This is a genomic window from Pseudomonas morbosilactucae (genome assembly GCF_023241665.1).
In the GTDB taxonomy this organism is placed as follows: Bacteria; Pseudomonadota; Gammaproteobacteria; order Pseudomonadales; family Pseudomonadaceae; genus Aquipseudomonas; species Aquipseudomonas morbosilactucae.
Map to the genome: position 1 here is coordinate 1 of NZ_JALQCX010000040.1, position 56,263 is coordinate 56,263.

51 protein-coding genes and 1 pseudogene (1 of these 52 cut by a window edge) are annotated in these 56,263 nt (G+C 63.8%); 11 read left to right on the plus strand and 41 right to left on the minus strand.

The window, feature by feature from the left end; translation table 11 throughout:
* Positions 1-322 precede the first annotated feature (322 nt).
* The 14 genes from M1B35_RS21255 to cbiE form a co-directional block, all read right to left on the minus strand.
* Positions 323-1,333, minus strand: a complete 1,011-nt coding sequence (locus M1B35_RS21255; protein ID WP_123329674.1) for a FecCD family ABC transporter permease — start codon at positions 1,331-1,333, stop codon at positions 323-325.
* Positions 1,330-2,289, minus strand: coding sequence for an ABC transporter substrate-binding protein (locus tag M1B35_RS21260; RefSeq protein ID WP_268262972.1), 960 nt, complete (start codon positions 2,287-2,289; stop codon positions 1,330-1,332). The genes M1B35_RS21255 and M1B35_RS21260 overlap by 4 nt, the downstream gene beginning before the upstream one ends.
* Positions 2,286-3,074 (minus strand): ABC transporter ATP-binding protein, encoded by a 789-nt coding sequence (locus M1B35_RS21265; RefSeq protein WP_268262973.1) that lies wholly within the window; start codon positions 3,072-3,074, stop codon positions 2,286-2,288. Before M1B35_RS21265 ends, M1B35_RS21260 begins: the two co-directional genes overlap by 4 nt.
* An 18-nt stretch (positions 3,075-3,092) precedes the next feature.
* Complete coding sequence (locus tag M1B35_RS21270) at positions 3,093-5,222, minus strand: TonB-dependent receptor (protein WP_268262974.1); 2,130 nt, start codon at positions 5,220-5,222, stop codon at positions 3,093-3,095.
* 155 nt (positions 5,223-5,377) lie between these two features.
* Entirely contained in the window at positions 5,378-6,760 is a 1,383-nt protein-coding gene (locus tag M1B35_RS21275; protein WP_268262975.1) for a PepSY-associated TM helix domain-containing protein, read from the minus strand.
* 93 nt (positions 6,761-6,853) lie between these two features.
* Positions 6,854-8,983 (minus strand): TonB-dependent copper receptor, encoded by a 2,130-nt coding sequence (locus M1B35_RS21280; RefSeq protein ID WP_268262976.1) that lies wholly within the window; start codon positions 8,981-8,983, stop codon positions 6,854-6,856.
* An 87-nt stretch (positions 8,984-9,070) separates the two neighbouring features.
* Positions 9,071-9,508, minus strand: a complete 438-nt coding sequence (locus tag M1B35_RS21285) for a DUF2946 domain-containing protein (protein WP_268263028.1) — start codon at positions 9,506-9,508, stop codon at positions 9,071-9,073.
* Between the two features lie 28 nt (positions 9,509-9,536).
* Entirely contained in the window at positions 9,537-10,031 is a 495-nt protein-coding gene (locus M1B35_RS21290) for a copper chaperone PCu(A)C (protein WP_123329687.1), read from the minus strand.
* A gap of 49 nt (positions 10,032-10,080) precedes the next feature.
* On the minus strand, positions 10,081-10,482 hold the full coding sequence (locus tag M1B35_RS21295) for a DUF2946 domain-containing protein (protein WP_268262977.1): 402 nt from the start codon (positions 10,480-10,482) through the stop codon (positions 10,081-10,083).
* Positions 10,483-10,579: 97 nt separating this feature from the next.
* Positions 10,580-10,870 carry an addiction module antidote protein gene (locus M1B35_RS21300; RefSeq protein ID WP_268262978.1) on the minus strand — a complete coding sequence of 97 codons (291 nt, stop codon included), beginning with the start codon at positions 10,868-10,870 and terminating at the stop codon, positions 10,580-10,582.
* Positions 10,867-11,175 carry a type II toxin-antitoxin system RelE/ParE family toxin gene (locus M1B35_RS21305; protein ID WP_268262979.1) on the minus strand — a complete coding sequence of 103 codons (309 nt, stop codon included), beginning with the start codon at positions 11,173-11,175 and terminating at the stop codon, positions 10,867-10,869. The genes M1B35_RS21300 and M1B35_RS21305 overlap by 4 nt, the downstream gene beginning before the upstream one ends.
* A gap of 185 nt (positions 11,176-11,360) precedes the next feature.
* Entirely contained in the window at positions 11,361-12,089 is a 729-nt protein-coding gene (locus tag M1B35_RS21310; protein ID WP_268262980.1) for a cobalt-precorrin-6A reductase, read from the minus strand.
* On the minus strand, positions 12,086-13,183 hold the full coding sequence (locus M1B35_RS21315) for a cobalt-precorrin-5B (C(1))-methyltransferase (RefSeq protein ID WP_268262981.1): 1,098 nt from the start codon (positions 13,181-13,183) through the stop codon (positions 12,086-12,088). Before M1B35_RS21315 ends, M1B35_RS21310 begins: the two co-directional genes overlap by 4 nt.
* Before the next feature lie 165 nt (positions 13,184-13,348).
* The gene (gene cbiE, locus M1B35_RS21320) at positions 13,349-14,554 is read right to left on the minus strand and encodes a precorrin-6y C5,15-methyltransferase (decarboxylating) subunit CbiE (RefSeq protein WP_123329699.1); all 1,206 of its coding nucleotides are present in this window, start codon (positions 14,552-14,554) and stop codon (positions 13,349-13,351) included.
* 138 nt (positions 14,555-14,692) lie between these two features.
* Between cbiE and cobG the strand changes: the two genes are divergently transcribed.
* From cobG to cobJ, 4 genes are read left to right on the plus strand one after another with little or no spacing between them, the layout of a single operon-like run.
* Complete coding sequence (gene cobG, locus M1B35_RS21325; protein ID WP_279653863.1) at positions 14,693-16,006, plus strand: precorrin-3B synthase; 1,314 nt, start codon at positions 14,693-14,695, stop codon at positions 16,004-16,006.
* Positions 15,999-16,625: a precorrin-8X methylmutase gene (locus M1B35_RS21330; RefSeq protein WP_123329703.1), complete on the plus strand. Its 627-nt coding sequence runs from the start codon at positions 15,999-16,001 to the stop codon at positions 16,623-16,625. Before cobG ends, M1B35_RS21330 begins: the two co-directional genes overlap by 8 nt.
* The gene (locus M1B35_RS21335; protein WP_123329705.1) at positions 16,625-17,356 is read left to right on the plus strand and encodes a precorrin-2 C(20)-methyltransferase; all 732 of its coding nucleotides are present in this window, start codon (positions 16,625-16,627) and stop codon (positions 17,354-17,356) included. The genes M1B35_RS21330 and M1B35_RS21335 overlap by 1 nt, the downstream gene beginning before the upstream one ends.
* The gene (cobJ, locus tag M1B35_RS21340) at positions 17,356-19,068 is read left to right on the plus strand and encodes a precorrin-3B C(17)-methyltransferase (RefSeq protein WP_268262983.1); all 1,713 of its coding nucleotides are present in this window, start codon (positions 17,356-17,358) and stop codon (positions 19,066-19,068) included. The genes M1B35_RS21335 and cobJ overlap by 1 nt, the downstream gene beginning before the upstream one ends.
* 95 nt (positions 19,069-19,163) lie before the next feature.
* Here the strand turns inward: cobJ and M1B35_RS21345 are convergent, their stop codons facing one another.
* From M1B35_RS21345 to M1B35_RS21460, 25 genes and pseudogenes are all read right to left on the minus strand, one after another.
* A complete protein-coding gene (locus tag M1B35_RS21345; protein WP_123329709.1) occupies positions 19,164-19,610 on the minus strand; it encodes an SMI1/KNR4 family protein in 447 nt (148 codons plus the stop codon).
* The gene (locus M1B35_RS21350) at positions 19,607-20,152 is read right to left on the minus strand and encodes a CPCC family cysteine-rich protein (protein ID WP_123329710.1); all 546 of its coding nucleotides are present in this window, start codon (positions 20,150-20,152) and stop codon (positions 19,607-19,609) included. Before M1B35_RS21350 ends, M1B35_RS21345 begins: the two co-directional genes overlap by 4 nt.
* A gap of 26 nt (positions 20,153-20,178) precedes the next feature.
* Positions 20,179-20,631 (minus strand): hypothetical protein, encoded by a 453-nt coding sequence (locus tag M1B35_RS21355; RefSeq protein ID WP_123329713.1) that lies wholly within the window; start codon positions 20,629-20,631, stop codon positions 20,179-20,181.
* 24 nt (positions 20,632-20,655) lie between these two features.
* Entirely contained in the window at positions 20,656-21,324 is a 669-nt protein-coding gene (locus M1B35_RS21360) for a hypothetical protein (RefSeq protein WP_123329715.1), read from the minus strand.
* A gap of 3 nt (positions 21,325-21,327) precedes the next feature.
* Positions 21,328-22,134, minus strand: coding sequence for a hypothetical protein (locus M1B35_RS21365; RefSeq protein WP_268262984.1), 807 nt, complete (start codon positions 22,132-22,134; stop codon positions 21,328-21,330).
* A 229-nt stretch (positions 22,135-22,363) separates the two neighbouring features.
* Positions 22,364-24,691, minus strand: a complete 2,328-nt coding sequence (locus M1B35_RS21370) for a lipase family protein (RefSeq protein ID WP_268262985.1) — start codon at positions 24,689-24,691, stop codon at positions 22,364-22,366.
* Complete coding sequence (locus M1B35_RS21375) at positions 24,688-25,482, minus strand: hypothetical protein (RefSeq protein ID WP_268262986.1); 795 nt, start codon at positions 25,480-25,482, stop codon at positions 24,688-24,690. The genes M1B35_RS21370 and M1B35_RS21375 overlap by 4 nt, the downstream gene beginning before the upstream one ends.
* Entirely contained in the window at positions 25,479-26,327 is an 849-nt protein-coding gene (locus M1B35_RS21380; protein WP_268262987.1) for a DUF4123 domain-containing protein, read from the minus strand. The genes M1B35_RS21375 and M1B35_RS21380 overlap by 4 nt, the downstream gene beginning before the upstream one ends.
* Entirely contained in the window at positions 26,324-28,393 is a 2,070-nt protein-coding gene (gene tssI, locus M1B35_RS21385; RefSeq protein ID WP_268262988.1) for a type VI secretion system tip protein TssI/VgrG, read from the minus strand. The genes M1B35_RS21380 and tssI overlap by 4 nt, the downstream gene beginning before the upstream one ends.
* A 234-nt stretch (positions 28,394-28,627) precedes the next feature.
* The gene (locus tag M1B35_RS21390) at positions 28,628-29,224 is read right to left on the minus strand and encodes a MarC family protein (protein WP_268262989.1); all 597 of its coding nucleotides are present in this window, start codon (positions 29,222-29,224) and stop codon (positions 28,628-28,630) included.
* A gap of 105 nt (positions 29,225-29,329) precedes the next feature.
* On the minus strand, positions 29,330-29,974 hold the full coding sequence (locus tag M1B35_RS21395; protein ID WP_268262990.1) for a hypothetical protein: 645 nt from the start codon (positions 29,972-29,974) through the stop codon (positions 29,330-29,332).
* Positions 29,975-29,988: 14 nt separating this feature from the next.
* Positions 29,989-32,781, minus strand: coding sequence for a hybrid sensor histidine kinase/response regulator (locus tag M1B35_RS21400; protein WP_268262991.1), 2,793 nt, complete (start codon positions 32,779-32,781; stop codon positions 29,989-29,991).
* Positions 32,782-32,881: 100 nt separating this feature from the next.
* Positions 32,882-34,177, minus strand: coding sequence for a phosphoribosylamine--glycine ligase (gene purD / locus M1B35_RS21405; RefSeq protein ID WP_123329733.1), 1,296 nt, complete (start codon positions 34,175-34,177; stop codon positions 32,882-32,884).
* A 189-nt stretch (positions 34,178-34,366) separates the two neighbouring features.
* A complete protein-coding gene (gene purH / locus M1B35_RS21410) occupies positions 34,367-35,974 on the minus strand; it encodes a bifunctional phosphoribosylaminoimidazolecarboxamide formyltransferase/IMP cyclohydrolase (RefSeq protein WP_123329735.1) in 1,608 nt (535 codons plus the stop codon).
* A gap of 82 nt (positions 35,975-36,056) precedes the next feature.
* Positions 36,057-36,377, minus strand: coding sequence for a DNA-binding transcriptional regulator Fis (fis, locus tag M1B35_RS21415; protein ID WP_007921650.1), 321 nt, complete (start codon positions 36,375-36,377; stop codon positions 36,057-36,059).
* Positions 36,374-37,387: a tRNA dihydrouridine synthase DusB gene (dusB, locus tag M1B35_RS21420; protein WP_123329737.1), complete on the minus strand. Its 1,014-nt coding sequence runs from the start codon at positions 37,385-37,387 to the stop codon at positions 36,374-36,376. Before dusB ends, fis begins: the two co-directional genes overlap by 4 nt.
* 196 nt (positions 37,388-37,583) lie before the next feature.
* The gene (locus M1B35_RS21425; RefSeq protein WP_268262992.1) at positions 37,584-38,861 is read right to left on the minus strand and encodes a DUF3426 domain-containing protein; all 1,278 of its coding nucleotides are present in this window, start codon (positions 38,859-38,861) and stop codon (positions 37,584-37,586) included.
* Positions 38,862-38,891: 30 nt separating this feature from the next.
* Positions 38,892-39,770, minus strand: coding sequence for a 50S ribosomal protein L11 methyltransferase (gene prmA / locus M1B35_RS21430; RefSeq protein WP_268262993.1), 879 nt, complete (start codon positions 39,768-39,770; stop codon positions 38,892-38,894).
* A gap of 172 nt (positions 39,771-39,942) precedes the next feature.
* Positions 39,943-41,298, minus strand: a complete 1,356-nt coding sequence (gene accC, locus M1B35_RS21435) for an acetyl-CoA carboxylase biotin carboxylase subunit (RefSeq protein ID WP_268262994.1) — start codon at positions 41,296-41,298, stop codon at positions 39,943-39,945.
* A 17-nt stretch (positions 41,299-41,315) separates the two neighbouring features.
* Positions 41,316-41,774, minus strand: coding sequence for an acetyl-CoA carboxylase biotin carboxyl carrier protein (gene accB / locus M1B35_RS21440; RefSeq protein ID WP_268262995.1), 459 nt, complete (start codon positions 41,772-41,774; stop codon positions 41,316-41,318).
* A 48-nt stretch (positions 41,775-41,822) separates the two neighbouring features.
* Positions 41,823-42,275 carry a type II 3-dehydroquinate dehydratase gene (gene aroQ / locus M1B35_RS21445; RefSeq protein WP_123329747.1) on the minus strand — a complete coding sequence of 151 codons (453 nt, stop codon included), beginning with the start codon at positions 42,273-42,275 and terminating at the stop codon, positions 41,823-41,825.
* A gap of 131 nt (positions 42,276-42,406) precedes the next feature.
* Entirely contained in the window at positions 42,407-44,152 is a 1,746-nt protein-coding gene (locus M1B35_RS21450) for a protein-disulfide reductase DsbD (RefSeq protein WP_268262996.1), read from the minus strand.
* A gap of 94 nt (positions 44,153-44,246) precedes the next feature.
* Positions 44,247-44,762 (minus strand): annotated as a pseudogene (locus tag M1B35_RS32335) (methyl-accepting chemotaxis protein); the annotation flags it as partial.
* Between the two features lie 83 nt (positions 44,763-44,845).
* Positions 44,846-46,207, minus strand: coding sequence for a hypothetical protein (locus tag M1B35_RS21455; RefSeq protein ID WP_425273436.1), 1,362 nt, complete (start codon positions 46,205-46,207; stop codon positions 44,846-44,848).
* Between the two features lie 53 nt (positions 46,208-46,260).
* Entirely contained in the window at positions 46,261-47,931 is a 1,671-nt protein-coding gene (locus tag M1B35_RS21460) for a response regulator (RefSeq protein WP_123329754.1), read from the minus strand.
* Between the two features lie 290 nt (positions 47,932-48,221).
* Between M1B35_RS21460 and M1B35_RS21465 the strand changes: the two genes are divergently transcribed.
* The 5 genes from M1B35_RS21465 (at position 48,222) to M1B35_RS21485 (ending at position 53,554) form a co-directional block, all read left to right on the plus strand.
* On the plus strand, positions 48,222-49,289 hold the full coding sequence (locus M1B35_RS21465; protein WP_123329756.1) for a DUF2333 family protein: 1,068 nt from the start codon (positions 48,222-48,224) through the stop codon (positions 49,287-49,289).
* A gap of 3 nt (positions 49,290-49,292) precedes the next feature.
* Positions 49,293-49,829, plus strand: a complete 537-nt coding sequence (locus M1B35_RS21470; protein WP_268262997.1) for an NUDIX hydrolase — start codon at positions 49,293-49,295, stop codon at positions 49,827-49,829.
* A 202-nt stretch (positions 49,830-50,031) separates the two neighbouring features.
* On the plus strand, positions 50,032-50,403 hold the full coding sequence (locus tag M1B35_RS21475) for a translation initiation factor Sui1 (protein ID WP_123329761.1): 372 nt from the start codon (positions 50,032-50,034) through the stop codon (positions 50,401-50,403).
* A 222-nt stretch (positions 50,404-50,625) separates the two neighbouring features.
* On the plus strand, positions 50,626-52,539 hold the full coding sequence (gene speA, locus M1B35_RS21480; RefSeq protein WP_123329763.1) for an arginine decarboxylase: 1,914 nt from the start codon (positions 50,626-50,628) through the stop codon (positions 52,537-52,539).
* A 139-nt stretch (positions 52,540-52,678) separates the two neighbouring features.
* On the plus strand, positions 52,679-53,554 hold the full coding sequence (locus M1B35_RS21485) for an alpha/beta hydrolase (RefSeq protein ID WP_268262998.1): 876 nt from the start codon (positions 52,679-52,681) through the stop codon (positions 53,552-53,554).
* Here M1B35_RS21485 and M1B35_RS21490 read toward each other — a convergent pair.
* The gene (locus M1B35_RS21490) at positions 53,548-54,894 is read right to left on the minus strand and encodes an MATE family efflux transporter (protein ID WP_268262999.1); all 1,347 of its coding nucleotides are present in this window, start codon (positions 54,892-54,894) and stop codon (positions 53,548-53,550) included. The genes M1B35_RS21485 and M1B35_RS21490 overlap by 7 nt on opposite strands.
* Positions 54,895-54,967: 73 nt before the next feature.
* Positions 54,968-55,261, minus strand: a complete 294-nt coding sequence (locus M1B35_RS21495) for a hypothetical protein (protein WP_123329768.1) — start codon at positions 55,259-55,261, stop codon at positions 54,968-54,970.
* Positions 55,262-55,435: 174 nt separating this feature from the next.
* On the opposite strand from M1B35_RS21495, the gene M1B35_RS21500 reads away from it, so the two are divergent.
* On the plus strand, positions 55,436-55,741 hold the full coding sequence (locus M1B35_RS21500; RefSeq protein ID WP_123329770.1) for a MazG-like family protein: 306 nt from the start codon (positions 55,436-55,438) through the stop codon (positions 55,739-55,741).
* Positions 55,738-56,263, plus strand: partial view of a methyltransferase gene (locus tag M1B35_RS21505; RefSeq protein WP_268263000.1) — the 5' portion only. The gene runs 224 nt beyond the window's last position; 526 of the gene's 750 nt are visible here — the first part of the coding sequence; the start codon lies at positions 55,738-55,740; its stop codon lies beyond the right edge, outside the window. Before M1B35_RS21500 ends, M1B35_RS21505 begins: the two co-directional genes overlap by 4 nt.

The window sequence follows — 56,263 nt, forward strand, 5'->3', positions numbered from 1 at the left end:
GCCCCAGGATGAGGCCTCGACGAGAGGGTGGTGCGCTGAGGTGCATCATTGTGGTGCTGCCGCTGGGCGGCAGCCGTGTTCAGAAGGGGGCATCAATTCACGCCGGGGAAGGCGTCGACGAATTGCACGTTACCGTAGCCCCTCGACACATCGACCGAGCTTGCGGCTAAGGCGCCAGCGATCAGGCCCCCGAATTTTGCACAAGTCTCAAGACCGCGATCGCCGGCAAGCCGGCTCCTACAAGGTCGGGGTCACGACGGGCCGCTATGGGGCCCTTGAATTTGAGGGCTGTGATCGCCGGCGTTGGGTTTACGGCCTGGCGTTAACGGCGGCGCATCAAGCCGATGAAGAACAGGCCGCCGATGGCCGCGGTGGCGATGCCGATGGGCAGGTCTTCGGGGGCGATCAGGGTGCGGGCGGCGACGTCGACCCAGACCAGGAACAGGCTGCCCAGCAGCACGCACACCGGCAACAGACGACGGTGCTCGGCACCCACCAGGCGCCGGGCGATGTGCGGCACCATGAGCCCGACAAAACCGATGGAGCCGCTGATGGACACCAGCACCCCGGTCATCAGCGACGCAATCAGAAACACCCGCAAGCGCACGTTGCGCGCGTTCAGCCCCAGAGTCACGGCGGTCTGTTCGCCGGCCATCAGCGCATTCAGCGGCCGGGCCATACCCAGCAGCAACAGCAGCCCCACCAGCACGCTGGCCGCGGGCACGGCCAGCAGTTCCCAGCGCGCCAGGCCGAGGCCGCCGAGCATCCAGAACATCACCGCCGAACTGGCCCGGTGGTCGCCCATAAACAGCAACAGGTTGGCCGCTGCCATCATCACGAAAGACACCGCCACCCCGCACAGCAGCAACCGGTCACTGTCCAGGCGGCCGTGGCGGGCGGCGATGCCGAGCACCAGCAGCATGCTCAGCAGGGCACCGATAAAGGCCGCCAGGGGCAAGGTCAGCAGGCCGATGATTTCCCCCACATGCAGCACCACGATCACCGCGCCCAGCGTGGCGCCCGAGGTCACCCCCAGCAGGTGCGGGTCGGCCAGGGGGTTGCGCGTCACCGCTTGCAGCACCGCGCCGATCAACGCCAAGCCGGCGCCCACCAGGGCACCGAGGAGCATGCGCGGTACGCGGATCAGCCAGACGATATGTTCCTGGCCCGCCGTCCAGTCCACGGCGCCCAGGCCCAGGGCCTTGTGCAGCAGAATGCGCCAGACCACCTCCACCGGCACCCGCGCCGGGCCAAAGCCCAGGGACAGCACGCACGACAACAGCAGCGCGGCGCCCAGGAACATCAGCAACACGGCATAACGACGGCTGGTCATTCGCCGTGGAAACCTTTGGCCAGGGTTTCCACCGCCAGCACGTTGTCGATGCCCGGGGTGGCTTGCACGTAGGGGATGACGATAAAGCGCTGGTTCTTGATGGCGTCCACCGATTGCAGGGCCTTGTTGGCCAGGAGGAATTGCTGCTTCTGCTCGGCGGTGACTTCGCTGTAGTCGACGATGACGATCACCTGCGGGTTGCGCTCGACCACGGTTTCCCAGTTGACCCGGGTCCAGCTGGCGTCGACGTCATCGAGGATATTGCGCCCGCCGGCGGCGTCGATCAGCGCTTGGGGCATGCCCAGGCGCCCGGAGGTCATGGCCCGGTCTTCACCGCTGTCGTAGAGGAACACCCGGGGCTTGTCCTTGGGCAGGTCCTGTTGCACCTCGGCCACCTGGGCTTGCATCTGCGCGATCAGGGTATTGGCGCGGTCTTGCACGTCGAAGATCCGGCCCAGGTTGCGCAGGTCGTTGTAGGTGTCGTCGAGGCTGGCGGCCGGGCGCTTCATGACAAAGGCGCACGACTCGGTCAGCTCATACACATTGATGCCCAGGGGCGCCAGGGTTTGCGGGGTCAGGTCGCCGCCGATGCGCATGCCGTAGTCCCAGCCGGCGAAAAGGAAATCAACGTTGGCGTTGAGCAGGGTTTCCACCGACGGGTACTTGGGCGCCAGCTCCGGCAGGCCGTCCAGCAGGCTGCTCATTTGCGGGGTCACGGCCTTCCAGCCGCTGATGCCGCTGTAGCCGACCATGCGCGACTTGAGCCCCAGGGCCAGCATCATCTGGGTCATGTTGATGTCATGGCTCAGGGCGTGGCGGGGCGCTTCCTTGAACGTCACGTCGCGGTTGCAACTGTGCACGGTCAAAGGGTAACGGGTGGCTTCGGCAAAGGCTGGGGCGGCGCCCAGGAACAGGGCCAGGCACAGGCTGGAGCGGAGCAGGGAGCGCAAGGTCATGGTTGGGTTATCCAGGTGATGCGTGGGTAGCCGGACAGCGGGTGGCGGTCGACCAGGGCCTCGACGCCAAACACCTCGCGCAACAGCTCGACGGTGAGGACTTCGGTGGGGGTGCCACTGGCGACGATGCGTCCGTGGTGGATGACGTACAGCCGGTCGCAGAAGGCGGCGGCCAGGTTCAGGTCGTGGATGCTGGCCAGGGTGCCGATGCCCAGGCGTTTCACCCGTTGCAGCAGTTCCAGCTGGTAGCGCGGGTCAAGGTGGTTGGTGGGCTCGTCGAGCACCAGCAGTTGCGGCTGTTGGGTCAGGGCCCGGGCCAGGATCACTCGCTGCTTTTCCCCGCCCGAGAGGGTGGCGAAGGCGTGCTCTTCAAAGCCCAGCAGGCCCACCGATTCCAGGGCGTCGCGGGCGATGCGCCGGTCTTCCAGGCTGTCACCGTCGAACAGGCCCTTGTGTGGCGTGCGGCCCATGGCGACCACCTCCTCCACGCTCAGGCCGAAGGCGTCGGGAAACTCCTGCAGGACCACGGCGATGCGTTGTGCGCACCAGCGTGGCGACTGCTTCCAGACGTTGTGATGGGCCAGTTGCACCTCGCCCTGTTGCGGCTTGCTGAAACGGTAGGCGCAGCGCAGCAGGCTGGTCTTGCCGCTGCCATTGGGGCCGATCAGGCCGACGAACTCGCCGGGCGCCACCTGCAGGCTGGCGTCACGCAGTTGGAACTGGTGATGACAGTGGCCCTGGCCCAAGGGCGTCCAGGCCAGATTGGTGAGGTTCAGCGAGGTCATGGGTGTCCGATGGCAGGGTTAAAAGGTGTAGTCGGCCGTGAGGAAAAACGAGCGGGGTTCGCCGAGGATCCATTGTTGGCCGTCATTGTATTGGCTTTGAGCGTATTGGCGATCGAACAGATTGTTCAGTTCAAGGCCCAGGGTGGTATTGGGCAGGGCTTTCCACGACAGCGTCGCATCCACCACGGTGTAGCTGGGCAGCTCATTGCGGTTGGCCATGTCGGCGTAGCGGGCATCCACATAGCGCACGCCGGCACCGGCTTGCAGCTGGTCATTGAGGGCCTTGCTCAGCCACAGGTTGGCGGTGCGCCGGGGCACATCCACCGGGCGGTTGCCATCGCGGGAGACCTGCACGCCGTTGACGTCCTGCTGGAAGTCGTCGTACTGGGCTCGGACAAAGGCCGCGTTGGCCTGCAGTTGCCAGGCGTCGGGCAATTGCAGGTCGAGGCTGGCTTCCAGGCCGTTGGAGGATTGCTGGCCGACCTGCTGCTTGAGGTTCGGGTCGCCAGGCACATCGGTCAGCAGCTTCTTTTTCACGATGTGGTAGGCCGCCAGGGTCCATTCGCCACGTTGGTTCCAGAACAGCTGCTTGAGGCCGATCTCGCTTTGCCGGGCGCTGGACAGGTCGAACTGCTGTTGGCTCGGGCTCAGGGAGATCAGCCCGCCGACCCCATCGGTGCTGGTGGAGTACTGGCCGTACAACGAGGTGTCCGCGGTCACCGCGAACACCAGCCCGGCCTTCCAGTTGTTGCCGGTCAGGGTCTTGTCGCTCTGGCTGGCGTCCACCAGGTTGTCGCGGTCGATGTGCACGTAGTCACGACGCAGGCCGGTGACCAGGGACCAGCGCTCGCTGAGCTGGGTGCGGTTTTCGGCAAAGGCCGACATCTGCTTGGTGGTGGTCTTGAACTGATCGCGGTAGGCGTCTGAGCTGGAGAAGCCGCCCTGGACCGGGTGGTTCGGGTCCAGGGGCTGGCCGCCGAGCGGTGCGTCGGTGAATGGCGAGTTGTTTTTCAGGTGGAAGCGAATCCGGTTGTAGTCCACGCCGGTCAGGGTCTGGCTGTCGAGGCCAAACAGGCTGTGCTTGAAGGTGAAGGTCTGGCGGTCGCCCACCTGTTCTTGCTGGTGGCCGATGGCGAAGTAGCCGCTGCGGCTCAGTTGCTGGGTCGCAGCGTTCCAGTTGTAGTTCTCGGCGTTCTGCCAGCGACGCTGGGCCTTGAGGTAGTACAGCTCGTTGCTGGCGCTGAGGTGATCGGAGATTTGCCACTCGCTGGTCAGGCGGGTCCATTGATCGTTGTAGTGCTGTTTGTCGTCGCTGACGTTGTAGTTCTTGTCCCGCAGGCTTTTGTGGAAGCGGCCGTCGATCAGCGGCGTACCGAAGCTGTTCATCGGGTTCTGGTCGCCGTAGTCGTGGGCCAGGGTGAAGGCCAGGTCGTCGCGGGCCTGCCAGCGCAGCGCGGCGCTGACGAAGTCGCCAGAGGAATCGCCACGGTCGATCCAGCCGTTGCTGCGCAGGCGATTGAGGTTCAGCCGATAGCTCAGGGTGTCACTCAGGGAGCCGCCGCTGTCCAGGGCCTGCTGCTGGCGGTCGTAGGAGCCGTAGCCCAGGCGCAGGTGGTTTTCGATCTCGCCGCTGAAGGGCTTTTTCGGCACGGTGTTGATCACCGCCCCGGTGGCGCCTTCGCCGTACAGCACCGACGCCGGGCCGCGCAGCACGTCCACCCGTTCCACGGCCCAGCTGTCCACCGGGAAGGTCACGGTGCCCATGCCGCTGTACATACGGTTGCCGTCATAGAGTTGCATCACTGAGCCCTGGCCGGTAAAGCCCCGCGCCGACAGCGAGGTGCCGCCGTCGCCCGGGGTGCCGGTACGGCTGATGCCGGTGCTGCGGGACACGGCGTCCTGCACGCTGCGATCGCCCCGGGCGCGAATGCGTTCGCCGCTCAGGCTTTCGGTGCTGGCCGGGGTCTGCAAGGCGCTGAGGTTGAGGCGGGAACCGGCGCTGGTCGGGGTTTGCAGGCTGACGGTGTCGCTGTCATTGGCGGGCGCGGTGATGGTGCCGGTGGGCAAGGTCAATGGCTGGGCCGAATCTGCATGGGCGTTGGTGGCCAGGGGCAGCAGGCAAAGGCTGGAAAGCAGGTATTTGTTCATGGGGACTTTGAGTCGCTTCTTCGAGGAGGCTGCCCGCGGCCATAAAACCGCGGGCATGGATCTTACACTTAAATGTTACTAAGTAACATTTGTGGCGCTCGACATTAAAGCGCCCGAAGTTTACAGACCCTTCTACCGCACGCATCTCGGCTGTTTCATGTTGAAGATGAAGTGGATTCAGTCGAGCGGTTGAAGCGCGACAGCAGCAGCTTGTCCAGCAGCCAGACGGCGATCAGCGACGCCCCGACCAGGGGAAAGGCCAGCGCCAGGCCCGCCATCACCAGCATCGCGGTTTTCCATTTCGGCAAGTCATGACGCAGCGGTGGCACCCCGAGCCGACCCTGGGGACGACGCTGCCACCAGATCACCAGGCCACTGATGGCGCTGAGCATGATCATCAGGCAGACCACCAGCACCACCAACTGATTGATGCGCCCGAACAGTTTGCCCTCGTGCAGCATCACGCCCATTTCAGTGGCGCGGGCGACCAGGCTGTATTGCTCCCAGCGCACATCGGCCAGGACCTTGCCGGTGTATTGATCGACATGCAGGGTGGCGTCGTTGCGCGGGTCATCGGCAAACACGGCGACGGTGAACACGCCGCTGGCGCTGGTGGGCAGGGTAATGCTGTAGCCCGGCTCCACCTGGCGCTGTTCGGCGGTGTCCTGCACCTGTTGCAGGCTGATCACCGGTGCCGCCGGCGCGCTGCTGGCGCCGCTGTGGGCCATGTGCTCGGCGTGGTCGCCGGACATCGGCATCGGCGTGTTTTCCATGGCCCAGGGCACGGTCTGGCGAGTGGCGCTGTTGAGCACCCGGGCCTGTTCGTCGGACTTGGGCACGTCGTTCCACATGGCCGCCGGAAAGCGGTTCCACAGGTCGGCGTATTGCTTGCCCCAGAAGCCGGTCCAGGTCATGCCGCTGAGCAGCATCAACAACAGCAGGGCGGCGCCCCAGAAACCGGTCACGGCATGCAGGTCGCGCCACAGCACACGGCCACGGCTGCTGAAGCGGGGCCAGAGTACGCCGGCCGACGATTTGCCCCGGGGCCACCACAGGTACAGGCCCGAGACCACCAGCACGATGCCCCAGCCTGCTGCCAGCTCCACCAGGCGGTCACCCACGGTGCCGATCATCAGCTCGCCATGAATGGCCCGGGCCACGGCCTGCAAGTGGGTCTTGGCGTTCTGCTCGCCGAGAATGTCACCGTGGTAGGGGTCGACGAACACATTGATTTCGTCGGCCCCCTTTTGCACCACGAATTGCGCGCTGCGTTCGGCGTTGATCGGCGGCAGGTACTGTTTGATCTGCGCCTGGGGGTAAGCCGCCTGTACCCGTTTGAGCTGTTCGTCGGCGCTGAGGCGGTGATGGCCTGCCGGGACGTTGAGCAGCTCGCCATACATCAGCGGGTCGAGTTGGGGTTTGAACAGGTAGATGATGCCAGTCAAAGACAGCATCACCATGAACGGGGCCACGAACAGCCCAGCGTAGAAGTGCCAGCGCCAGGCCAGGTTGTAGAACGAGGGTTTGGGTCGGGTCATCAGGGAGCGCTCCGCATAGGCCTTTATTGTGTTGTTTGTATCGCTTGATCGCTGGCGAGCCGGCTCCAGGAGTCGGCCCGTCGGCGATGAGCGTTAGAAGCTCAGGTCAACCTTGGTCCAGAGCGTGCGCCCCGGTTCATTGATGGCCTGTGGGTTATCCGCCGGGTAACCGAAACCGGCATTGCCCGCCAGGTTCAGGTGCTCGGCGTAGGCTTTGCCGAACAGGTTGTCGACGCCGCTGCTGAGCTTGAGGTGCTTGTTGACGCGGTACGCCCCGTTCAGGGAGAACACACCAAAACCACCGCTCTTGCCGAAGTCCTTGCCGACCACGTTGCCCTGGTTGCTGGCGATGCGGTTTTGCGCCGCGACCACCCGCCACAGGGCCCCGGCGCTCCAGCTGTCCTCACTGTAGGTCAGGCCCAAACGCCCATCCAGCGGGGGCATTTGCGGCAGCGCCTTGCCGTCGCTGCTGTTTTTGCCCCAGGCATAGGCGAGCGTGGCGTCGGCCTTCCAGTGGCTGCTCAGGCGGTAGGCCGCGCCCAGTTCGCCGCCCATGATGCGGGCGTCGATGTTTTGCGCCTGGGAGGTGCTGCCCATCATCCCCGGGGTGTAGGTGAACAGGATGTAGTCCCGTACCTGGCCGATGTAGCCCGAGGCCCAGGCCTCGAGGTCGTCACTCTTGTATTGCAGGCCGACGTCCAGTTGGGTGGTTTTTTCCGGCTTGACCGCATCGAAGGCGTTGCGCGATCCGTCGGGCCCGCTGTCCGGCGAAAACAGCTCCCAGTAATCGGGAAAGCGCTGGGTGTGGCCGAGGCCGGCGTAGACCGTGGTCGGGCTGTCGGCCAGGTCGTGCTCGTAACGCACAAAGCCGCTGGGCAGGGTGTCGGCACGGGTGTCGCTGGCCGTGGGGTTGTCCCGGGCGGTCATGCCCGAACCGATGCGCTGGCGGTAATCCTTGGCGGAGGCGCGGTCCAGGCGCGCACCGCCGATCAGCCGTTCGCGTTCGGCGGCGTACCAGGTCAGTTCGCTGAAGACCCCGTAGTTGTGGAAGTCGGCATCCTGGGTGCGCGGCAGCGCCTTGTAGGTGTCGACACCGCTGGCAGAGCGCTGACGGTGCTCGCTGCCCTGGGCGTCGAGACCACCGATCAACTGCACGTCTTCCCAGCGCCAGGTGGCCTTGATCCGACCGCCGAGGGTCCGGCGATCGACGTTGGAGGCCATGGGCCCAGCCATCATTCCGGTGCCGGAGGGCGTGCGCAGGCTGTAGTTGTCCATCACGTGGTCGGCGTAGTTGTAGTAGACCTGGGCCTCAACCTTATCCAGCACTTCGCCGAGGTTGGATTGCTCGAAACGCAAGCCGAGGCTTTCGCGCTTGAACTGCGAACCGTCCATGCCGCGTCCGGCGTAACGGGCCTCGCCGTCGCCCTTGCCGGCGGTCAGCTCCAGCAGGGTGTCGGCATTCGGGGTCCAGCCCAGGGCCACGTCGCCGTTCCACTTGTCGTAGCGCGAGGCCACGGTGTCGTGGTTGCCATCCCGGTAGTCGTCGGAGTGGGCGCTGTTACCGATCACCCGCAGATAGCCCAGGGGGCCGCCCGCCGCAGCGTCCAGGGTTTTGTCGAAACGGCCGTTGGAGCCGGCCAGCAGGCTGGCGTTGACCCGGGTGCCGAGTTCGCCGAACTGCTCCGGTTCCCGTTCGAAGAGCACGGTGCCGGCCGAGGCGCCCGGACCCCACAGCACGGTTTGCGGGCCCTTGATCACGGTCAGCCGATCGTAGGTTTCCGGGGCGATGTAGGAGGTCGGTGCATCCATGCGGCCGGGGCAGGCGCCGAGCATCATGCCGCCGTTGCTGAGAATGTTCAGCCGCGAGCCGAACATGCCGCGCAGCACCGGGTCGCCATTGGTGCCGCCGTTGCGCACCAGGGCGAAGCCGGGGAGGGTCTTCAGGTAGTCGCCGCCGTCACTGGCCGGCACCGGTTGGCGCGGGTCCTTGGGGTTGGTCACCAGGGTCAGGGGGGAACTGGGGGCGACCGCGGTGATCACGGTCGGGCTGAGTTCTTCCTCATGCTGACGGTGATCCACGCGCGCGTCGTCGGCCATCGCCATCGGGGCCAGCAGGGCGCCGCAAAACAGCGCCATGGCTTGGGTGAAGTGCAGCCGCAGCGCAGTGGCGGCAAAGGTGTCGCAGGCCCGGGCAGCGCCCAGGCGAGAGTGGGCAGAAAACATAAATGTTCCATCGATCGGTCATAAGCCGCACGGCCACAAACATCCTGCTGTCAGTCGACAGCCGGCCGTGCACGGTGAAGGAAGGGCTTACGCGAAGATCGGTGGCGCGCGGCTGCGGGCGCCGGGGAACACGGTCTGCCGGGCGTGGCCCAGGCGCGTGGAGGGCGTGAGGAAGGTGTTGGCGGGGGCTGTATTCAGGGCATCGAATGACAGGCCGGAAGGCAGTGCCGGGCAACTGAACAGCAGGCTGCAATAGCCGCACTTTTCCCACAGTACATGCTGCTCGCCCTTCGGCTGGCTCTGGGGTTGCGCGTGATGAGTATCGCCGTGGCAGCCGGGTTCGCCGCTGGGCATGTCCATGTTCATGGACAGGCTCATCGGCATCGTGTGATCCATCGGCATCGCTTGGGAAATCAGCGGGCCGATAAAGATCATCAGCATGGCGAACAGACTGATCCAGCTGCCGCGCCGAACGCTTGGGGCGTTACGGCGAGGGCGGCGGCGTCGGGTGCCAGGCGAGCGCAGGGCGTTCACGGTGGGCCGTCGTCAGGGGCTACTGGGCGTGCTTGTGCTCGTGGCTAGCCTCGGGAGCCTGCTTCTGCACCGCCACCTCGACCGTGACATTGCCGGCCTTCTCGAAGTGCAGGGTCAGGGGGAAGCGCTTGCCGTCCACCAACAGGCTGCGGTCTTTAAGCTCCAGCAGCATCACGTGATAGGCCATGGGTGCGAAGGCCACTTCGCCACCGGCTGCAACCACCACCTGGGGCACCTGTTGCATCTTCATCAGGTCGCCCTGCATGACGTGTTCGTGCAGCTCGGCCTTACCGGCAATCGGCGAGTCGACGCTGAGCAGGGTGTCGGCGGTCTTGCCGTTGTTGTGCACCACGAAGTAGGCCGCGACCGTCGGTGCGTTCGGCGGCAATTCCTGGGACCAGGGATGGGCAATCTGCAGTTCGCCGACCTTGTACTCATGGGCGTTGGCGAAAGCAGTGGGCAGCAGCAGGGCGGCCAGCAGCAGGGATTGCAAGACCGGGAAGGGTTTGAACATGGCAGTTCTCCAGAACGATTCAAAAACGCAGATCACTTGCGAAAGGGAATCATGCCAGAGGCGGGGCGCCGGGGTTCAGGCTCGGCCATTGCTGGCGCGGGCTGGGGCGTGCGAGTGGAGGAGGCTGGAGCGTTCCAGCAAAAGCTTCGAGGCGTTCCAGAGGCAATGACGGAACGTGCCCGGGCAAGGCCACCCAGGGCGCGGCGCCTGAGCAGCACCAGCAATGCTGCATGTTGGAGTGGTCGTCGTTCTGCGGGGCTTTTTGCTCGAGCTTGCCCAGGGAGATCGCCACCATCTTGGTGCCGGTGGAGGAGCAGAAACTGCCCCACAACAATTGCTCGGTACTGCCGGTGTCGTTGCGGGGCATGGCCCCCGAAAGCGGCATGGCCAGCATGTTGAACAGCACTGCGAAGCAGGCGATCCAGGCAAATGCGAGCCGTTGTCGGGACATGGGGGCGATCCGTCGGTTGGGCGATCAGGCGGGTATTTAGCCTGATCGCTGTGGATAAGTAAAAATGCCGTGTGCGGTGTGGTGTCGCAGTGCCGCCTCAGGCCTGGCCGACGTGGAGTTTCAGCCCCAGCGCCTTCATGACCTTGATGATAGTCGCGAACTCGGGATTGCCCTGGCTGCCCAGGGCTTTGTACAGGCTTTCGCGGCCCAGGCCGGTGTCGCGGGCGACCTGGGTCATGCCGCGGGCACGGGCGATGTCGTTCAGGGCTGCGCGGATCAGCACGCCGTCGCCGGCATCCTCGTCGAAGCAGGCGTCCAGGTAGGCGACCATTTCCTGCGGGGTCTTGAGGTGCTCCGCCGCGTCAAAACGGGTCATTACTCGGGTCATGTGCAGTCCTCACTCTTGAGCGCATGTGCCAGTCGCCGGGCACGTTGAATGTCACGGGGTGGGGAATCCTTGTCGCCGCCGATCAGCAGTAGGTAGAGCACCTGGCCCCGGCGGGAGAAATACACCCGGTAGCCGGGCCCGCGATGAATACGCATTTCGTAGACACCGCCCCCTACCGCTTTGCAGTCGCCGAAATGGCCCAACTGCGCAGCCCTGATCCTGGCCAGTACCCGGGACTTGCCCACGGGGTCCTTCAGGGTTTGGAGCCAGCGGACGAATACGGGGGTCTGTTCAAAGATAAGCATGGCGAATGTAGTCCTTGGGATACAGTCTGGCAAGCCAACGGCCAGGCTGACTGTGGATGGGCCGACGAGCGGCCGAGCGGCCAGCGCGGTCGCTCGTCGAGGCTGTCCAAGGACGTTAATGCAGGGGCTTTTTAAGTTCTGTCAGGTGATTCGCCCACTACTGTCGGGCGGGTCTGTTTGTTGTGTCAGGCCTGGGGCAGGTGGCCCAGGGCCTGCAGCATCTGGGCCGGCGTGCTGAAGCAGCGGTCGGCCTCGGGCAGTGTCGGGCGCTTGAGTACCAGCACCGGCAGGCCCCGTTCGCGGGCCACTTGCAGCTTGGGTTCGGTGGCGCCGCTGCCGCTGTTCTTGCTGATCAGCACATCGATCCGGCGCTGCTCGAACAGCTTGCGCTCGTCTTCCAGGACAAAGGGCCCGCGGGCGCCCAGCACTTCGCAACGGGCATTGCCCGGGTAAGCCTCCAGGGCACGCAGGGTCCAGAATTGCCCCTCGGGGATTTCATCCAGATGCGCCAGGGGCTCGCGCCCCAGGGTAAACAGCGGCCGTTGGAAGGGCGCCAGGGCGAGCACCAACTCTGCCCAGTCGGCCACCTCTTGCCAGTTATCCCCAGCCTGCGCTTGCCAGGCAGGGCGGCGCAGGGCCCAGCAGGGAATGCCGCTCAGTTGCGCCGCGCGCACTGCGTTGTGGCTGATTTGCGCCGCATAGGGATGGGTCGCGTCCAGCAGCAGGTCAATGCCCGCGTCTCGGATAAATTGCGCCAGGCCCTCGGCGCCGCCATAACCGCCGACCCGCACTTGGCAGCGCAAGTCGGTGGGCACACGGCCCACGCCGGCCAGGCTGTAGATATGTTCCGGGCCCAGGGTGCGAGCGATGGCCAGGGCTTCGGTGACGCCCCCCAGGAGTAACACGCGCTTCATGCAAAGGCTCCGGCGTGGCCGACGATGCCGCCTTGGCGGTCGATGGCGAAGACTTCCACCTGGACTTGGGCCGGCACCACGCTGCGGGCGAAGTCCAGGGCGTGCTGGCACACCGCGTCACCGAGGGCGATGCCGGCAGCGCTGGCCATGGCCAGGGCTTGCTGGCTGGTATTGGCCTCGCGAATGGCCTGTTGCAGCGCGGCATCGGCGCCGATCGCCGCGGCCCATTCGGCCAGTTGCGGCAGGTCGATGCTGGAATGGCGGCTGTGCAGGTCCATGTGCCCGGCCGCCAGTTTGCTGATCTTGCCGAAGCCGCCGCACAGGCTGAGCTTATCCACAGGCACTTTGCGCAGGTGCTTGAGCACCGCGCCGACAAAGTCGCCCATTTCGATCAGGGCGATTTCCGGCAGGTTGTAGACCCGGCGCATGGTGTCTTCGCTGGCGTTGCCGGTGCAGGCGGCAATGTGCAGGTAACCGTTGGTTTTGGCCACGTCGATGCCCTGGTGGATCGAGGCGATGTAGGCCGCGCAGGAAAACGGCCGGACAATGCCGCTGGTGCCGAGAATCGACAGCCCGCCGAGAATGCCCAGGCGCGGGTTCATGGTTTTCAGGGCCAGGGCGGCGCCGTCCTCGACGTTCACCGTGACCTCAAAGCCGCCCGGGTAGCCTTGTTCTGCGGCCAGTTGCAGCAGGTGTTCGCTGATCATTTTGCGCGGCACCGGGTTGATCGCCGGCTCGCCCACGGCCAGTACCAGCCCGGGGCGGGTCACGGTGCCAACGCCTGTGCCTGCGATAAAACGCACCCCGGGTTCGGTGGTCAGGCGCACTTGGGAATACAGCAGGGCACCGTGGGTCACGTCCGGATCGTCACCGGCGTCCTTGATCGTGCCGGCTTCGGCGCCGTCGGCCGTGGCGCGGCAGAACTCCAGGCGCATCTGCACCTGCTTGCCTTTGGGCAGGGTGATGTCCACGGCATCCGCATGGCTGCCCCCCAACAGCAACCGCGCCGCCGCCAGGCTGGTGGCCGTGGCGCAGCTGCCGGTGGTCAGCCCGCTGCGCAGTGGGGCGGGTTGTTCGGCGGTTTCATCACGCATCGAATACCCCCATGGCATCAGCAGCCTCCCGTAGCAGCCAGCTTGCTCGCGATGGCTGCGCGACGGTGTTGGCGGCGGGCCTGATCGCCGGCAAGCCGGCTCCTACAGGGGGCGTTGCGGTTGTCTGGGCGGGCGCTATTGCCGGCAAGCCTGATGTTACGGGGTTCATAGGGGTTTGCTGACGTCGAGCAGGGTGATCGGCAACGCCTGGCGCCAGGTGTCGAACTCCCCCAGGGGCTGGGCCTGGGCGATGTGGATGCGGGTCAGTTCGCCGCCATATTTTTCACGCCAGGCCATCAGGGTCATTTCGCTTTGCAGGGTCACGGCGTTGGCCACCAGGCGGCCGCCGGGCTTGAGCTGCTCCCAGCAGGTGTCCAGCACCCCTTCACGGGTCACGCCGCCGCCGATAAAAACCGCGTCCGGGCGCTCCAGGCCGGCCAAGGCCTGGGGGGCGCGGCCGCGAATCAATTGCAGGCCGGGTACGCCGAGGCTGTCGCGGTTGCGTTCGATCAACTGCTGCCGGCCGTCATCGGCTTCAATCGCCAGGGCTCGGCAACTCGGGTGCGCGCGCATCCATTCGATGCCGATGGAGCCGCTGCCGGCGCCCACGTCCCAGAGCAGTTCCCCGGGCACTGGCGCCAGGCGCGCCAGGGTCATGGCACGGACATCGCGCTTGGTCAGTTGGCCGTCATGTTCGAAGGCCGAGTCGGGCAAGCCGGCCAGGCGCGACAGGCGCGGGGTGGCGGTTTCGGCGCGGCAGTCGATGGCCAGCAGGTTGAGGTCGGCAATCAGTGGGTCGCTCCACTCGTGGGCGGTACCTTCGATTCGCCGTTCGGCTTCGCCGCCCAGATGTTCCAGCACGGTGAGCCGGCTTGGGCCGAAACCCCGTTCGCGCAACAGTTTGGCGATGGCCGCCGGGCTGTGCCCGTCGTTGCACAGCACCAGCAAACGCACGCCGCTGAACAGTTGGGCATTGAGCGCGGCAATGGGGCGCGCCACCACCGACAGGGTGACCACGTCTTGCAGCGGCCAGCCCAGGCGCGCCGCCGCCAGGGAATAGGACGAGGGCGAGGGCAATACGTGCATGTCTTCCCGGGCCACCTGCCGCGCCAGGCTGGCGCCGACGCCGAAGAGCATGGGGTCACCGCTGGCCAGCACGCACACCGCCGTGCCGCGTAACGCCAGCACCGGCTCCAGGGAGAACGGACTGGGCCACACTTGCCGTTCGCCACGAATACACACCGGCAATAAATCCAGTTGCCGCTGGCCGCCCACAATCCGCGAAGCGCCCATCAGGGCACGCCGGGCGTTCTTGCCCAGGCCCTTGAAGCCGTCTTCACCGATTCCCACTACTGTCAGCCAGGGCGACATTGCTATTCCTCGAACGTCAAATGTGTTCTTCCGACCGGCAGGCTTTTCATGCCTTTGGACAAAGCAGGCATAATACCGCGCCTTCGCCCGCGAAGCGCCTTTCCCACACTGCCGGTTACCCCCTTGAACGAACGCCCGATGTCCACCGCCTTACGCCCCTCGGCTTGCCCGGGGTTGCTGCGTATCGTCCCGGCGATCGATGGCGGTATCTGCCGGATCAAGCTGGCGGGTGGGGCCATCAGCGCCGCCCAGGCCTGCGCCGTGGCCCAGGCGGCCGAGCGTTATGCGGGCGGGGTGATCGAGGCGACCAACCGCGCCAACCTGCAGATCCGCGGTATTGGCGCGCAACACTCGGCGTTGATCGGCGAGTTGCTGGCCGCTGGCCTGGGCCCGACCACCGCGGCCGGTGATGATGTGCGCAACCTGATGCTCAGCCCCACGGCGGGGATCGACCGGCAGATGCTCATCGACACCCGCCCGCTGGCCGAGGAAATTCTGGCCACCCTGCAGAGCCATCCGCGCTTTCACCAGTTGTCGGCCAAGTTCGCCGTGCAACTCGATGGCGGTGAAGCCCTGGCGATGCTCGAACATCACCACGACCTGTGGCTGGCCGCCTTCATGCACGAGGGGCAGCCGAGGTTGGCCTTTGGCCTGGCCGGTTGCCCTGTGGATAACCCTCTGGCCAGCGTCGCGTTGGAAGCGGGGCATGAGCTGGTGGTGGCGGTGCTGGAGCTGTTTCTCGATGGGGCCCGGCCCGAGCAGACGCGCATGCGCCACCTGCTGTCGGAGTCTTCGCCGGATCAGTTGCTGGCGCAGTTGGCTGCACGTTTGAGCGCGCCCTTGCTCCGCATCGATGCCTGGCAGCGTCCGGCTGCTGCGGGCCTGTTGCACATCGGCACTTATCCACAGGCGGACCCGGCCCGGGTCTACGTCGGCGTCGTGGCCGCCCTGGGGCGGCTCGACCCGCATATGCTCAGAGGCGTGGCCCAACTGGCCAGTGAATGGGGCGATGGCACCCTGCGCTTCACTCCTTGGCAAAGCCTGCTGCTGCCGAACCTGCGGGTGGCCGATGCCCCTGAGGTCACCCGGCGCCTGGCGCAGTTGGGCCTGCTTTGCTCGGCGGACCAGGCCTTGGCGCAACTGGTGGCCTGCACCGGCTCCAGCGGCTGCGCCAAGGGCCTGGCTGAAACCAAGGGCGACGCCCTGCAACTGGCCAAGCTGCTGCAACGTCAGGGCCAGACCCTGAATGTTCACCTGTCCGGGTGCTCGCGCTCCTGCGCCTGTGCCCATGTGGCGCCCGCCACCTTGCTGGCCGTCGCCCCCGGGCGCTACGACCTCTATTTTCGCGATGCCGCGCAGCCGGGTTTCGGCACGCTGCACGCACGCAACCTCTCTATTGAAGCGGCTGGCGCATTGCTCGATGCCCGCCCACGGAGCAACACCGATGATTGATTACATCCGCGACGGTCAGGAGATCTATCGCAACTCCTTCGCCATCATTCGCGAAGAAGCCAAGCTGGAGCGCATCCCGGCCGACCTGGAAAAACTCGCGGTGCGGGTGATTCATGCCTGCGGCATGGTCGAGGCGATCGATGGCCTGCAGTTCTCCGAAGGGGCCGGCAAGGCCGGGCGCGAGGCCCTGGCGGCCGGTGCGCCGATCCTCTGCGATGCGCGGATGGTCTCCGAAGGGGTGACCCGGGCGCGCCTGCCGGCGAACAACCAAGTGATCTGCACCCTGCGCGACGAAAGCGTTCCAGACTTGGCCCGCGAGCTGGGTAATACCCGCTCGGCGGCGGCCCTGGAACTGTGGCGCCCGCACCTGGAAGGCAGCGTGGTGGTGATTGGCAATGCGCCAACGGCTTTGTTCTATCTGCTGGAAATGCTTGATGCCGGCGCCCCCAAGCCGGCGCTGATCCTCGGCTTCCCGGTGGGTTTTGTCGGCGCCGCGGAATCCAAGGCCATGCTCGCCGCCGACAGCCGCGGTGTGCCCTTTGTGATCATGCAAGGTCGCCTCGGTGGCAGCGCCATGGCTGCCGCCGCCGTCAACGCCCTGGCCACGGAGATTGAATGATGCAGCAACCTGGACGTTTGATCGGCCTCGGCGTGGGCCCGGGTGACCCGGAACTGATTACGGTCAAAGCCCTGCGCCTGCTGCGCGAGTCGCCGGTGGTGGCGTACTTCGTCGCCAAGGGCAAAAAGGGCAACGCCTTCGGCATCATCGAAGCGCACCTGCAAGCCGCCCAGACACTGATGCCACTGGTGTACCCGGTGACCACCGAAGCCCTGCCGGCGCCGCTGTCCTACGAGCAAGTGATCAGCGACTTCTACGACAGCGCTGCCGAAGACCTGGCCCTGCATCTGGATGCCGGTCGGGATGTGGCGGTGATCTGTGAAGGCGACCCGTTCTTCTACGGTTCCTACATGTACCTGCACGACCGCCTGGCCGAGCGCTACCAGGCTGAAGTGGTGCCGGGTGTGTGCTCCATGCTGGGTGGTGCTTCGGTGCTGGGTGCGCCGCTGGTGTATCGCAACCAGAGCCTGTCGGTGCTCTCTGGCGTGCTGCCCCACGACGAACTCAAGCGTCGCCTGGCCGATGCCGATGCGGCGGTGGTGATGAAATTGGGGCGCAACTTCCCCAAGGTGCGCCAGGTGCTGGAAGAGCTGGGGCTGGCCGAGCGTGCGCTGTACGTCGAGCGCGCCACCATGGCCAACCAGAAGATTGTGCCGCTGGATGAGGTGGTGCCGATGTCGTCGCCGTACTTCTCGCTGATCATCGTTCCGGGTGAAAGGTGGCAAGGCTGATGACCCGTTCAACACCGGCGATTGTGATTCTCGGCCAGGGCAGCCTGGCCACGGCGCGCAGGCTCCAGCAGCTGTACCCGGATGCGCTGATCCACGGCCTGGCCGAGCGGGTCGAAGGTGCGGACCGCAGCTATCACGAGTTCGGCGCCACCTTGCGCCAGCTCTATCAACAGAACACGCCGATCATTGCCCTGTGCGCTGCCGGCATCGTCATCCGTACCCTGGCGCCGTTGCTCCTGGAGAAGGGCGCCGAGCCGCCGGTGCTGGCCGTGGCCGAAGACGGCAGCGCGGTGGTGCCGTTGCTCGGTGGCCTGGGCGGGGTCAACGTCATGGCCCGGGAAATGGCTGCCGGCCTGGGTGTGGCCGCGGCCATCACCACCAGCGGCGAGCTGCGTTTTGGCACCTGCCTGCTCAACCCGCCCAGCGGCTATGCCCTGGGTGACCTGGAGCTGGGCAAGCGCTTTGTCTCCGACCTGCTGGGCGGTGAAAGCGTGCGCATTGAAGGCGCCGCGCCCTGGCTGGCCGAGGCCAAGTTGCCGGAAGACGCGCACGCACGCCTGAGCATTCACGTCGGCTCCGCCGAGCGCGAACCCACGGCCAATGAACTGCTGATCTACCCCCGCAGCGTCCTCATCGCCTGTAGGCGCCGGCTTGCCAGCGATAGCTCTATCAGCCTCGCCGAGTCGATCCGCCAAACCTTGCACCAGGCCAACATCGCGGTGCAGTCCCTGGCCTGCCTGCTGGCCGCCGACACGGACATGGCTGACCGAGCCCTGCACGACGCAGCCACCGAACTGGGGGTGCCCCTGCGTTTCGCCCCGGCCGCCAACAGCGTGGTCGAACTGGCGCAACAGGCCGTGCCGCAATTGTTGCCGCCCATTAGCAGCGGCGACGATCTGGCCATCGCCGTCGCCAACCAGCCCCTGGACCCTGAGCAGATCGGCCGTCCTCGCGGCCGCCTGGCGGTGATCGGCCTCGGCCCTGGCGCCGCCGAACTGATGGTGCCGGCGGTGAAGGCCGAACTGGCTCGGGCCAATGACATCCTCGGTTACGAAACCTACGTGCGCATGGCCGGGCCGTTCCGTGCCGATCAGGTCATGCACTGCACCGATAACCGTGAAGAAATGCAGCGGGCCCGGCACGCCTTCGAACTGGCCGCCCAAGGTCGCTCGGTGGTGGTGGTGTCGTCCGGTGACCCGGGCGTATTTGCCATGGCCGCCGCCGTGCTGGAAGCCCTGCACGAGTCCACGGACCCGGCCTGGCACAACGTCGACCTGGAAATGCTCCCCGGTGTGTCCGCGTCCCTGGCCACCGCCGCCCAGGCCGGTGCGCCGCTGGGCCATGACTTCTGCGTGCTGTCGCTGTCGGACAACCTCAAGCCGTGGGCCATCATCGAAAAACGCCTGGAGCTCGCCTCCCAGGCGGACCTGGCGTTGGCGTTCTACAACCCGATTTCCCGGTCACGGCCGTGGCAACTGGGGCGTGCCCTGGAAATCGTCCGCCAGCACCGAACGCCGGAAACACCGGTGGTCCTGGGCCGGGACATCGGCCGGCCCGGGCAGACGTTGCGGGTCATCACCCTTGGCGCCCTGACCCCGGAACAGGTGGATATGCGCACCATGGTACTGGTGGGATCGTCCACCACCTGCACCTTCCCCAAGGCGAGTGGTGGCGAGTGGGTGTATACGCCGAGGTGGTACAAGGGCAGTTGAAAGTGGGGAGTGGCAAGCGGCAAGTTTGAAGCTGGCAGGGGGCGTTGTAGGCGCTGGCTTGCCAGCGATGAGGCCCTATCTGCCCACGGGGCGGCTTATTGGTCTTCCGGCGCTTGCGCGGTCAGCAGCCAGGTGATGAATTCGAAGAAGCTGCTCCACCGGGCGGGCATGCGGCCGTTGATGAAGTCTTCCCGGTGCCCGAGGTCGAAGTCCCAGACGCCACCGCTGTTGTTGTCCAGCAGGTAGCCGCCTTCGCCTTGCAGGGAGGTGAAGGCGATGAAGTGCTGCGGCAGTTCCCAGACCTCGTGAATGAACTCGGTGCCCATCAGGATTTGTTCGGTAGGCTCGGCGAGGTCACAGAGCATTTCGTCGCTGGCGCGGCTTTTGAAGTCGGCGGGGCAGTAAGCCAGGTAGATCTGTGCGAACTCGCTGTCCAGGGCGATGCCCAGCCTGTTCAGGGCCTGGGTCACCTGGGCGACGTCGGCACGCGGGCGGAGGTCGGGCTGGGCTTCGATCAGGGCGATCAGTTGCGCGGGAATCATTGGCTGTCCTCGGTCGCCAGTGGCCATTTGTCCAAGGGCAAATGCGACCTGTTGAGGGCGAAGTGTTCCCGAGCCTGGCCCAGGGTCATGTGGTTCGGCCCGCTCGGCACATCCAACGCTTCGTTGCCGTCATCCTCCCAGCCACACAGGTCGCAGATTTCATACTGACCCCGCGTCGATAAGGTTCGATAAGCGCAGCAAGGGCAGGCCTCCAGTTGCTCACACCCTGGGCTGACGATGCAGTCGCCGAGCCCGGCTTCATGCAGGCAGCGCATCAGATAGCGGTGAGTGACACCCCGATATTCAGCGCGCAGGGCGATCATCAGCAGAGGGGCGTAGCGCGGGTTCAGCCCATCGTCGGGGGGCTCCGATTCGTCCAGGATCTGCTGTTGCAGGTCTGGCGGCAGTGTGGCGAATTCTTGGTCGTCGCCATCGAGCCCCCACCAATTCAGCAGGTGGCTGGCTCGGGCGGCGGCGTCGAGGCTGGACAGCCGATGTTCGCTCAGGCGCTCGATGGCTTGGGTGGCGGTGAGGTTTTCCATGGGAGCTCGGTGTGCAGTCGTGGGCGTCATGGCCAGGTCAGGGTCAATTGGTCGGGGCGGTCGATGGGGATGCGCACCCGGACCCCGGAGGTCGACTCGGCATCAACATGCTGGTCCTGGATCTCGACCCGGCTGAAGGGGTTGGTGTCCCTGAAGGCAATCAACCAGATCAACTGATCCGAGCCCTTTTCCTGCAAGGCGACAAAACCATCGCCGCCATAGCCTGCCGTCTCGCCGCCCTTGGCATAAAAGGGCTGCGGGCCGTCGGCGCAGCAGCTCAGGGTGGTGATGAAGTCCGGATCTTGTTCGGGCTGATAGTCCAGGGCCGGCATCCAGACTTTGTTGAGTAACTGGCTGTGTTGATAGGGCAGGTCGAACAGGCAGTAAAAACCATTGCTCAGGACCAGGCAGTTTGCCTGGGGGAAGCATTCGTCCTGCCACTGTTCCTGGATAAAAGCCATGTCGGCGCTGTAGGGCATGTTGTTCTCGATCCTTTCGAGCCGTTACAGGCTGGGCACCAGCAGGAAGCCTGCGTAGTAAGCGCAGTGCCCGGGGTAGCCGGGGCGTGCGTCGCAGGGTTTAAGGCAGCCTTGGGTGCCATTGGGAAAACGCGCGGCCACCGACATTGCGAAACCGTAGGTGGGCGTGGTCACGGCAAAGCTGTTTTCGCACACAGCCTTGGTGCTGTAAGTGAAGGTCATGGATTCTCGCCGTCCGTTCTGGGCGAAGGCCACCTCGAAGCTGTTGAGGCTTTTCCAGCCCGACAGGGGCAGCACCACAAAGCGATAGCGGGTGCTGTCGAGCTTCTGCCCCATGACCCGCAGCGAGTTGGTGGCCGAGTCGGTTTTCGGCGAAGGGTAGGGCAAGGCCAACAGCGCCCGAGGGTCGCCGAGCACGCCGAGCTCGAAGCCGATGCCTTTCTGGTAGAACGGGATCTCGATGTTCGGGTAGCCGTCGATTTTCACGTATCGGCTGGACGCGTAAGGCCCTGAAGTCTCGGGCTTGTAGTCCGGCGCCTGGGCAAAGGTGACCTCGAGTTCCAGCACCGCATCGGCGGCCTTGGCGTCTTCGCTGCGAATATCGCTGGGGCGCTCGCTGCCATGGCTGGCGCAACCGGCCAGCAGGGCGACGGTGGTGAGTTGCAGCAGGCGTTGCCATAGAGAAGTCGGCATCACTCAATGCTCCGTCTTGAGAGGGCTGGAGGTCAGGCCCAGGCCCTTGAGTTGCCAGGAACCTTGCACCTGCTGCCAGGTAAAATGCTCGCCGACCCATTCCACCTGCAGGGCATGGTGCAGGCGGTTCTGGTCGATGCGCCGGCCTTCGTCCAGGGCTTTGCGAGCGCGGGCGCCGGCTTCCTCGAACAGTGGCCAGAGTTGCTTGCCATTCAGCTCCTTGCTGATCGGCAACTGGGCGTAGACCCCGCGTTCCTCCGAGCTGAGCAGCAACCCTTCCTTGGCCAGGAACGCCGCGCTGCGGTTGTCCGGCGCGACAGAGACCAGCATCGCGTAGTGGGAAAAGCCCCAGCCGGGCAGCCGCTCGTCGAACCACAGGACTTGCCCGGTCGAGGGTACGAAGGCACGAGCGCCTTCGGGAAACAGCAGCAGGTCCTGGCGCCCGGGTTGCGCCTGGCCCCAATCGGGCTCGTCACGGCTTTTGACCGGGCTGAGGATGCGCGCCAGGGGCGTGTCGTTCTGCACCGCGATAACCACCGTGCCGACGCCCATCCACTCGATGCTGGTCGCCAGCAGCACCGGCTGGCCGTTCCGGGTCGCGCCCGTGGGCCGCACATCGGTGATTTGCCAGGCATTCAGTGGTCGGTAGGGCCGGCCCTTGTAGGTGATTTCCAGGGTGCTGATGGACGACTTGCCGCGAAAGACATGGAAGTCGCCAAACTGCTCGCTATAGCCGCTGAGGTAGTCGAGCTTTGTGTTGTGTGGCGCACGTGTCGCTTCCTCCGCCACCAGCGGTTGCGCCACGAACATGGCCAGCGCCAGGCAACATCCGCGAGCGTTGCAGGCACGCCATAGGCGTTGCAGAAGTTTGGAGGCTGCGTCCGTGCCGAGACTTCGATGAAGAGTCTGCATGCGATCCCTGTCGATTCATCTGAATGAAGCACCTGATGATGCCTCGCCGGCCAGTCTAAGGGACTTGATAATGGCTGGCACGGTAAAACTAATCGGAGTCGTCCCAGGTGTAGCCCACAGCCCTGGCCTAAGTGTACGAGTCGATATCCAGCTCCCGGGGCGCCCCGATGACATAACCCCCGATCAACTCAGCGATCGCCTGATCAGGGTCGTCAGCGGGCGTTGGAATCATCGCCAGTTGCTCCTGCGCGGTGTTTTCCGGGTGCGCTCTCCAGCGTGGCAAGCCCTCTGCCAGCAAGGTCGGCTGACCGGCGAAAGTGCCGTATACATCGCGCTCGCTGACCCTGGTAATGCTCAACTCAAGCAGGCGTTGACGGGTTGTATGCAGACGGTCGATTTCCTGAGTAATCCGTTGCCTTGCCATGACCCGCTCTTGAGCGTTGAGATAGGCATCGGGCCGTGCCGCCTGGCTTCGATCCAAGTCGCGCAGCTGTTGAGTGATGCGAGTCAATGCCCGATCGACCCAGTCGAATTCACGCTCGGTCACCAGGTTACGTGTGAACTCCTGTGACTCCTGCCAACGGCGCAGGGTGGCCCAACAGTTGGGGATGTAGCTATCGATCATCTTGTGATCAACGTTGTCCACCAGTTGCCGAAGCAGCGAGCCGCGCACCGGCAAACCGTCGATCTCCTGCAGCACCCTGGCACAGCCCTGATCGAGGATGGTGCTACAGCCTGGCGCCCAGAGCATCGCCGACCTGCGCCCTGTGCCAAAGTCCACCGGCTGAAAGTGCCGCAACTGGCCATGGTGGGCATAGGGTTCGCCGGTAAAGTTGATCAGGCCTGAAATAAACAACGTCAAGCCAACCGGCGCATCCAGCACCAGAACCGAGCCTCGCGCTGCGAGTTGTTTGGGCTTGGAGGTGCTCATCCAGGTTGCCGGCACGCTCGGCACCGGGTCGTGGTGATTGACTATGCGGTGGTGTAGCAGCGCCTTGGCACCTTTGACAAAATCGGTATCGCCGGCCCTTGGGCTGCCGTAGGTGTAGAGCAGGATGTCATAAGTGAAACCTGTCCTGCGCCGAAGCATTTCGGAGAGTATGAGCGCCACTGCGCCACCCAGGCTGTGTCCTGTAATGACGAGTTTTTGTCCGCTGTAGAATTTATCCAGATAGTCGGTAACAAAGCTCCTAAGTGCTTTGGCTGCGCCATAAAAGCCGTTATGCACCTTGCCGTCGCCCTCCTCGAAAGGTACTTGCTCAGCGTCCATATCGCGGAATACATCGGGCATTTCGGCCGTGCCACGCACGGCAAGCAAAATCAGCTCATCGTGATGGGTGATATAGGCCTGGGTATCGGTGCCGCCTTCATCCAGACGGTCATCAAAAAAGTGAATCCTCTCCGGATGTTCCTGCGCATTTCCCAGGCTCGGATGATTGACCTGCGGGTACAGCTCCGGGTCGAACGGGATAATTTCCAGGCGCCTCGAGTAGGGCACGTCCTCATACAGCGGGTAATAGGCCCTGCCCCCAGACTGCGCCGCATCCACCTGCCACAGTTCGTCAAAGGCTGGCAGCACTGCGCCAAACCAGTTGCCGCTGCTGGGCTGCACGGGAAACCCCACGCGGGCGCTTTCCACCGGTTGCGTGCGAGGTGCCTGGTCAAAGTTGCTGTAACTCAGGGTCGTCAGCACCGCCAGTTGGTAGAGGTTGAGTGCGCAAAACTTGGCATCGGTCGACAGCATTGGCCGCAAGGCCCGCAACGGCCTTACCTCCAGCACGTGATGGCGGTTGGGCAGCAGAGCAATGCCCGCCACCCTTGATGGCGGAGAGATAAAGTCCTGGTCAACCAGCGTCCGATCGGTCGTGATCCCGTCCGGTGGCGCTCCACCGTCGAGGTAGCCCGTAGGCTTGATCTTTGAGCCCTTGGGCTGGGGCGGCAGTCGAAACAGTGAGTACACATGTTGGTTGGGTGGGAAATGCCGTTCGACCATCAGCGGCAAATGGGCGTCGTGCTCCACCAGCTCACTGACCTCAACCTGATAGAAACTATCAGCCCTGTCCTGTGCCGGGTTGCTCCGCGTGCGGGCACCGCTGTTGTTGAAGAAACGAGTGCTTTCGGCGCGTACTTGCAGTTCGGTGATAGGGAGTGGGTAATACTTCCTTTTTTTTAAGCGCACATATGTTTTATTGGGGCCTGCGTAAGGTTGATTCAGAGTGAGCAGAAGCGGCCCGCAATAGTGATCTTCTACCCGCCCCACACCATCGATATCTAGCCGGCCTGTATGGGTCACGTTTTCATAGTCGGTCGCTTCATACATCAGTCCGGCATAAGTTTTACCGTCACCGAACTCGTCCACCAACTGAAAGCTAGTGGCTTGACCGCGTAAGGGGCAGGTGTAAACACGACCTTCCATGGAGGGACTGTCACCCTGCGGTAGCGATTTAGTATTCATGGGTTTACTTCCTTGTTTTCGGTACACCCCGGATAAATGTCGCAAGTACGGCCGTCAGGCATTCTGAACGTGCTGAAATCCTTGTAATTGCCAAAGCAAAAAGCATCTTGGTCTTCAAAGCGTTCACCCATACAGCGCTTCCAGCCACCAAGTACCTTGACCCAGGTATCGCCCATATAGGGTTCCTCCTCAGCCGCTAACTTGATTTTCAAGCGCACGGTTTTTCCCGGTAGTTGGTCCAGGGTGTAGGCCGCAAATGGATGGCCTAAGGTCGGGTTGCCCTGTGCATCGGTGTTTGTACAGGTCAGAATTTTTACAATTCGCCGTAAACCGCCTGATGTTCGAAACAGCAACTGGCAACGCCCCGACACCTGGCTTTCACCGACAGCGTTGAATGTGCCTTTATCTCGGTCATCCAAGTGGTCACTCACATGGACCTTTCCAAAGTCTCGGGCAACGTCTCCCCAATCCTTGCCATATGTAGCGTTGATATAAAACTCGACGGACTGCAGTGCCAACGGACAGCCACTCACTGTTCTGTGCAGCACTATTTTGGAGTCGCGTTGGTACTCTTTCTGCCACGTTCTGTTGATACCCATCCGTGTGTTTCTGCCGCCAGGTACGCTGCAGGTTTCACCTTGGGCCGGTACATAGATGGCGGTGGCTTCGTAAGTGAAGTCCGGCGGCAAGTCCGCACTCAAGGTAAAACTGTCGGAGGTGCCCATGGCCGAACAGCCTGTTGCCAAAGCCAGGTAACCGATGAACAGCCAGCGTTGAATAAAGCTGTTCATAAGGGGCCGCTCCCCTGCCAATACAGGGCTTCTTGACGAACACGTTCAATGTGTTGCTCAGGGGTTTCGCCATGTCGGGGCAGCCAGAATGTCGGCAGTGTGTAATCCGCGGCTCGCAGGCTTTGGGTCAGAAGGAAATAGAGGGCATCAGGTGCCTGCCAATTCCAGGTTGTGGCCAGGTCGAGTTGGGTGCGCAGCCAGGTGTCGATGTCTTGGTGTTCGGCAAGCGCCGCCAGCAGGTCTGTGTGCTCGCGCATGAGGTAACGCCTGATGTTGTCGAACTGCACGGCGGTGTAGGTGGCTTGCGGCGTGGGGATGTTCAGCCACTGCGGCTCAGGCGGCACCGGGTGCGTGCCCGGGGCCGGGTTGTCGTGGACGTTCCATTGTTCGGCCTGCCAGTAGCACACGCTGGCGATGGGCCCCAGGTAGCCTGGATGGTGTTCGGCTGGCATATGGGCCAAGGCCCGTCCCAGCACACGGTTGTCATGAAAGCGGTAAAGGCATTGATGGGGTGGCTCGCCGACCACCAATCGGTCGCGCCAATGTTGGGTCAGGGCATCAAGTTCGGTGGCCGGGGCGGTGGCCAACCATCCCCAATCGGCTTCAGGCGCCTTGAGCAGGGCCGCGAGCAAGTGAGGGGCTGCCCGATCAAGTTGAAACAGATAAGGCCCTGCGCTGGCCAGCGAATGAGCTGGGGTACTGCGATACACCGCGCGGTAGCGCTCGTGGCCCACCTCGGCGATCAGGGCATCGCGGGCGTCAAGCGCCCCATCGGAGTCCAGCACCAGGTAGAGGCCGCGCCCTAGCCGGACTTGTTCATATAGCCATTGCTCCACGCTTTTCATGCACGTTCTCCGAGGTCACACAGACCATTGCGGCAGGCTTCACACAGCGGGCAGAAATCCACGGCCTGTTGCTTGCTCGCACTCATGATGGACAGCGGGTTGTCGATGATTGCCTGGGGGGCGCCGGCCAGCGATTCCAGGGCTTGCTGCGGCGCGACACCGGCCATCGGCGCACCGCCCAGCACCACCGGCTCGCTGCTGAAAATCCCGCCCGGGTTGATGACCAGGTGCTGGCCGCCGGCCTTGAGGGTCAGGCTCGTGCCGGCATCGATCACCACGTGGGCGGCGGTGAGCCGAGCCTGGGTGCCGGCCTGTAGCACCAGGCTGCCGTCGACATGGGTACTGGCGTTGCCATCGATGGACAGCCATTCATGGCCGGCAATCACGGTGTTGCGCACGCCTTGGGTGGTGTGGGTTTCGTTGCCCTGGATCAGGCTTGAGCTATGGCCGTCGACCTGTTCGTGGCGGTCGTTGCCGATCAGGCTGTGGCTGTCCTGAGTGATCTGTTCGCGGCGCGAATGGCCGATGGTGGTAGTGCTGTCGTTGAGGATCAGGTGTTCAAGATCCCGTTGTGCCCGCAGGAAGATTTTTTCCTGCCCGGCTCGGTCTTCGAGCATCAGCTCGTTGTAGCCGCCACTGTTGGGTGTGCTGTGGCTGCGCAGAACGGTTTTACTGTGGTTTTCCGGCAGGGTGTACGGCACAGGGGTGGCGGTGTTGGCCACGCACCCGGTGATCAAAGGCTGATCGGGGTCGCCTTCCAGGTAGGTCACCACCACTTCCATGCCGATGCGGGGAATGCTCACGGCACCAAAATTGTCCCCGGCCCAGCTGGATGACACCCGCAACCAGCAACTGCTTTTATCGCTGTTGAGTTCCGTGCGGTCCCAGGGCAGCTCGACCCGGACCCGGCCCAGGGCATCGCAAAAAATCTCTTCGCCCGGCGGCCCTGTCACCCGTGCGGTCTGGCTCACCAGCACCGGTCGGCGCGGGGGCAGCGGCGGGCGGAACAACACGTCCCAGGGAATGGCGCTGAAATGGTTGTGGTAACCCTGGGTAAAGCCGTCAGGGGCGCTGGTATCGAGGGCTTCTTCGAGGACCTGGGGCTGCTTGCCGCGGTGATGAACACTGAGCAGCAGCCACAGGTCATTGCAGGCGTTGCGTGGGTGATCGCTCAAGGTGAAGAAGTGGCCGCTGCGCAGGGTCGGCTGGCCGCTCTCGCCTTCGGCCAACTGATAGTCGACACGGTGACTTTCCAGGGCTCGCTGGACCTGCTGTTGACCGCGCGCCTCGGTGGGCAGCGGCAGTGGGTAGCGATAGTCCTCAAGCGCCGGCCCCGATACGACGCTGTGGGTCCTTTCCAGCAGCCGATTGGGCCGCTGCACGTCATAGTCGCGGCGGGTGACGGCTTGGGGGCGGGTGCTGAACCGCTGGGCGAAACGCTTGACGGTCGGGCCGTCGGCGACCTGCCCGCTGCCAGGTTGGTAAGGCGTTGTGTCGAGTGTCGGGAAGGCGGTCTGATTGTCGCTAAACACCAGCAGATGATTGTCCGCCGAGTGCTGGTGGTGCCAGGCGATGCCTTCTTCGGCGCACAGGCGCTGGATGAATTCGAAATCACTTTCGGCGTATTGGGTGCAGTACTCGCGCTCAGGGGCGCCGGGCACATGAAAGGCAAACACATCTGGCTGGATGCCGTGACCCTGAAGCACCTGGGCCACGATCTGCGGCACGCTCTGATGTTGGAAAATTCGCTGGTTGTGGCTGAACTGCAGGTAGTGCAGCACCGGCACCAGCCGCAGGTAATAGTGGCTCAGGCGCCTGCCAGACGCCCCGGCGGCAATGTCTTCGATCCGCCCGTGCAGGCCTTCGCCCTTGGGGCCAAAACGAAGAAATGCCGGCTGACGCAGCAGGGGCTCCAGGTCGATATTCGGGTTTTCGCTGACCAGTTCGATATGGATGGCGTACAGGCTGCTGAGGGCTTCGATACCGTCAAAGGCCAGTACCTTGAAGTCGTGGCGAATTGAGGGAATCAGCAGGTCGAAATAGGCGGAGCCAGCCGGCGCGAACATACGCTAGTCCTTCAGCGGTGAAGGTCGACAAAGGCGTTCGGGACGGCGCCGATGCCAAGGAAGAATGAGGGGGTCATGCTAGGGAGGAGGGCAGAGCACCGGCTACAGGGGGATTCTGAAAGTCCCGCGGAAAGGTCGCTAATGCTGCAGTAAGAAACGAGGGGGGCGCCCTCGCCGTTAGACGGCGGGGCTGAGAGGGGCTGGTGCCCTGACCGGTACCAGGGCGCTGGCGGATTAAGGCACCAAGTACCCGCGCACCCCGGTAAAGATGATCTGCGCGGCCAGGGCGCAGACGAACAGGCCCATCAGGCGGCTGACGATTTGCAGGCCTTGTTCGCCGAGGATGCGTTCGATGCGGTTGGACAGGTAGAGCACCACGCCGACAGTGAAGCTGGCCAGGGCGATGCTGACGATAGCCATCAGTTTGTCGTCCCAGTGCGGCTGGCTGACGCCCATGACCAGCAAGGCGCCGATGGTCCCGGGGCCGACGGTCAGGGGAATGGTCAACGGCACGATGGTCACGTCTTGCTGCACATTGTCGGTCTGCACCGCCGATTTGCCTTGGGCCATGCCCAGGGCGGAGATGAACAGCACGCTGCCGGCACCGATGCGGAAGGCGTCCACGGTGATGCCGAAAACGCTGAAAATCACTCGGCCGAACAGGTACAGCAGCACGCTGGACACCAGGGTCGCCAGGGCAACTTTCCAGGCCAGGCGTCGGCGCTCCTTGCTGGAGTAACCGCGGGTCAGGCTGATAAAACACGACAGGACGAAGAAGGGGCTGTAGAGCACCAACATCTTCAGGTAAACGCTGAACAACACGTGGAGCATGGTGGGAGCTCACAGCGAGGAAAGGGCGAGCGGGAGTTTAACAGGCGCCGCGCATGCTGTCGGCTCGGCCGGTACGAGGCTGGCTTCGGCCTTGGGCCAGGCGCTTTAACTGACGTGTTCGGGTGTCGCCGGGCCGGAGTAGAGGCTGTAGCCGCGTTCCCAGTCCGAGTTCAGGTGGCGGTTGCGGAAATCAATGTCGAACAGGGGGCCGGCCGGGGCGTGCTGGCGTGTGCTCATGGCGCTGTTCAGCTCGTGCATTTGGGTGAGGAACGCTGGGTAGTCTTCGACGTACACACAGTCTTCCCGGGCAAAGCGCAGGCTGACCGTGGCGTTGCAGATCACCGCCAGGTTAAGGGTCAGGCCGGGGCCGACGCTGAGGCGGCCGCCAATGTCATAGATCCGGTCGCCGGGTGCCGGGGGCTGGCCCCAGGCCTTGTCGATGCGGTGCCGGTGGCCCTCGATGTCGACGGTCAGTGACGACTCGTAGCCCTTGACCTGTTCGAAGTGCACCTCGGCCTTTTGCACAATCAGAAAACTGTCGTCGTCCGCTGGCGGCACCCAGTCCGGCGCTTGTTGCGCCAGGCTGTCGATCACCGGATCGTCGAGGCGGTTGAGGACGATGTTGAACAGGGTGAAGTGGAAGTGCTCAAGCAGGGCCTCGTTCAGCCCGATATCGATGTAGGTGGTCAGCCCGCCGGCATTGGCGTAGTCGATGGCGCCGAAGGCGTGGCTGATGTCCAGTTCGATCATGGGGCCCGGCCGGTTCAGGTGGTTTGCGCGGGCGTGCGGTCACGCAGGTCGCGCTGTGCCACCCAGTGCTCAACCAGGTCGCGCAGTTGCGAGAGTTCCACCGGCTTGGCCATGTGCCCATCCATGCCGGCCTGGCGCGCGCGCTCCTTGTGTTCGGCGAGGATGTGCGCGGTCAGGGCCACCACCGGGGTGCGGATCCGCTGGTTGCCGACTTCCCACGCCCGCAGTTGCTGGGTGGCGGAAAAACCGTCGAGCACCGGCATTTCGCAGTCCATCAGCACCAGGTCGTAACGCTGGGCCTTCATCGCCTGCAGGGCCTCTTCGCCGTTGCTGGCGGTGTCGGGTTGCAGGTTGAGCTTGCCGAGCATGCCGCGGATGACTTTGGTGGAGATGCTGTTGTCTTCGGCCACCAGGATGCGGAAGTCGCTGGGCACGGCGACCGCTTCAGCGGCCGCCTGGACCACGCTGGCAGGCGAGGAAGTCGCCGCGGCCTGGCCCTTGTTGCGCTGGTTCAGTTCGTCGGCCAGGGTGGTCTTGAGGGTGTAGCCGGCCACGGGCTTGGCGAGGATGCGCTTGATCCCGGCATTGCGGGCGATGACCTTGCTCGGCGCGTTACTGATGCCGGTGAGCATGATCAGCAGGATGTCGTGGTTCAGGCTTGGGTCTTCCTTGATCTTCGCCGCCAGCTGCATGCCGGTCATGCCGGGCATGTTCTGGTCCAGCAGCACCACGTCGAAGTAGTCCCGCAGGTGCGCCTTGGTCCGCAGCAGGGCCAGGGCTTCCTTGCCCGATGGCACGGCACTGACGTTCAGGCCCCAGGCGCTGCATTGCTGCACCAGGACCTTGCGGCAGGTGTCGTTGTCGTCCACCACCAGCACCCGGGCGTCTTGCAGCGGGCCATCGAGGTCGGCGGTCGGGTGCTCCAGGCGCTCCGGGTCCAGGGGCAGGGTCAGCCACAGGGTGCTGCCCTGGTTGGCGCTGCTTTTGATGCCGAACTCGCCGTGCATCAACAGCACCAGTTGCCGAGCGATCACCAGGCCCAGGTTGCCACCCAGCCGCGTGGCGGCGAGGAAGTTCTTGCTGTGCAGTTCGGTGTGCAGCAGGGCGTCACGCTCTTCGGCGTCCATCGGCTGGCCGCTGTCCTGCACCGCGATGCGCAGGCGCGGTTTGCTGCTGCGTTCGTCGAGGGCGACCACGATCAGCACTTCGCCTTCGTCGGTCTTCTTCAGGGCGTTTTCCAGCAGGCTCAGCAGCGCCTGGCGCAGGCGCGTGGGGTCGCCGCTGATGACCCGCGGCACCTGGGGCTGGATAAAACTGATGAGCTCGACGTTCTGCTGCTCGGCCTTGGCGCGGAAGATGCTCAGGCAGTCTTCGATCAAGGCGTTGAGGTCGAACTGCACGTCGTCCAGTTCGATCTGCCCGGACTCCAGCTTGGAGATGTCGAGGATCTCGTTGATCAGGGTCAACAGTTCATTGCCAGCGCTGTGGATGGTCTGCACGTAGTCCCGTTGCTTGACCGACAACGGCGTGCCCAGCAGCAGTTCGGTCATGCCCAGCACGCCGTTCATCGGTGTGCGGATCTCATGGCTGATCTTGGCCAGGAACTCGGCCTTGGCGTTCACCTCGGCATTGCTGGCCGCCAGGTCGCGGCTTTCGCTGAAGCGGTTTTCGGTGATGCTGCGCTGGCGTTCACCCAGGGCGATGCTCATCAACAGGCCGCTGACGCAGATCACGCAGAGCAGGGTGATGATCAGCCCTTGCGGCGAAACCAGGGTCAGGCCCAGCAGCGCCGGGAGAATCACCAGGGTGCCGAGATTGAAGATCACCATGGCCAAGACGAACAGGCGGGCCGGACGATAGCCCTTGTGCCAGTGGTAGGCGCCGACGAAGAGCATGCTCAGGCCGGCGAGGGCCACCAGGGCGTAGGTGATGATGTTCAGCGGCAGGGTGCTGACAAACAGCAACAGCAGGCTGCACAGGCCGACCAGCAGGATATCCCCCAGCAGCAGGCGGTTCAGCGGGTGCGGGCCCAGGGGCGCGAAGTAGCGGTAGGCGAACATCAGGCCGCAGGGCGCGGTGAGCAACAGCGCCAGATAGGCCCCGGGTGTTTGCAGGGCCGACATGCTCGGCATCCAGGGGCTGAGCAGGTTGAGCAGCATCAGCAGGCTGAGGGACAGCAGGATTTCACAGGCCGCCAGCCACAGGCTGCTTCTGGAGCGGGTGTAGGCATAGCGCGTGAGGTTGTGCAGGATCAGCATCGCCAGACAGCCGAACAGCAGGCCATAGATCAGCGTCTGGCTCTGGTTGGCGGCACTGTTCACCGCCGCCTCCAGGGTAATGTAAGGCCGTAACTGGTGGTCGGAGACCAGGCGCAGGTAGACGTCCAGGGTTTTCTGGCTTTGCGGCAGCGGCAGCATCAAGTCGCTGCTGGGCAGCAGGGGAGTATCGGTCTGGGGGTGGGCAGTGCCGGCGTTCTGTTGTGCGATCAGCTTGTCGCCGTCGAGCACATACAGGTTCAGGCGCGACAGGTCCGGCGCGAAAATGCGCAGCAGCTGTTCATGTTGGCCCGGTTGCAGTTTGAAGCGTAACCACAGGGCGCCATCGGGGTCGGCGGCGGTCAGCTTGTCCAGTTCGATGGGGCTGAACTGGTTGATGTAGCGTGCGGAGCGGATATCACTGAGCTGCAGGTCGGCCTGTTCGTCGAGCAATACCGACCAGCCACTGCCTTGAGCGGCCTGGGCCGTATGCAAGCAGAGCAGGGTCAACAGGGTGACAGCGAAGCCTACGGCATTCCTGAGCCAGCGCACGGCGAGATCCCTTCGTTGGTTGATGCCTGATTATAACTATGCGCGGCGCCATAACCGCGCGGCAAGGGCCAGGGGCCCTTGCCGATGACCAGGGCTGAGCTTACTCCTGGTTGTCGCCACGTTCACGGGCAATAGCGCGGTAGCCGATATCCTTGCGGTAGAAGCAACCCGGCCAGTCGATCTTGGCTGCCAGCTGGTACGCCTGCTGTTGGGCGGCGTCGACGCTGTTGCCCAGTGCGGTGGCGCAAAGCACGCGTCCGCCGGAAGTGACCACCTGGCCGTCCTTGAGGGCGGTACCCGCGTGGAAGACTTTGCCTTCCAGTGCAGCCGCCGCGTCCAGACCCTGGATCACGTCACCTTTGGCGTAGTCGCTCGGGTAGCCACCGGCTGCCAGGACGATGCCCAGGCTTGGGCGTGGGTCCCACTGGGCCTCGACTTTATCCAATGCCTGGGCCAAGGCCGCTTCCACCAGCAGCACCAGGCTCGATTGCAGGCGCAGCATCACCGGTTGGGTTTCCGGATCGCCGAAGCGGCAGTTGAACTCGATGACTTTCGGGTTGCCGGCCTTGTCGATCATCAGACCGGCGTAAAGGAAGCCGGTGTAGACGTTGCCTTCGTCGGCCATGCCGCGCACGGTCGGCCAGATCACCAGGTCCATGACCCGCTGATGCACTTCGGCCGTGACCACAGGGGCCGGGGAGTAGGCACCCATGCCGCCGGTGTTCGGGCCGGTGTCGCCGTCGCCGACGCGTTTGTGGTCCTGGCTGGTGGCCATCGGCAGTACGTTCTTGCCGTCGACCATGACGATGAAGCTGGCTTCTTCGCCGTCGAGGAATTCCTCGATCACCACGCGGGAACCGGCTTCGCCGAAAGCGTTGCCAGCCAGCATGTCGCGCACGGCGTCTTCGGCTTCGGCCAGGGTCATGGCGACGATCACGCCTTTACCGGCGGCCAGGCCGTCGGCCTTGATCACGATCGGTGCGCCTTTTTCACGCAGGTAAGCCAGGGCCGGCTCGATCTCGGTGAAGTTCTGGTAATCGGCGGTCGGGATCTTGTGGCGTGCCAGGAAATCCTTGGTGAAGGCTTTCGAACCTTCCAGCTGGGCGGCGCCAGCGGTCGGGCCGAAGCAATCCAGGCCGCGCTCGCGGAACAGGTCGACCACACCGGCCACCAGCGGCACTTCCGGGCCAACGATGGTCAGGGACACATTCTTCTCGGCGAAATCCGCCAACTGCTCCAGGGCCAGGACGTCGATGGCAACGTTCTCGCACTTGGCTTCGATGGCGGTGCCGGCGTTGCCGGGGGCCACGAATACTTTTTCGACCCGTGGGTCCTGAGCGACTTTCCAGGCCAGGGCGTGTTCACGACCGCCGCTACCGATGATCAGTACATTCATTTCAAAAACCTCGGATGACGCTAATTCTGTTTTAGAACCTAGAGCGCTTCACGCCATAGGAGGTTGCAATGACGCCGGTAGATGCAAGGCGGAGCCCATCTCGATGAGCGCAGTTGCCTGTTGGCAATGAGCATCATCGGGATGGGCTCCAACGCAGCAGATGCCGGTGTCAGTGCGACCGTTGTCGTATCAGTGCCGGAAGTGACGCATGCCGGTGAAGACCATAGCAATGCCGGCTTCGTCGGCAGCGGCAATCACCTCTGCATCACGCATCGAACCGCCTGGCTGGATCACGGCGGTGATGCCGACCTTGGCGGCATTGTCCAGGCCGTCGCGGAACGGGAAGAATGCGTCGGAGGCCATGACCGAACCGGCGACCTGCAGACCGGCGTGCTCGGCCTTGATGGCGGCGATGCGGGCGGAGTTCACGCGGCTCATCTGGCCGGCGCCGACACCGATGGTCTGGCGGTTCTTGGCGTAGACGATGGCGTTGGATTTAACGTACTTGGCGACTTTCCAGGCGAAGATCAGGTCATTGATCTCTTGCTCGGTCGGGGCGCGTTTGGTCACGACTTTCAGGTCATCGGCGCTGATCATGCCGATATCACGGCTCTGGACCAGCAGGCCGCCGTTGACGCGCTTGTAGTCCCAGGCCGCAGCGCGGTCAGCCGACCACTCGCCACAGGCCAGCAGGCGCACGTTGGCTTTGGCGGCGACGATGGCGCGGGCTTCTTCGCTCACCGACGGGGCGATGATCACTTCGACGAACTGACGCTCGACGATGGCTTTGGCGGTTTCAGCATCCAGTTCGCGGTTGAAGGCGATGATGCCGCCGAAGGCCGACTCGGTGTCGGTGGCGTAGGCCAGTTCGTACGCCTGGCGGATACCGCCTTCAGCGTCCGGGCTCACGGCCACGCCGCACGGGTTGGCGTGCTTGACGATGACGCAGGCTGGTTTGACGAAGCTCTTCACGCATTCCAGCGCGGCGTCGGTGTCGGCCACGTTGTTGAACGACAGCTCTTTGCCTTGCAGCTGGGTCGCGGTGGCGATGCCCACTTCGGCCGGCTTGGCTTCTACGTAGAACGCCGCGCTCTGGTGCGGGTTCTCGCCGTAGCGCATTTCCTGGGCCTTGATGAATTGGCTGTTGAAGGTGCGCGGGAATTCGCTGCGACCTTCTGTGCTGAGGGTTTCAGCGGCCTGGTTCACGGTGCCCATGTAGTTGGCGATCATGCCGTCGTAGGCGGCGGTGTGTTCGAACGCCTTGAGCATCAGGTCGAAACGCTGGGCGTAGGTCAGGCCGCCGGCCTTGAGGCCTTCCAAGACGCTGGCGTAGTCGCTGGCGTTCACCACGATGGCCACGTCTTTGTGGTTCTTGGCTGCCGAGCGAACCATGGTCGGGCCGCCGATATCGATGTTCTCGATGGCGGTCGGCAGGTCGCAGCCTGGCTTGTTGATGGTGGCTTCGAACGGGTACAGGTTGACCGCTACCAGATCGATCGGCTTGATGCCGTGCTCGTTCATGATGGCGTCGTCGATGCCGCGACGGCCGAGGATGCCGCCGTGGATTTTCGGGTGCAGGGTCTTCACCCGGCCGTCCATCATTTCCGCAAAACCGGTGTAATCCGCGACTTCCACTGCGGCCACGCCGTTGTCCTGCAGCAGCTTGAAGGTCCCGCCGGTGGAGAGGATCTCCACGCCCAGGGCTTCCAGCTCCTTGGCGAATTCGAGGATCCCGGTCTTGTCGGACACACTGATCAAGGCGCGGCGGATCGGCAGGCGGGTAGTCTGGTCGGTCATCTCAATTTCCATCAAAAGCAAAGGAGTCAGCAAAAAAGGCGACCGTTTTTTACGCGGGCGCCTTTCTGGTTTGATTGAATGCTTACAACAAATCGTACTGCTTGAGTTTCTTGCGCAGGGTGCCGCGGTTCAGGCCCAACAGCTCGCTGGCTTTGGTCTGATTGCCCTTGACGTAGTTCATCACGCTTTCGAGCAAGGGAGCCTCGACTTCGGAGAGCACCAGGTTGTACACGTCCGTGACGGCCGCGCCCTCAAGGTGGGCGAAATAATTGTGCAGCGCCTTCTCGACACTCCCGCGAAGGGTCTGACCTTCTTCGCTCGGCGTATTGAGGTGCTGTTTCAAATTCACGTTGTCGCTCACGGGTGCTGTTCCACTCACTAAAGTCTCGGTCATCATCGTCATGCGGCCACCCCCTCTCCGTCCCCTGTCACCAGGCTCTTGTAACGCTCGGCAAAGAACTCACGAACGTTGGCGCATTGTGCTTCCGTATCTTCCAAACGATTGAAGTGGGCGCGAAACTCCCTGGCGCCCGGCAGGGTTGCGAGATACCAGCCCACATGCTTGCGCGCAATGCGTACGCCCATGACATCCCCATAGAAGGCATGCAGCGCGGCCAGGTGCTCTAGCAGAATACGTTCCACCTCGATCAGTTCCGGTGCCGGGAGGGTTTCACCGGTCCGCAGAAAGTGCTCGATCTCACGAAAAATCCATGGCCGCCCTTGAGCGGCCCGGCCGATCAACAGCCCGTCGGCGCCGGTGGCGTGCAGCACGCGCCGGGCCTTCTCAGGGGAGTCGATATCGCCATTGGCGAACACCGGGATCGACACCGCCTGCTTGATCGCGGCAATGGTGTCGTACTCGGCTTCTCCGGTGTACAGGTCGGCGCGGGTCCGACCGTGGACCGCCAATGCCGTGATGCCTGCCTGTTCGGCGATCTTCGCCACCGTCAGGCCATTCTTGTTCGCCCGGTCCCAGCCGGTGCGGATTTTCAGGGTAACCGGGACATCAACCGCTGCCACGACGGCATGCAGGATCTCCCTCACCAGGTCTTCGTCTTTCAGCAACGCGGAACCGGCGGCCTTGTTGCAGACCTTCTTTGCCGGACAACCCATGTTGATATCAATAATCTGTGCACCCAACTCGACGTTGGCGCGTGCGGCCTCCGCCAGCATCTGTGCATCGCCACCGGCAATCTGCACCGAGCGCGGCTCGGGATCGCCTTCGTGGATCATTCGCAGCCGCGACTTGCGGCTGTTCCACAAGCTCATGTCGCTGGTGACCATTTCCGAAACTACAAGGCCGGCGCCCAATCGCTTGCACAGCTGACGAAAGGGCTGGTCTGTAACTCCCGCCATTGGGGCGAGAATCAAGCCGTTGGGCAATGTATATGGGCCGATGCGTACCGCCGACATAGGACTTCCCTGTTGTGGGGCCGGATCATGAGAGTTCGAAAAAGGGTTGGCATGATACCCGCTCTCGATGACCGGATAAAGGCTGAATTGGATAAAATCTGAACAGTTATTCCGTTATCGCCAAGGGTTCTGTCTGGCGCCTGGATTCAGAAAACTGACGTCAATCCGCATTCGGCCTTCAGCCTACGCAATCGGCTCACTCGGGTGAGTGGAAGCTCAGACTGTAGTTCACCGCCTTCGGTCCTGGATCAAGAATATCCAGGGCAATGTGGATCGGCGTCTGCGGGGGCATGTCCGTCTGCCCCTGAAGGTCGCCGCCCAGGTACTCGCCGGGCTTGAAGCTGCGGCTGGCGAGCAGGTGGCCATTGAGGTCGGCGAAGCGCAGTTCCAGCAGCGGGAAGGGTTGGGTGAACTGCGCACGGTTGTAGATGATGGCGTCCACCACCAAGGCTCCGTTGAACTCCGGATGGCTGCGCACCACCAGGTTGCTGCTCTTGATTCGGGCGATATCCACCCGCGACGGCACTTTGCAGCCCAGTTCCGGGCACAACTGCTGGAACCACGGCCGGTACTGGTCCTGGCGCGCCAGTTCGTCGAAGTGGTAGGCGATGTACTGGCCCGCCAGGCCGGCGGCGGCCAGCAGGATCAGCAGGCACCAGAGCAGGCGTCGGCCCCAGGGCGAGCGGCGCTTCTGCCAGTCCAAGTGAATGGGGTCATCTTCCAGGTCTTGCAGCACATCGTCCTGGACTTCCGGTTCGCTGCGGGTGCGGCGGGTCTTTGACTGGCTGGCCGGCACGACCTCGGTGTCGCTGCTGAGGGGAGCGTGGTGCTCCAGGGGCTCCAACTCGGCATCCAGTTGCAACTTGGGTGTCCTGGGCTCGTCGTCCAGGTCGTCGAGGTTGAAGGACAGCGAAGGCTCGGTGCGGCCTGGTTTAGCGGGCTCGACCGCCGGTGACGGGGCTTTGCTTTCAACCGGCAGCGGCGTTTCGGCCAGCTCGTCGTGTTCGGCACTGGTGGCGCTCAGGCGGCTGTCGGGCCAGTGTTCTTCATCGGCATCCGGCGAGTCGCGGCGGGCGCTGAGGGATTCGCTCTTGCCCGGCTCCTGGCCAAAGTTCTTGGCCGGCTGTATTTCCCGCTGCTCCAGCTTGGCCAGTTCCTCGTCAAGGTCGAGGTGGTCCAGGTCCAGTTCAGAGGCCGACCATTGCTTCTGGCTGATGGCCCGCTGCGGTGCAGGCGCGGCGACGGCTGGCGGAGCAACGGGCACAACAGGCGCAGGCGCGGGTGTGGCTGCCGGTGCGGGGCTGTTGACGACGGCTTCCTTGCCAGCGCGTTGCTCAAGCAACTGCCGTGCGGCGTTGAACACCTGCAGGCATGAGCCGCAGCGAACCACCCCACGGGCCACGCTCAATTGAGCATGGCTGACGCGGAAGCTGGTTTGGCAATGCGGGCACTGGGTGACGAAGCTGTCGGTCATGCGGCCATCCGGGTTAGGCAAGCGGCCATTCTAGCGCCGACGACCGGTGATGCGCACCCAGCCATCACGATTGGCGATCGGGTCCAGGTCGAAGTCCTGGGCGTAGGCGGCCGCCACTTCTTCGCCTTGCTCAGCGAGAATTCCGGACAGCGCCAGGCGGCCACCGGGCTTGACCAGGCTCGACAGTTGCGGCGCCAGGGACACCAGGGGGCCGGCGAGGATGTTGGCCACCAGCACATCGGCCTGCACCTGGGGCAAATGCTCTGGCAGGTAGAGCGGGAACAGCGCTTCGGCGATGTGGTTGCGCCCGGCGTTGTCCCGGGACGCTTCCAGGGCCTGGACGTCGATGTCAGTGCCCACGGCGTGCTTGGCCCCCAGCAGCAAGGCCGCGATGGCCAGGATCCCCGAGCCGCAGCCGAAGTCCAGGACGTTGCAGTCTTTCAGGTCCTGGCCGTCGAGCCATTCCAGGCACAGGGCGGTGGTCGGGTGGGTGCCGGTGCCGAAGGCCAGGCCCGGGTCCAGCAGCAGGTTGACGGCGTCCGGTTGCGGCGCGGCGTGCCAGCTCGGCACGATCCACAGGCGCTGGCCGAACTGCATCGGCTCGAAACCGTCCATCCAACTGCGTTCCCAGTCCTGGTCTTCGATGACTTCGCTGTGGTGCTCGGGCAGCGGGCTGCCGGTCAGCAGTTCCAGGTGGGCGAGGACGCTGGCGGCTTCGGTGCCGCCCTCGAACAGGGCCAGCAGATGGGTGTGGGACCAGAGCGGTGTGGTGTTGAGTTCGGGTTCGAAGATCGGCTGGTCTTCGGCGTCCATGAAGGTCACCGATACGGCGCCGACTTCGAGGAACGCGTCTTCATAGGTTTCGGCTTGTTCTGGGCTGATGGCGAGACGGACTTGCAGCCAAGGCATGGCGGGCACCTTTGAAAATATGTGAAGTGCAGCCTAGCGGGCCGCGAGAAGCGCGCAAGTTTACGCGAGCCCGGCGCAGAAGACGAGGCAGGCACCCGGTAGCAGCGCGCTCGTTTCTGCAGATACGACAAGGCCGCTCGAAAGCGGCCTTGTCGGTGTGGCGTGTGGCTGATCAGTGTTGATCGGCCAGCTTGTGCTCCAGGTAGTGAATGTTCACTCCCCCTTTGCAGAAGCCTTCGTCACGAACCAGATCACGGTGCAGCGGGATGTTGGTCTTGATCCCGTCGACCACGATTTCGTCCAGGGCATTGCGCATGCGTGCCATGGCTTCTTCGCGGGTCGCGCCGTAAGTGATCAGCTTGCCGATCAGCGAGTCGTAGTTCGGTGGAACGGCATAACCGCTGTACAGGTGCGAATCGACGCGAACGCCGTTGCCGCCTGGTGCGTGGAAATGCTTGACCGTACCCGGGCTCGGCATGAAGGTTTTCGGGTCTTCAGCGTTGATCCGGCATTCCAGCGAGTGACCGCGGATAACCACGTCATCCTGTGTGAACGACAGTGGGTTGCCGGCGGCGATGCTGAGCATCTCCTTGACGATATCGATCCCGGTGACCATTTCCGAAACCGGGTGCTCTACCTGCACGCGAGTGTTCATCTCGATGAAGTAGAAGCGGCCGTTCTCGTACAGGAACTCGAAAGTGCCGGCGCCACGGTAGCCGATGTCGATGCACGCTTTGACGCAGCGCGCGAAGACTTCCTGGCGAGCCTTCTCGTCGATGCCCGGTGCCGGCGCTTCTTCGAGAACTTTCTGGTGGCGGCGTTGCAGCGAGCAATCGCGGTCACCCAGGTGGATGGCGTGGCCCTGGCCGTCGGAAAGCACCTGGACTTCCACGTGACGTGGGTTGGTCAGGAATTTTTCCAGATAGACCATCGGGTTGCCGAACGCTGCACCGGCTTCGGTGCGGGTCAGCTTGGCGAAGGAGATCAGGTCTTCTTCTTTGTGCACCACACGCATGCCGCGACCACCACCGCCGCCAGCGGCTTTGATGATCACCGGGTAGCCGACTTCACGGCCAATGCGCAGCGCCGTTTCTTCGTCTTCCGGCAGTGGGCCGTCGGAACCTGGAACGGTGGGCACACCGGCTTCGATCATCGCGTGCTTGGCCGATACCTTGTCGCCCATCAGGCGGATGGTCTCGGCTTTCGGGCCGATGAACGCGAAGCCGGAGTTCTCGACCTGCTCGGCAAAATCGGCGTTTTCCGCGAGGAAACCGTAGCCTGGGTGAATGGCGGTAGCGCCAGTCACTTCAGCTGCCGCGATGATGGCCGGGATGTGCAGGTAGGAATGAGCGGCGGACGCCGGGCCGATGCAGACGGATTCGTCTGCCAGACCCAGGTGCATCAGCTCTTTGTCAGCCTTGGAGTAAACGGCGACGGTCTTGATGCCCATCTCTTTGCAGGCACGCAGAATCCGCAGAGCGATCTCACCGCGGTTGGCGATAAGAACTTTTTCCAACTTCGCAGTCATCAACGTTTCTCCGCGGTTCAAACGATGGTGAACAGCGGTTGGTCGTACTCAACCGGCTGGCCGTCTTCGACGAGGATGGACTCGATCACGCCGCTGGTTTCAGCTTCGATGTGGTTCATCATCTTCATGGCTTCAACGATGCACAGCGTGTCGCCTTTCTTCACGGTCTGGCCAACTTCCACGAAGGATGGCGAGGACGGCGAGGATTTGCGATAGAAGGTGCCGACCATCGGCGAACGGGCAACGGTGCCGTTCAGCGCTGGAGCAGCAGCGGCAGCCGGAGCGGCAGCAGCCACTGGAGCGGCGGCAGGTGCAGCAACCGGAGCCTGCATCGGAGCCGGTGCGTAGTACTGCTGGGCTGGCGTCTTGCTGTGGCGGCTGATGCGTACGGACTCTTCGCCTTCCTTGATTTCCAGCTCGTCGATGCCGGACTCTTCCAGCAGTTCGATCAGTTTTTTGACTTTACGGATATCCATGAATCGTCAACTCCCAAGGGTCGGTCAGGGGCGTTTATTGCTTGTCGTTCAAGCTTTTGCTTGTCGTTCAAGCTGTTCTAGGGCGGCCTCCAGGGCCAGTCGGTAACCGCTGGCGCCAAGGCCGCAGATCACTCCCACCGCAACGTCGGAGAAGTAGGAGTGATGGCGGAAAGGTTCGCGTTTGTGCACGTTGGACAGATGCACTTCGATGAATGGGATGCTCACCGCCAGCAGCGCGTCACGTAATGCGACGCTTGTATGCGTAAAAGCTGCTGGATTGATCAGAATGAAGTCCACGCCTTCGCCGCGGGCCGCGTGGATCCGTTCGATCAATTCGTACTCGGCGTTGCTTTGCAGATAGAGCAAATGGTGCCCCGCATCGCGGGCCCGTTGTTCCAGGTCCTGGTTGATCTGCGCCAGGGTCACCGCCCCGTAGACGCCCGGTTCACGGGTGCCGAGCAGGTTCAGGTTGGGTCCGTGGAGAACCAGTAGGGTGGCCATCTGCTGTTCCTTGTTGTCTGTAGGCGGTAGTCAGAACCCGGCGACTATGCCGGAAAGACTTTATGACTGTCCAGTTCTCTGCAATAGCCAGCACGATGACCGATGTTTGCGCGAAATATATGACCAAACGGTTAAATCCGGTCATTTGCCCGGGCAATACGCTCGACGAAGTCTTTGCTGCTGATTTCGCCGATAACTCGAATATCGCTGCGTTCGAGCCCATCTTTGCCGAAGAACATCAATGCCGGAGGGCCGAACAGCTGGTAGCGGTCCAGCAGTTGCCGTTGTTCGTGATTGCTGGCGGTCATGTCGAAGCGGATCAGTCGATAGCCTTTGAGGCCTTCGATCACTCGAGGGTCGGTCAGCACTTCGTGTTCGATGACTTTGCAACTGATGCACCAGTCGGCGTACCAGTCGAGCAGCAGCGGCTGGCCGGCGTCCTTGGCGGCGCTCAAGGCTTGCTCCAGTTCGGCGGCGCTGCTCAGGCTCTGCCATTGGCTGCCCGGCGCCTGGGCGCTGCTGGCGGGCGGGGTGCCGGCAATGGGCTTGAGCGGATCGGATTGACCGCTGAATGCGCCCCACCAGCAGGCCAGGGCATAAAACACCAGGAACAGCCCCAGCAGTTGGGCGAGGCGTTGCCGTGGTGCCTTGTGGCTGAACTCCAGGGCGCCGAGGAACAGGCCGACACCCGCGGCCAGGGCACCGATCAGCAGCAGGGTGATCGGCCCCGGCAGGACGCGGCTGAGCAAGCCAATCGCCAGGCCCAGCAACAAGACGCCGATGGCGTTTTTCACCGTCACCAGCCACGGGCCGCTTTTGGGCAGCCAGGCCGCCCCTCCGGTGGCCACCAGCAGCAGCGGGGCGCCCATGCCCAGGCCCAGGGCGAAGAGCTTGATCGCGCCGCCCAGGGCATCGCCACTGGCGCTGATATAGAGCAGGGCGCCAGCCAGGGGCGCTGACACGCATGGCGACACCAGCAGGCTGGAAACCACCCCCAGCACCGCCGCGCCCCACAGTGAACCGCCTTCGGTGCGGCCGGCGATGCGCTCCAGGCGCTCGCTGATAAAGCGCGGCAGTTTGAGCTCGAAGACATTGAACATGGCCAGGGCGAACACCGCGAAGAACAGTGCAAAGGGCACCAGCACCCAGGCCGATTGCAGGCGCGCCTGCAGGTTGAGCTGGGCGCCGAACAGCCCCATCAAGGCGCCGAGCAGGGCGAAGCAAGCGGCCATTGGCAGCACGTAAGCCAGGGACAGGTTGAAACCGCGCCAGCCGCCGACCTGGCCCCGCAAGACCACGCCGGAGAGAATCGGCAGCATGGGCAGCACGCAAGGGGTGAAAGTCAGGCCGATGCCAGCGAGGAAAAACAGCGCCAGTTCGCGCCAGCTCCAGGGTGCGGCCTGGGCATTGGCACCGCTGCCGTCGATCTGCAGGCGCTCGGTTTCAGGCGGATAACACAGGCCCTTGTCGGCGCAGCCCTGGTAAGTGACCACCAGGGTAAAGGCCCGCAGGTCGTCTGCCTGGCGCGGCAGTTCGACCTCGAGAATGCCGTGGTACACCTCGACGTCGCCGAAGTATTCATCGTGTTTCTGTTCGCCCTGAGGCAGTTGCGCGGTGCCCAGGCGGATGTCGGCAGGCTCGGCGCGGAACTGCAAGCGATGGCGGTACAGGTAGTAGCCTTCACTGGCGACGAAGCGCAGCTTGATCGATTGCGGGGTGCTGGACACCAGGCTCAATTGGAAGGCGTCGCGCACCGGCAGGAAGTCGGCGCTGTTGTTCACCGCACCCAATGTGGAACTGGGGCGCGATTCCAGCAGACCGGCAGCGGTGGCCGGCAGGGCCAGGACGAGGAGCAGCAGGCAGAGCAGACGGCGCATGGTGAACTCGCAAAGCGGGGGTGTGCGCATGATAGCGGAGCAGGCCGCCCGCTGCAGGCAGGTCAGCGGCAGGCGGGCCGGCGAGCGTTGTGGATCAGACCCGGAACGCCTGCACCGCGGTGTGCAATTGCCCGCCCAACACCAGCAATGTCTCCCCTTGTTCGCGCCCCTCACCGATGCGCAGCAAGTTGTCCCCGCCCAGTTGGTGAATGCGTTCGCTGTGATCGCGAATCTCGCTCACCGCGCCACTTTGCTGGGCGGTGACATCGGCAATTCGCACCGCGGTGTCGGCGATGGTCTGGATGGCCCCGACGATTTCGTCCAGTGCGCCATCGGCGGCCTGGGCTTGGTTGGCCGTGGCTTCGGCGTGTTCCACCTGGGCGCGCATGCCTTCCACCGACTGTTGGGCGGCGCTTTGCAAGGTGGCGATCAGGCCCTGGATTTCCGCCGTGGCCCCCGCGGTGCGTTGCGCCAGGGAACGGACCTCCTCGGCCACCACGGCAAAGCCTCGGCCCATTTCCCCGGCCCGCGCAGCTTCGATGGCCGCGTTCAGTGCCAGCAGGTTGGTCTGGTCGGCAATCGAGCGGATCACCGTCAGCACCCCGCCAATGGTCGCGGACTCTTGGGCCAGGTGCTCGATCATCTGCGCGTTGCCTTGCACTTCACCCACCAGTGCGTGCAGGCCGGTGAGGCTCAGGCCGATGACTTTCTGCCCCTGTTCCACGGCGAGCCCGGCACTGCGGCTGGCGTCCGCCGCCTGGCTGGCATCACCGGCCACTTGCTGGATGGTGGCTTCCAGCTCGCCGAGGGCATCGCGGATTTGCGCGGTGTCGCCGGCCTGGCGCTCGGCGCCACTGTGCAGGCCGCTGCTGAGGTCGGCCAGGGCGCGGCTGCTGCCGGCCACTTGCTCGGCGTTCTGGCGAATGGTGCCCACCAGGTCCACCAGGTAGGCCCGCAGGCGGTTGAGGGAGGCTTCGATGTCATGCAGTTCGCGGTTGGTCTTGCCCAGTTGAATGTCTTGGCTGAAGTCGCCGTCGCCCAGGTCGACAGGGCCGGTGCCAGGTTGGTCAGGACCCGCGCCAGCTTGCGCTGCAGGCTGTCGATGACCAGGGCGATCAGCAAGATCAGGCCGATCATCAATCCCTGCATCAGCCGTACTTCGCCCTGGATCTGCCCATGCTGGGCGCGTACCACCGGTTCCAGCTCGGCCAGGGCCTGGCGCACTGCGGTGATTTTCAGGTGCGTGGCGGCGCTCAGGTCGGCGCGTTTCTGGATCTGTTCCCGGGTGCGGCCCAGCTCCGCCGGGTAGCGCCCGAGCAGGCTGTGGAGTTCACGCTTGAGGCCGACGCCGGCGTCTTCGCTGGCCGCTTTTTCGGTGTTTTCCAGGCCCATCATCGCGGCGAAGTCATCGGTGCCGGATGCACTGCTGGCGGCCACCCCCAGCAGCGGCAGGGCTTCCAGGCGCTCGGCCTGCTGGCGCATGTTGCCCAGCTCTCGCTCGACATCGGCGGCCAGTTCGCTGCGCCCGCTGCTCACCAGCTTGTCCCGGGCCAGGGACAGTTTGCCCAGGTGTTGGGAGGCGCTGAGCAGCAACGGCAGGTAGGGAGCGGCACTGGCTGGCGACGCATCGCCGGCGTACTGGCTGAGCTGTTCGAGGTTGGCCCCCAGTTCGCGTTCGGCTTGCAGCAGCAAGGCTTGCGGATCACCCGCCAGCTTGCCGGCGGCCAGCAGGTCGGTCTTGCTGAAGTCGTCGAGGCTGGCGAGGCTCGGGCGCAGGCTCTGGGCCAATTCGCCGGGCAACTCGGACAGTTCTGCTTGCAGGGTTTCGAGGGCCTGGCTGGCGGCGCTCAGGCGCAGGGCGTCGCCGCTGGCCAGGTAGTCTTCGATATTGCGTGCGGCCTGGTTCTGGAACTGCTGGGACAGGCCCAGGTAGCGTTCCATCAACAGGTAAGGGCGTTCCAGGGCGCGTTGCGACCACCAGAGTGTCGCCCCCAGGGCCAGGCATACGGCAACCAATAGAAGGGTGTTGAGATTGGTCAGCAACTTCAGGCGCATCAGGGCTCTACCAACGGCTTGAGTGGTAAGCGCCTGAATTTATTGCGTTTGTGTTACAGCGTTATGACCGAGTCGGTGGATTCCGGTGAAAAGATGGCACTTTGACTTGATGTGCGTGCGGCCTGTACCCGGTTGCGTCCGGCGTGCTTGGCGCGGTACAGCGCCTCGTCTGCCTGGCTGGCCATCATCAGGCTGTCGGAGTTCTCCCGCAGCTCCACCACCCCGGCGCTGAAGGTGCACCACAGGTCTTCTGGCTGGGCCGGGTAGTGGATCTCGGCAAAACGCTGGCGGATCTCGTCCAGCACCAGGCAGGCTGCGTCCTGGTCCGTGTCGGGCATGACAATAGCGAACTCTTCGCCACCGTAGCGGCCGATGAAGTCAGTCTTGCGCAGCCGTTGCTTGAGGAACAGCGCCAGGCTCTTGATCACCCGGTCGCCCATGGGGTGGCCGTGGCTGTCGTTGACCCGTTTGAAATGGTCAATGTCGAGCATGGCGAAGCTCAGCGGCTTGTTCTCGCGGCGTGCGCGAAAACTGCAGTCTTCGAGCAGTTGCAGGATGTGGGTGTGGTTGTACAGCCCGGTCAGGCTGTCGCGGACCATCCGCGCCTTGAGGTTGCGCGCCCGCGCTGCACGGTTGCGCACGGTGGTGATCAGGTGTCGCGGCTTGATCGGCTTGGTCAGGAAGTCGTCGCCGCCCTCGCTCATGGCGTCGAGTTGCTTGTCCAGGTCGTCCTCGGCCGACAGGTAGATGATCGGAACGCTGACGTAACGGTCGTTGTGGCGAATCACCTTGGCCAGCTCGGTACCGGTGCAGGCCGGCATGTACATGTCGAGGATGATCAGGTCCGGCTGGAAGTCCGCCAGCTCGGCCATGGCCTGGATCGGCTCGATCAGGGTGCGGGTGACGATGCCGGCGCTGTTGAGCAGGCGCTCGGTGTGCAGGGCCTGGGCGCGGGAGTCGTCGATGATCAGCACTTTATAGGGCTCGTACTGGGCAACGCAGGTCAGGACTTCGATCTTCTCCAGCAGGCTGGAAGCTTCCAGGGTGCCGGTGAGGAACTCCTGGCCACCGGCCCGCACCGCCGCCAGGCGAGTCGGGGTGTCGGTTTCGTGGAGGCTGAAGAACAGCAGCGGCAGCTTGTGCTCCAGGCCGACCTGGGCTTCGGCGGCCAGGGTCAGGCCCATGCCGGCGCCGCAGAAATCCACATCGATGACGATCGCTGCCGGCAGCCGTTCCACCATCGACGAGCGAAAGGCGGCAACGCTGTCCAGGGATTGGGCGCTGAGGCCGAAGAATTCCAGTTGCTTGGCCAGGCGTTCGGCGCGGTCGTGATCTTGCAGCATCACGTAGATCGGTTTGCGCAGGGGCGGCAGGAAGGTCTGTTCCAACTGATCGCCATGGCGCAGGCCGGTGCGCGACAGGCGCTGCATCAGGCGATTGAGTTCGGTGATCAGGCCGCTGCTCAGGCGCCCGCGATTGGCGTCCACCGCTTGCAGGGAGTCGCCGATGCTACGGGCCAGTTGGGTGTGTTCGGGTTGTTCGAAACGTTCGGCGAAACGCAGCAGGCGCAAATTGGCTTCGCTGAGTTCGGACATGTCGCTGGTGGACCATTCGCTGCGTTGCAGACGCTGCCATATCTCAAGAATCTGACGTGCCTGATGAATTACCCGCTGGGCAAAGTGGTGCTTGAGGCGCTCACGGCTGGGGTCTTCTGGCTCGGTCATATCCTGACTACTAGTTAGGGTGCATGCTGAGATCGACTGGTGGCTCTATGCTAGCACCTCTTTTCGGTCGCATGAGTATCTGGCGTCAATAATCTGCAAAGCGACCTGATTCATTTCCTGACCGACTGGTCGCATAGGCTCGGGCCCCTGCCTTCCTTTATAGTGGCCGCCTGATTCGCAATCGTGGCGTGGCTCGATTCCGCCAGCGGAGTTAATCCGTACGCGGCAAGGCACGATGGACTAGGGTTGTGGTCGAACCGATGAACTCAAGTGATTGAAAGGAATTAGCCATGCTGGACTGGAAGAATCGCGCGGGCAGCGCGCCGGATCGTGCTGCCGAACCCAAGTCGGCAACCCGCAGCTATGTCGGTGGCCTGCTGCTCAGCCGCGCCCTGGCGACCGTGGTGGGCTTGTATCTGCTGGTGACCATTGGCCTGGGCTGGTATTGGAGCCAGGAGCCGGCGCTGTTCCCGGTGCAGCAGAATGCTCAGGTTGCTGCTGAGCAGGAAGGCAAGCAGATGGTGATCGGCTACACCACCGTGGAAACCTTGAAAACCGTGGCCGGCACCTTGCTCAACAAGCCCGGTGGCTACATTTCCAACGACCGCTTTCCGCCTGGCCTGTGGATGGACAACATGCCGAGCTGGGAATACGGGGTGCTGGTCCAGGTGCGAGACCTGAGCCGCGCCATGCGCAAAGACTTCGCCCGTTCCCAGTCCCAGTCCGCTGAAGACGCTGACTTGGCCAAGGCCGAGCCGCGCTTCAACTTCGACAACAAGAGCTGGGTGCTGCCGTCCAGCGAATCCGAATTCCAGGAAGGCATCAACGCCCTGAGCCGTTATCAGGCGCGCCTGTCCGATCCCAACCAGAAGAGCGCACTGTTCTATGCCCGCGCCGACAACCTGAACAACTGGCTGGGTGACGTTGGCACGCGCCTGGGTTCGCTGTCCCAGCGCCTGTCGGCCAGTGTTGGCCGGGTCAAGCTCAACACCGCGTTGAAAACCGAAGTCGTCGCCCCCGGCCAGGTGCCGCAGGTCGATGAAGAGGTGGTGGAAACCCCGTGGATGCAGATCGATAACGTGTTCTACGAGGCCCGTGGCCAGGCCTGGGCCCTGTCCCACCTGCTGCGCGCCATCGAAGTCGATTTCGCCGATGTGCTGGCGAAGAAGAACGCCACCGTCAGCGTGCGCCAGATCATTCGCGAGCTGGAGGCCTCCCAGGAGCCGGTGTGGAGCCCGATGATCCTCAACGGCAGCGGTTTTGGCGTACTCGCCAACCACTCGCTGGTCATGGCCAACTACATTTCCCGAGCTAACGCCGCAGTCATCGACTTGCGTCAACTGCTCAATCAGGGTTGATCCATGGGCGTATCGACCAATGAGGCCGCGCATCGCGCGGCCTCCGACGCCGAACAGATCGCCTGGGTCGACGAGCAGGACCAACTGCTCGGCGCCATGGTCCGAAGCGAGTTGCGTGAGCGCGGGTTGATCGGCCGTGGCACCTACATTCTGTTGTTCAATTCTGCCGGTGAACTGTGCGTGCACCGGCGCACCCTGAGCAAGGCCATCTACCCGGGTTACTGGGATGTGGCCGCCGGCGGCATGGTGCTGGCCAGCGAGAGCTACGCCGAGTCGGCGGCCCGGGAACTGGAAGAAGAGTTGGGCGTGGGCGGTGTGGAACTCAGCGCCCACGATCATTTCTTTTTTGAAGACACCGGCAACCGTTTGTGGTGCTCGGCGTTCTCGGCGGTGTGGGACGGTCCCCTGCGTTTACAGCCTGAGGAAGTGCTGGAAGCGCACTTTATTCCGGTGGAACAGGTGCTGCGGGAAATCCACGAAAAGCCCTATTGCCCGGACTCCCTGGCAGCCTTGCAGCGCTATCTGCGCGGGCGTCGCTAAAGTTGCATAAAATGCCGCGCTTTGGCCCTTAGCAACGGCGCCTTTTGCCGTTACACTGCGCGACTTTTCAAGCTGAACCGGCGCTGCTTTTTATACCCGCACCCGGTTCAGTAGCGCTGCCCCTGCCTGAGTGGGGCTTCGCGGTCGATGGCACCGCCATTGTGCTTCGACCAGTCTTTTAGTCCTCCGAAGAGGATTGCCGGTGGCCAAAAAAGCCGCATCCTTCGCCGCCCTGGGTGGCTTGGTATTTTCCACCGACGCAGGTCGCCATTGCCCGGACTGTAGCCAGCCGGTGGCTGCCTGCATCTGCAAACAAACCCTGATTCCGGCCGGTGACGGCATTGCTCGCGTGCGTCGCGAAAGCAAGGGCCGTGGCGGCAAGACGGTGACCACCATCACCGGCGTGCCCTTGGCCGAAGACGCCCTCAAGGAACTGGCCACCACGCTGAAAAAACGTTGTGGCACCGGCGGCGCCTTGAAGGATGGCGTCATCGAAATCCAGGGCGACCATGTCGAGCTACTCTTGGCTGAGTTGCTCAAGCACGGTTTCAAAGCGAAGAAATCCGGCGGCTAGCAGCCTCTGTGAAAACCACCCCCGACTTGATGCGGCCCGGCTCTTCCAGGCAGGTGCGTCGTCTCCATGGTTTTCACAGAGCCTGTTCATGACCGGTTTCTAAACTCAGGACTGTTGATGAGGTCTACCCCCTCGTTGCAGGCTAATCGTCATTTTCATTCTTTAGACTGCGCCAGCCTTTGATAGGGGTGGCGCTCTATGACTTCTTTATAGGGGACTTCGATGTCCGTACGACGCACACGCAAAGACGATGGCAGCCAATGGACAGTTGCGGACAGCCGCAGTGTTTATGGGATTCGCCATTGGGGGGCCGGGTATTTCGCGATCAATGACGCCGGTCGCGTCGAAGTTCGTCCGAACGGACCGAGCAGCCTGCCCATCGACTTGTTCGAACAGGTCGATGAACTGCGCAAGAGCGGCTTGTCCTTGCCGTTGCTGGTGCGCTTCCCGGATATCCTGCAAGACCGCGTGCGCCAGCTGACCGGCGCCTTCGACTCGAACATCGAGCGCCTGGAATACCAGAGCAAGTACACCGCGCTGTACCCGATCAAGGTCAACCAGCAGGAAGCGGTGATCGAGAACATCATCGCCACCCAGAACGTCTCCATCGGCCTGGAAGCCGGGTCCAAGCCTGAGCTGTTGGCGGTCCTGGCCCTGGCGCCGAAAGGCGGCACCATCGTCTGCAACGGCTACAAGGACCGGGAGTTCATCCGCCTGGCGCTGATGGGCCAGAAGCTGGGCCACAACGTGTTCATCGTCATCGAGAAAGAGTCCGAAGTGGGCCTGGTGATCGAAGAAGCCGCGTCCCTCAAGGTCAAGCCACAAGTCGGCCTGCGGGTGCGCCTGTCGTCCCTGGCCTCGAGCAAGTGGGCCGACACCGGTGGTGAAAAATCCAAGTTCGGTTTGTCCGCTGCCCAGTTGCTGTCGGTGGTCGAGCGTTTCCGCGCGGCCGGCCTGGACCAGGGCATCCGCCTGCTGCACTTCCACATGGGCTCTCAGATCGCCAACCTGGCGGACTACCAGCACGGTTTCAAGGAAGCGATCCGCTACTACGGCGAGCTGCGCAACCTCGGCCTGCCGGTGGACCACATCGACGTCGGTGGCGGCCTGGGCGTGGACTACGACGGTACTCACTCGCGCAACGCCAGCTCGATCAACTACGACATGGACGATTACGCCGGTGTCGTGGTGGGCATGCTCAAGGAATTCTGCGATGCCCAGAGCCTGCCGCACCCGCACATCTTCTCCGAGAGCGGCCGCTCGCTGACCGCCCACCATGCCATGCTGGTGGTGCAGGTGACTGACGTCGAGAAGCACAACGACGACGTGCCGAAGATCGAAAACAAGGAAGAGCTGCCGGAAACCGTGCAATGGCTGGTGGACCTGCTGGGCCCGACCGACATTGAAATGGTCACCGAAACCTACTGGCGCGCCACGCACTACATGAGCGACGTGGCCACCCAGTACGCCGACGGCAAGCTGACCCTGGCTGAAAAAGCCCTGGCCGAGCAGTGCTACTTCGCGGTGTGCCGTCGCCTGCACAACTCCTTGAAGGCCCGTCAGCGTTCCCACCGCCAAGTGCTGGATGAGCTCAACGACAAACTGGCCGACAAGTACATCTGCAACTTCTCGGTGTTCCAGAGCCTGCCGGATACCTGGGCCATCGGCCAGGTGCTGCCGATCCTGCCGTTGCACCGCCTCGACGAAGAGCCGCTGCGCCGTGCCGTGCTGCAAGACCTGACCTGCGACTCCGACGGCAAGATCAAGCAGTACGTCGACGAGCAGAGCATCGAGACCAGCTTGCCGGTGCATGCCCTTAACGAAGGCGAGGACTACTTGCTGGGGATCTTCCTGGTGGGTGCCTACCAGGAAATCCTCGGCGACATGCACAACCTGTTCGGTGACACCGACTCGGTGAACATCTACCAGCGCCCGGACGGCAGTGTGTACCACGCCGGTATCGAGACCCACGACACCATCGAAGACATGCTGCGCTACGTGCACTTGTCGCCTGAGGAGTTGATGACTCACTACCGCGATAAAGTGGCCAGCGCCAAGATCACGGCGTCCGAGCGTACCCAGTACCTCGACGCCCTGCGCCTGGGCCTGACCCGCTCGTCGTACCTGTCGAGCTGACAGGCGATGCAGCCAATGAAAACCCACCGGTGACGGTGGGTTTTTTTTGCCTCGGCGCTCAGGGTTTGCGACTAGCCTGCTGAATGCGCACTGGCTGATGGGCGGCGGATGCGCTCGAACACTGAAGAGGTTCCAGCCGATGTTCAATCGTCCCGGGCGTACAGCCCGCTTATTGCTGACCACCTTGATCCTCGGGCTCCTGGCCGGGTGTTCGCCGCTCAAGGTGCTTAACGCCTTGAGCCCCAGCGGCGGGGTCATCAAGACTCGGGACATCGCCTACGGCAGCGACCCACGGCAGCACTTGGACATCTACCAGCCCAAAGACGCAGCACCCGGCGCACCGGTGGTGGTGTTTTTCTACGGCGGCAGTTGGAACAGCGGTTCACGTGCCGACTACGGTTTTGTCGGTGAGGCCCTGGCGTCCAGGGGCATGGTCGTGGTCTTGGCCGACTATCGCTTGTATCCCCAAGTGCGCTATCCGGCGTTTCTGGAGGACGCGGCGGCAGCTGTGGCATGGACCTATGAACATATTGCCGGTTATGGCGCCAACCCTCAGCGGCTGTACGTGATGGGCCACAGTTCTGGTGCCTATAACGCGGCCATGCTGGCCCTGGACCCTAGCCTGCTGGCAGCGGTGGGGCTCAGCCCGGCGGTGATCAAGGGCTGGATCGGCCTGGCTGGGCCCTACGATTTCCTGCCGATTGCCAATCAAGCGGTGCGGCCGGTGTTTTTCTACCCGGACTCGCCGCCCGACTCCCAGCCCATCAACCATGTCAGTCGAGGTGCGCCGCCCGCCTTGCTAATGGCCTCGAACGACGACACCTTGGTCAATCCGCAACGCAACACCGGTGGCCTGGCGAACAAGCTGCGCGCCGCCGGCGTGCCGGTGCAGGAGTTCTACTTTTCGCGCACCGGCCACGGCACGCTGGTGGCAGCCCTTGCCCGGCCCCTGCGTGGCCTGGCCCCGGTACTGGACCGGGTCAGTGACTTTGTCGGTGCGCCGGCGGCTCAATGAGCCCGGGCAAACCAGCCGTCGTTCTTGCGCAGGTCCCAGGCAAAGGCGGCCAGGGTCAGGCTGCGTAACAGCATGAACAGCAGGAAGCTCAGCCACAGGCCGTGGTTGCCCAGGCCTTGCAGGGCCCAGGCGCATGGCAGCCCCAATAGCAGGCTGAGGAGCATGCCGTTACGCATTTCCCGGGCCCGGGTAGCGCCGATAAACAGGCCGTCCAACAGGTAGCTCCAGACCGCGATCAGGGGCAGGGCGGCGAGGTAGGGCAGGTAGATAAAGGCCGTTTCGCGCACGCTGGTGATGTCGGTCTGCATTTCGATAAACAGGTGCCCGGCCAGCAGGAACAACAGCGCAAAGCCCAGGCTGGCCAACAGTGACCAGCCGCCGGCCACCACTAGGGAGCGGCGCAGGGCGCTGCGATCACGGGCGCCAATGGCGTGCCCACACAGGGCTTCCACGGCGTGAGCGAGGCCGTCGAGGGCATGGGCGGTCAGCAGCAATCCATTGAGCAGCAAGGCGTTGGCGGCGACGGTGGCATCCCCCAAGCGCGTACCCTGGACGGTGATCATGAAAAACACCGATTGCAGCGCCAGGCTGCGGATGAAAATGTCGCGGTTGACCGCCAGCAGCGGCCGCCAGCTCTGCCAGCGTCGCAACGCGGCCCAGGCGATCTGCCCCGGGTAGGTGCGCAGGGCCGGGCGGGTCAGGGCCAGGCCGAGCAGGGCGCCGGTCCATTCGGCAATCACCGAGGCCCGGGCCGAGCCGACCACGGCCCAATCCAGGCCGAGCACGAACCACAGGTTGAGGGCGATGTTCACCAGGTTGGTGGTCAGCAGGATGATCAAGGGCGCCCGGGCGTTCTGGGTGCCGAGGAACCAGCCCACCAGGGCAAAGCTGGCCAGGGCGGCGGGCAAGCCCAGCAGCCGGGTGTGGAAGAAATCGAGGGCCATCTGCTGCAGCTCCATGGACGGCTGCATCCACTGCAGGGCAATACCGCTCAGGGGAATGGCCAGGCTGCCCAGCAGCAGCGCCATGCCCATCGCCAGCAACAGCCCTTGCAGCAGCACCTGGCGCAGGGCCGTACCGTCACCGCGCCCGGCCGCCTGGGCAGCAAAGCCGGTGGCGCCCATGCGCAGAAAACCCATGGTCCAGGCGAGAAAGGTGTAGAGGGTAGCGCCCACGGCCACGGCGCCCAGTTGGTGGGCGTGGGGCAGGTGACCGATGACGGTGCTGTCTACCAGAGCCACCAGGGGCACGGAAATATTCGAGAGAATCATTGGCGCCGCCAGGGCCCAGACACGGCGGTGGGTCGGGCGGTGGCGCCAATCGGTCATCAGGGTGGACATGCAGGCTCCTTGCGAGAGCCGGCATTGTAGCCGCAGCCCGCGGCTTATGCCCCGGGCGTCGGCGCAGCGCCGGTCAATGCATGATCCAGCTCAGCAGCCACAGGCCGAGCATCAGCCAGATGATGCCCATGATGATCGAGGCGTTCATAAAGGCGCGGATTGCCGAGTAGAGCAGCATCAGGCCGACAATCAGCGCGATGATGCTGATGATCGAGGTGTCCATCCCCAAGGCACGGGCCAGCCCATCGACGAAGTTGCCGCCGGCATGGGTCAGGGTGTTGAACAGGCCGCTGAGCAGATCGACGATAAAACGTATGACCGAACCGATGGCCTGGCCGAGCCATTCGAAAAAACTTTCTACCTGCATAAGGGCGTCCTGATGGAAGAGAGGGGTGTGCTCGCCTTTGGCCATTATTTGCCCCGGGGAGTTCCCTGTCAGCATAGAGCTTTTGCCCAGCTCCGGTGTGGGCCGATCTGGCGCTGATTGGCCCTTGCGCCCGCTACCCATCCCCCGGAAGCTATACGCCTTCAGGAGACCCCGATGAACCTAGACGAACTGACCCAACGCCTGCACGCCATTCGCGACCGCAATGACTGGCGACAATTTCACAGCCCGAAAAACCTGGCCATGGCCGCCAGCGTCGAAATGGCCGAACTGGTGGAAATCTTCCAGTGGCTGAGCGAAGACCAATCGCGGCAACTGCCGGCGGAAAAACTGGCCCACGCCGGCCAGGAAGTCGGCGACATCGTGCTCTACCTCCTGCTGCTGTGCAGTGAGCTGGGGCTGGACATGGCCCAGGTGGTGGGCGACAAGCTGGCCGACAGCGAACGGCGGTTCAGCGGATGAGCGACCGCCATTTCGATCAACTGGCGACCCGCTTCGCCGAAAAAATCTACGGCGGGGCCAAGGGCGCCATTCGTCTGGCCGTGCTTCAGGCCGACCTGACGGAAAGCCTGCCCCAGCGGCCGCTGCGGGTCCTGGACATTGGTGCCGGGCTGGGCCACATGTCGCTGTGGCTGGCCGAGCGCGGGCACCAGGTGACCCTGGCCGAACCGGCTGCGCCGATGCTGGAGGGCGCCCGTCAACGTTTTGCCGATGCCGGGCAGAGCGCGACCTTTATCCAGGCGCCCTGGCAGGACCTGCTGGGCCAGCTCACCGAACCTTACGACCTGGTGCTGTGCCACGCCGTGCTGGAGTGGCTGGCCGAGCCCCACGCCATCTTGCCGGTGTTGCATCAGTTGACGACTCGGGACGGCTGGTTGTCCCTGGCGTTTTATAACCGTGATGCGCTGATTTACCGCAACCTGCTCAAGGGCCACTTCCGCAAGATGCGCAAGAACGACATGGCCGGCGAGAAGCAGAGCCTGA

Coding starts and splice junctions, on each gene's coding strand:
- M1B35_RS21255 (WP_123329674.1), bottom strand. CDS start 1,333: ATGACCAGCCGTCGTTATGCCGTGTTGCTGATGTTCCTGGGCGCCGCG.
- M1B35_RS21260 (WP_268262972.1), bottom strand. CDS start 2,289: ATGACCTTGCGCTCCCTGCTCCGCTCCAGCCTGTGCCTGGCCCTGTTC.
- M1B35_RS21265 (WP_268262973.1), bottom strand. CDS start 3,074: ATGACCTCGCTGAACCTCACCAATCTGGCCTGGACGCCCTTGGGCCAG.
- M1B35_RS21270 (WP_268262974.1), bottom strand. CDS start 5,222: ATGAACAAATACCTGCTTTCCAGCCTTTGCCTGCTGCCCCTGGCCACC.
- M1B35_RS21275 (WP_268262975.1), bottom strand. CDS start 6,760: ATGACCCGACCCAAACCCTCGTTCTACAACCTGGCCTGGCGCTGGCAC.
- M1B35_RS21280 (WP_268262976.1), bottom strand. CDS start 8,983: ATGTTTTCTGCCCACTCTCGCCTGGGCGCTGCCCGGGCCTGCGACACC.
- M1B35_RS21290 (WP_123329687.1), bottom strand. CDS start 10,031: ATGTTCAAACCCTTCCCGGTCTTGCAATCCCTGCTGCTGGCCGCCCTG.
- M1B35_RS21295 (WP_268262977.1), bottom strand. CDS start 10,482: ATGTCCCGACAACGGCTCGCATTTGCCTGGATCGCCTGCTTCGCAGTG.
- M1B35_RS21300 (WP_268262978.1), bottom strand. CDS start 10,870: ATGACCCGAGTAATGACCCGTTTTGACGCGGCGGAGCACCTCAAGACC.
- M1B35_RS21305 (WP_268262979.1), bottom strand. CDS start 11,175: ATGCTTATCTTTGAACAGACCCCCGTATTCGTCCGCTGGCTCCAAACC.
- M1B35_RS21310 (WP_268262980.1), bottom strand. CDS start 12,089: ATGAAGCGCGTGTTACTCCTGGGGGGCGTCACCGAAGCCCTGGCCATC.
- M1B35_RS21315 (WP_268262981.1), bottom strand. CDS start 13,183: ATGCGTGATGAAACCGCCGAACAACCCGCCCCACTGCGCAGCGGGCTG.
- cbiE (WP_123329699.1), bottom strand. CDS start 14,554: ATGTCGCCCTGGCTGACAGTAGTGGGAATCGGTGAAGACGGCTTCAAG.
- cobG (WP_279653863.1), top strand. CDS start 14,693: ATGTCCACCGCCTTACGCCCCTCGGCTTGCCCGGGGTTGCTGCGTATC.
- M1B35_RS21330 (WP_123329703.1), top strand. CDS start 15,999: ATGATTGATTACATCCGCGACGGTCAGGAGATCTATCGCAACTCCTTC.
- M1B35_RS21335 (WP_123329705.1), top strand. CDS start 16,625: ATGCAGCAACCTGGACGTTTGATCGGCCTCGGCGTGGGCCCGGGTGAC.
- cobJ (WP_268262983.1), top strand. CDS start 17,356: ATGACCCGTTCAACACCGGCGATTGTGATTCTCGGCCAGGGCAGCCTG.
- M1B35_RS21345 (WP_123329709.1), bottom strand. CDS start 19,610: ATGATTCCCGCGCAACTGATCGCCCTGATCGAAGCCCAGCCCGACCTC.
- M1B35_RS21350 (WP_123329710.1), bottom strand. CDS start 20,152: ATGGAAAACCTCACCGCCACCCAAGCCATCGAGCGCCTGAGCGAACAT.
- M1B35_RS21355 (WP_123329713.1), bottom strand. CDS start 20,631: ATGCCCTACAGCGCCGACATGGCTTTTATCCAGGAACAGTGGCAGGAC.
- M1B35_RS21360 (WP_123329715.1), bottom strand. CDS start 21,324: ATGCCGACTTCTCTATGGCAACGCCTGCTGCAACTCACCACCGTCGCC.
- M1B35_RS21365 (WP_268262984.1), bottom strand. CDS start 22,134: ATGTTCGTGGCGCAACCGCTGGTGGCGGAGGAAGCGACACGTGCGCCA.
- M1B35_RS21370 (WP_268262985.1), bottom strand. CDS start 24,691: ATGAATACTAAATCGCTACCGCAGGGTGACAGTCCCTCCATGGAAGGT.
- M1B35_RS21375 (WP_268262986.1), bottom strand. CDS start 25,482: ATGAACAGCTTTATTCAACGCTGGCTGTTCATCGGTTACCTGGCTTTG.
- M1B35_RS21380 (WP_268262987.1), bottom strand. CDS start 26,327: ATGAAAAGCGTGGAGCAATGGCTATATGAACAAGTCCGGCTAGGGCGC.
- tssI (WP_268262988.1), bottom strand. CDS start 28,393: ATGTTCGCGCCGGCTGGCTCCGCCTATTTCGACCTGCTGATTCCCTCA.
- M1B35_RS21390 (WP_268262989.1), bottom strand. CDS start 29,224: ATGCTCCACGTGTTGTTCAGCGTTTACCTGAAGATGTTGGTGCTCTAC.
- M1B35_RS21395 (WP_268262990.1), bottom strand. CDS start 29,974: ATGATCGAACTGGACATCAGCCACGCCTTCGGCGCCATCGACTACGCC.
- purD (WP_123329733.1), bottom strand. CDS start 34,177: ATGAATGTACTGATCATCGGTAGCGGCGGTCGTGAACACGCCCTGGCC.
- purH (WP_123329735.1), bottom strand. CDS start 35,974: ATGACCGACCAGACTACCCGCCTGCCGATCCGCCGCGCCTTGATCAGT.
- fis (WP_007921650.1), bottom strand. CDS start 36,377: ATGACGATGATGACCGAGACTTTAGTGAGTGGAACAGCACCCGTGAGC.
- dusB (WP_123329737.1), bottom strand. CDS start 37,387: ATGTCGGCGGTACGCATCGGCCCATATACATTGCCCAACGGCTTGATT.
- M1B35_RS21425 (WP_268262992.1), bottom strand. CDS start 38,861: ATGACCGACAGCTTCGTCACCCAGTGCCCGCATTGCCAAACCAGCTTC.
- prmA (WP_268262993.1), bottom strand. CDS start 39,770: ATGCCTTGGCTGCAAGTCCGTCTCGCCATCAGCCCAGAACAAGCCGAA.
- accC (WP_268262994.1), bottom strand. CDS start 41,298: ATGACTGCGAAGTTGGAAAAAGTTCTTATCGCCAACCGCGGTGAGATC.
- accB (WP_268262995.1), bottom strand. CDS start 41,774: ATGGATATCCGTAAAGTCAAAAAACTGATCGAACTGCTGGAAGAGTCC.
- aroQ (WP_123329747.1), bottom strand. CDS start 42,275: ATGGCCACCCTACTGGTTCTCCACGGACCCAACCTGAACCTGCTCGGC.
- M1B35_RS21450 (WP_268262996.1), bottom strand. CDS start 44,152: ATGCGCCGTCTGCTCTGCCTGCTGCTCCTCGTCCTGGCCCTGCCGGCC.
- M1B35_RS21455 (WP_425273436.1), bottom strand. CDS start 46,207: ATGCGCCTGAAGTTGCTGACCAATCTCAACACCCTTCTATTGGTTGCC.
- M1B35_RS21460 (WP_123329754.1), bottom strand. CDS start 47,931: ATGACCGAGCCAGAAGACCCCAGCCGTGAGCGCCTCAAGCACCACTTT.
- M1B35_RS21465 (WP_123329756.1), top strand. CDS start 48,222: ATGCTGGACTGGAAGAATCGCGCGGGCAGCGCGCCGGATCGTGCTGCC.
- M1B35_RS21470 (WP_268262997.1), top strand. CDS start 49,293: ATGGGCGTATCGACCAATGAGGCCGCGCATCGCGCGGCCTCCGACGCC.
- speA (WP_123329763.1), top strand. CDS start 50,626: ATGTCCGTACGACGCACACGCAAAGACGATGGCAGCCAATGGACAGTT.
- M1B35_RS21485 (WP_268262998.1), top strand. CDS start 52,679: ATGTTCAATCGTCCCGGGCGTACAGCCCGCTTATTGCTGACCACCTTG.
- M1B35_RS21490 (WP_268262999.1), bottom strand. CDS start 54,894: ATGTCCACCCTGATGACCGATTGGCGCCACCGCCCGACCCACCGCCGT.
- M1B35_RS21495 (WP_123329768.1), bottom strand. CDS start 55,261: ATGCAGGTAGAAAGTTTTTTCGAATGGCTCGGCCAGGCCATCGGTTCG.
- M1B35_RS21500 (WP_123329770.1), top strand. CDS start 55,436: ATGAACCTAGACGAACTGACCCAACGCCTGCACGCCATTCGCGACCGC.